The organism is Mesorhizobium sp. Root695, from assembly GCF_001428185.1.
Taxonomy (GTDB): Bacteria; Pseudomonadota; Alphaproteobacteria; order Rhizobiales; family Rhizobiaceae; genus Mesorhizobium.
The window spans coordinates 117,085-164,960 of the sequence record NZ_LMHO01000011.1 but is presented as its reverse complement, the minus strand read 5'-3'; the positions used below and the strand labels follow the sequence as shown (position 1 = coordinate 164,960).

The window sequence follows — 47,876 nt, the reverse complement described above, 5'->3', positions numbered from 1 at the left end:
CTTCCGAAAAGCCACGATGACTGCTTCTTCCTCAAGCGACAGGACCGTTGATTTCGGATCTTTCGGGCCAGTCGGAAGATCCGCAACGGACGTGCGCTTCTTCCATTTGGCAACGGTCTTCTGATTGATGCCGTAGCGCTTCGAAAGCGCTCTCAGGCTCTCTTCACTATTCTGTATTGCTCGACGGACTGCCTCTGTCGTCGTGGCGCTGCCATGTAGAATCTGTCCCACAGTGCATCCCTCCATTCCAAGGAAAATAATGCACCATCAAAGCTCGGGATCAAACACCTAGGGTCTGGATTCCACGATCAGCGCCATGCGCACAAGATGTGAAAGGCTGGCCGCGCCCATCTTGCTCATAACGTTGGCGCGATGGATCTCGACTGTGCGCGGGCTGATTCCAAGATCATAGGCGATGGTCTTGTTGGGCAGACCCGACACAAGCCCGTCCAGCACCTGCCGCTCGCGTTCTGACAGGGTCGCCAGACGCCCGCGGATTTCCGTAGACTGCGGATGCGCTGCATTCGCCTGGTTGCGGTTGGCCAACGCGGAGCGAATCGAGCCAATCAGCATCTCGTCGTCGAACGGCTTTTCGATGAAATCGGAAGCGCCTTCCTTCATTGCCTGAACGGCGAGCGCCACATCGGCATGGCCCGTCATAACGATCACCGGAATTGTATGTCCGCTTGCTCTGAGCTGGCGCATGAACTCGATGCCGTCTATGCCCGGCATGCGTACGTCGGTGACGATGCAGCCGTCGAGACTGCGCGGCGCCGTCGACAGAAAAGCTGTGGCCGATTCGTGCAGGCGCACAGCGAAGTCCGCTGTGGCCAGAAGAAAACCGAGCGACTTGCGAACATCGACGTCGTCGTCGACAACATGGACCAGATCACTATCGGCCATTGGAAACCTCGTCTTTCCCCACGATGCGCAAGGTGAACCGAAAGGCGGTTCCGCCGGCCTGCATTGCCTCGGCCCATATGTGGCCGCCATGCGATTCAACGATGGTGCGGCAAATGGAAAGGCCGACACCCATGCCTTGCTTCTTGGTGGTTACAAATGGCTGGAAAAGTTGTGCCGAGATCTCCGGCGCGAGGCCTGGGCCAGTATCGATCACGCTCACCTCGGCCATCCCATCATCCCGGGCAACGGTTGTGACTTTCAATTCGCGGCGAGGCGCGTCCTGCATGGCCTCCACCGCGTTGCGCATCAGGTTGAGCAGAACCTGCTGAATCTGGATGCGGTCGGTCAAGACCAGTTCGGCGGCAGGGTCAAGCTTGTAGCTGACGAGGACATTTACCTCCCTTGCACCGACCAGGGCGAGCGACGAGGCTTCCTCGATCAGAGCCGGCAGTCGTTCGACCTGACGCTCGCTTTCGCCCCTTGCAACAAAATCCCTCAGATGGCGGATGACGTCTCCTGCCCGCAGGGCCTGCTCAGCTGCCTTGTCCACGGCATCCCGCAGCATAGGCGCGTTCTCTTCCGTACTCTTCTCGAGCAGCCGACGACTGCCCTTGAGGTAGTTTGTGATCGCGGTGAGCGGCTGGTTGATCTCATGTGCAAGCGTCGAAGCCATTTCGCCGAGTGCGGTAAACCTCGCCATGTGAAGGAGTTCCTGCTGTTGCTCCTGGATTCTTGCTTCTGCCCGGTGGCGTTCGGTCAGGTCGCGGCAGAAGCCGGTAAAGAAGCGTCCGGTTCCCGGATGCATCTCGCCGACGGAAAGCTCCATCGGGAAAGTCGTGCCATCCTTGCGTGCCCCGGTAACGGTGCGGCCGAGCCCGATGATCCGGCGCTCTCCCGTCGTCAGGTAGCGAAGCAGATAGGCATCATGCTCGTCGCGATAGGGTGAAGGCATCAGCATATTGACGTTTTTACCAATGACCTCGCCTGACTGATAGCCGAACAGCGTTTCGGCAGCGGTGCTAAACGACTGGATCCGGCCCTGTTCGTCGATGACGACCATCGCGTCCGGCACTGTTGCCAGGATCGATCGCAAATGGTCCTCACGCAGCCGAAGCGCGGCGTTTGCAAAGGAGAGTTCGCTGACATCCGTCCCCTCGATGAAGATCGCGGTGATACGGCCATCGTCAGCCTTGATCGGTTGATAGACAAAATCAAGGATGCGCTCTTCTGCCGGTCCGTCGGCTTTGTTGCGAAGGCCAACCTTCACCCCATGACCCCTATAGGGCTCGCCAGTCGTGTACACATGGTCCAGATGTTCGAAAAACTCATCTCCTTCGAGCTCGGGAAAGGCGTCCCGCACTGATTTTCCGATCACTTGCCTGTTGCCGATCAATCGCTGGTAGGCGGCATTGGTCAGCTCGAAAACGTGACCTGGTTCGCGCATGAGCGCAATAAAGCCCGGAGCCTGATCGAACATTCGTGACAAGAGTGATTTCAGTGTCGTCCCGACTGGCGCTTCGTCTTGGATCACCTGAGGTTCCTGGGTTCGAGACGGTGCTACTGGGGCTAACTATCACTTCTCGCCGCACACGCAAAACGGATCGAGACGTTTTCGGACGCAGATGCGGTTGGCGGTTGGCGGTCCTTGACGCGCATCAAGGCATTGAGCGCTCGCGAATGCAATTCATTACGCATTGCATCGTTTCAGCGAAAGGCGCCGTAATGTCCTATAAGTCAATTATCGTGAACCTCGCCATCGATGCGACTCCCGCACCCATTGTGCGGGTCGGGATCGAACTTGCCGAACGATTTGGAGCCCATCTTATCGGCTTGGCGGCAGCTGATGTCCCGCCGCTGGTCGCGACAGGCGACGGCATGGTCTACGAAGGCGAGATCATGCAGATTCAAAGAACGGAAATCGAAAAGCGGCTTGCCGAATTGCGTGAAGTGTTCGAGAGGCTGGTGCCAGCTTCGATTACAAGCGAATGGGGACAAGCCGTCTGCAGTCCGACCCGGTTCCTCAGCGTTTCGGCCAGGGCGGCCGACCTCATCGTCACCGGCGGCGGATATGGAGACAACGTCTTTCGCGCTGTGGATATCGGCAGCCTTGCACTCGGTGCCGGGCGGCCAGTCCTGGTCACCGCAGGCAATGTAGAACACATCCTTGCGAAAACCGTGCTGGTTGCCTGGAAGGACACCAGGGAGGCGAGACGGGCGGTGGCAGATGCGCTGCCCTTTTTGGCCAAGGCCAACGAGGTTGTCGTCGCCACGATAGACACCAACCGCGATGAGAGCTGTCGTGACAGCCTTGACGATGTCGCCGCTTTTCTTGAACACCATGGCATCAAGGCGCGAACTGAGCTGATCGCCGGCGAGGCTGACGGCGACCGGTTGCTAACATTCGCACGCTCGATCCATGCGGACCTCATCGTCTCTGGCGCCTATGGCCATAGCCGCTTGCGGGAATGGGCGTTTGGTGGCGTCACCCGCACGCTGATCGAAGAGAGCGGCATCAACCGTTTCATGTCGTATTGATGATAGGCGAAGCTGACCAGCAATCCGTCTCGCCAGAGGACGGTGCCTATTGGTCGATCGAGACCAATGACCTCCTGCTACGCCTTGAGACCTCAGCCTCGGGGCTTGCTTCGTCCGAAGCGGCATCGAGGCTCGCAAAATTCGGCCGAAACACACCGGCGGCGACGTCAAGCGCGTCGGCCTTGGCAGTGTTTGCCCGCCAGTTCCGGAGCCCGCTGGTCCTGATCCTCATTTTCGCGGCCAGCGTATCGGCCTTCGTCGGGGAGGGCCAGGAGGCTGCGATCATCGGCGCGATCGTGCTGGCAAGCTGCGTCCTGAGCTTCACCCAGGAGTACGGTGCGTCGCGGGCGACCGAAGCACTGAAACAGCGTATTTCGCGCAGAGCTATTGTGTTGCGTGACGGCGTAGAGTGCTCGGTTGCTGCCGAAGACATCGTACCGGGCGACGTGATCCGCCTCTCGGCCGGAAACCTCATTCCTGCGGACGGTGTCATTCTGGACGCGCGCGATTTCAATGTCAGCGAGGCCGTGCTGACCGGCGAAACCTTTCCCGTCGTGAAGGCGCCGGGGCGGTCGGCGCGCGAGGCTTCGGTGGCACAGCGCAGCAATGCGGTTTTCACGGGCACTTCGGTTCGCAGCGGCACAGCAACCGTGCTTGCGGCAGCGACCGGCCCCGGCACTGAATTCGCATCGATCGCTGCTGCCCTGGAGCGCCAAATCCCCGAAACCGGGTTTGCCCGGGGCATAAGACTGTTCGGCTATCTGATGACCGAGATCATGCTGGCGATTGTCATCCTGGTGTTCTTCGCCAACCTGATGCTGCATCGCCCACTGATTGAATCGCTGCTGTTTTCGCTGGCATTGGCGGTTGGTCTTACACCGGAACTCCTTCCGGCCATCATCAGTGTGACGCTGGCTAGAGGGGCTCGCGCGATGGCTGCCAATGGCGTCATCGTGCGCCGTCTCGACGCCATCGAGAATCTGGGCAGCATGGACGTGCTCTGCACCGACAAGACCGGCACGCTGACGGAAGGCGTGATCCACCTAGACGGATGGCTTGACGTCGACGGCAATGCGTCAACCGACATCCTGCTTTGGGCACGTCTCAACGCAACCTTGCAGACCGGACTGAAGAACCCGCTGGACGAGGCGATCGCCGGTGCACCGGGCAAAGGCGCATCATTGGCCGCTTTCACCAAGGTTGACGAGATCCCTTATGATTTCATTCGCAAGCGCCTATCCGTTGTTGTGCGGACCAAGGATGCCGAAGATCTTCTAATCACCAAAGGCGCCGTACTAAATGTCCTCGAAACGTGCGGCTTCGTCAGCACGGCGAAAGGGCTGGAACCCCTCGATGAGAAGCAGCGTGCGGCGATCGACGAAAAATTCCGGCGCTGGAGCGCGGATGGCTATCGCGTTCTGGGCCTGGCAATTCGTCGATTTGAGAGCCGGAAAACGTTCAGTAGGAAAGACGAAATCGATCTCGTCTTCGCGGGCTTCCTGCTTTTCCTCGACCCGCCAAAGGAAGGAGTCGAGAAGACGCTTGCCGAGCTCGCCCACCGCGGCATCGCGGTAAAAGTCATTTCGGGCGACAACCGGTACGTTGCCGCACATCTTGCCCAAGCGGTCGGCTTGCCCCTCGACAGAATCATGACCGGCGAGGAACTTTCGAAATTGACGAAGAGCGCGCTCTTTGCGGGCGTGCAGCACACCGATCTCTTCGTCGAGATCGATCCCAACCAGAAGGAGCGCATCGTTCAGGCCTTGCGGAGCAGGGGCCATGTCGTTGGTTACCTTGGCGACGGCATCAATGATGCGCCCGCCCTTCATGAGGCAGACATAGGCATCTCGGTCGACACCGCTGTCGATGTCGCGCGCGAAGCGGCCGATATTATCCTTCTCAAGCAAGATCTGGGCGTGCTCGTGCGCGGCGTCGACGACGGCCGCAAGACATTCGCCAATACGATGAAATATATTTCAATCACCACCAGCGCCAATTTCGGCAACATGATCAGCATGGCTGTCGCCTCGCTGTTCCTGCCTTTCCTGCCGCTTCTGGCAAAGCAGATCCTGCTCAACAATTTCCTTTCTGACGTTCCTTCGCTCGCCATCGCAAGCGACAACGTCGATGCCGACCAACTGCGCCAGCCTCGCCACTGGGACATCCGATTTGTGCGACGGTTCATGATCAGCTTTGGCCTGGTCAGTTCGCTGTTCGACTTTGCGACCTTCGCGTTCCTTCTGTTCTTCGCGCATGTCACGGAGGCCGCATTCCAGACTGCCTGGTTTGTCGAGTCGCTGCTGACGGAGCTTGCTATCGTGCTCATTGTGCGCACCCACAGCGCTTTCTGGGCGAGCCGCCCAAGCCCGTTACTCGCCTGGCTTACATTGGGTGTCGGGATTGTCGCGATCATGATCCCCTATCTGCCGTTTGCAGCCCGGTTCGGCTTCGTGCCCTTGCCGCTCCCCGTGCTTGCCGGGCTTGTCGCAATCACCTCGCTCTATCTGTTGGCCTCGGAGGCGACCAAGCGCTTGTTTTTCGGACAAAAGAGCCGCCAGTCGCACCGGAAGGGGGCGGAGCAGCTGATCGACAGAGGGCCAAAGGTTCATGCGGGCTATCCCAGATCATAGGCCGCGTGGGGAGGCTTGACGCGATGATGAGAAGAAGCGCGGGCATTCTGCCCTATCGTAGATCGCCAAGGCGCTGCAGGTGCTGCTCGTCCATCCGGGCGGCCCATTCTGACAAAGCCGCGATCTTGACGCCCGGTCCATCGCCAAGGGCGAGTTCGACGAAAGCGACCTTCCAGAAGCCGCGGCGCGGCGCGAACTCACGGAAGAGACGGGCTGGGAGCCCAAGGGAGCCCTGGTCAATTTGGGTGAGTTGCGCCAGCGAAGAAGCAAACTCATCACTGCTTTCGCGCTGAAGGCGATTTCGACACCGCGACGTTGCGCAGCAACATATTCGAGATGGAACGGCCACGACGTAGCTGCCGCGTGCAGTCGTTTCCCGAGGTGGACCGTGGTGAATGGCTGGATCTAGACCTTGCCCGGGAAAAACCTCTTGCTGGTCAGCGGCCCTTTCTCGACCGCCTTGTCGCTTCGGTTTAGCGCCATGCTTCCTGTTGAGCGCTCAGGGGTTGGCAATGATGCCGTCTGTTGATCGAGATCAACGCCGCCGGCCGCCAACAGTGCAATGATGGCCAGTAGGCAAGAGCGATCAACATGACCCTTCTCGATTACCTGATTTCAGTCGACGCCAGAACCGCTTTGATGGGTCGCATGATGCAGAAGCTCGGGGTCGACAAACAATTGAAATCGGTGCCGGACCATGCGGGCGTCACCAATCGGGCGGTGGACCGCTGTCGTTCTTGCGGGCATCAGGATGATTGCTCGACCTGGCTTGACGAACATCAGCAAGCAGATGTTCCGCCAGATTACTGTCGCAACCGCGACCTAATCGCACGACTGCAGGACGCAGCCGGCCAATCGTAGTGCATCGAGCAGATCAGCCTTGAGGAAGTCGTGACGTTCGTGGACGATCTGTTCTTTCTAGAAGCATTTCTGCTGTTTCGCAGGTGGACCTATCCTCCATGCAACGTCGAAACCCGCTGGCATGGCCGCTGGCGACACCAACCCGGTCGTGCCACCGCTACGAAACAAGGACGACGGACACGGGATCGGCGCAGAAGAGATCATCCTCGACAGCTTTGACGCCGGCGACGTTTTCGGCTGCTACAATGGCTGCCTGGCGCTCGCGTTCGTCGAAGATGGCGCCGCTCAGTTTCACCACGCCTTTGTTCACCGTCACGTTTATCAAGTCCTTGCCGGCCCATTTCTGTGTCGCTAGCTCGGTCATGATGTCCTGCCGAATCTGTTCGTCATCGATGGCTGAAGGGGCTGCATCAGGAAGGACGCTGAGCAATGCCCGCAGAAGATCAGAGCGGGTGATGATGCCGACGACTTTCCCAGCGTCGACGACCGGAATGCGTTTCACATGGTGCCGCGTCATGAGCTCGACGACCTCGGCGAGCGATGCGGTAGGGGATGCCGTGACCACATCTTGCGACATCACCTCCTCGATCCGTCGCCCATTGGCGTGGACATATTCATCGGCGGCCTTTCCGGGGCTGACGAGAAACTCCAGCCAGCGCGGGCGCTTGCGCTCCGTGCCCAGTTCCCCGCGACGCAAGAAATCTCCCTCGCTGACGATCCCCACCAGGGTGCCGTCGCCGCGAATGACGGGAAAGCCGCTGATCTTTTTGATGAGCATCATCCCGGCCGCCTCAGCGATCGATGCGGACGGATCTATGCCGACGACTGGCTTGCTCATTATGGCTTCGGCTTGCATGTTCGCTCTCCGGAGTTCTCCAAACCTCCGGCTTCTTAGAAGTCCCATGCATGAAGCGCCTTGATCTGAATCATTTTGCCACCGAGGCAAATGGTCCAAAGTCGAGATCGCGAATGACGGGCGCGTGCCCGTCACCCAGCGATTGCGGTCTTGGCGACATTCACGCCAAGTTCGTAGACAAGCAGTCCACCATAGTAGGCCGTCGCAGTGACCAACACCGCTCCGCCAATTTCAATCAGAGGAATGGTGATCGTCACAGCCCGAAACTCGCGGTTGCGTATCCAAAGCGCGAGCCTCACAAGTCCCCAGATCAGAAAGGCAAAGGCAGTGATACCCCCCAGGCTTTCGTGGATTTCCGCGATATCGCTGCTGAAGCCGGCCGCTTCGGCGTGATCCAGGGCAAGACCGCCGAAGAACCAGGTACCAATGGCGAACACTCCGGCAGCCAAGGCCACAAAAGTAGAGATCGTACCAGCGCCCGATTTCCCGGTGACGGCGCTGCCGCCAGCCAGCGCCACAAGGTCGATAGCCACAAGCGTGTAGATCAGAACAATAGGAAAATGAACAAGAATGGGGTGGATATGTTGAATGGGGACCACGAAGACTCTCCAGAAATTGGCAAGGGACCTTGGATAATTGCCGGCCTTGCAGCGAGCCTTGGCCGACGACATTTGCGAGCGTTATGTGCTGTAGTGGGCCACGCACTGCGAACGAGAGATCTAGTCGTTTTCGTCGGCCTCATCGCCCTGCCGGTCGTCACACGCATCGTCATCACCCTTGATGGCTTTCGGGGTGGTTGCGTCCTGCATCGGGATGGCCTGCAGGTCGATGGGGCCGGACGGGACAACAGACGGTGGCGCCCCACATGATCCTTCTTCCGATTCAGCGGCCGCCGGCAGGGCAAAGATCGTGAGGCCTGCAAGTGCTGCAAGGACAAACATTGAATTGCGCATGGTCTGGTATCCTTCTCGGCGCGGCCATGATTGGACGCGATGATGCCTTGATATGGACCCTTTGCTTGCTGCGGGCTGAGGATGACTGACAGCAAATTGAAAGCTTCAATGTGCGACATGCCTTGCCGATGAAAAGCCAGTTGAAGTGTTTGGCGGTGCTGGGTCTCGCTGGACTTGTCCTGGCCATGCCTCTCGCAACCCGTGCCGATGAGGACGACGACGGCGACCATGACCGGGCACGGGATTTGTACGAGCACGGCGAGATCAAAGGCCTTGCCGATATACTGGACGTTGTTCGCGCCAAAGCCCCCGGCGACGTTGTTGCGGTCGACCTCATCCGCCAGGCCAACAGATGGGTCTACCGGTTTCAGGTCGTCGGTGCCGATGGCCGGCGAAAGACTATCGACGTCGACGCCGGCGCCGGTGCCATCATGCGCGAGGGGGAGGGCGACTGATGAAGATCCTCCTGGCCGAGGACGAGCCTCGTATCGCGACCGATATCGCTACAGTCCTCAAGGCATCCGGAATGGCGGTTGATACCGTTCGCGATGGAGAGGCTGCCTGGTTCGCAGGCGATGTGGAGAACTATGATGCTGCGATCCTAGACCTCGGGTTGCCCAAGCTCGATGGTCTCACGATCTTGAAACGTTGGCGAGCCAACGCCCGCCGGTTCCCGGTTCTCATCTTGACCGCCAGGGGCATGTGGACGGAACGTGTCGAAGGCATCAATGCTGGCGCTGATGACTACCTCCCGAAACCTTTCGAAATGGAAGAGCTGCTTGCCCGGTTACGCGCAATCCTACGCCGCTCGACCGGGCAGGCCGCGCCAGTGCTCAAGTCGGGGCCACTGCTTCTGGACACACGCCAGATGCGCATTTCACTGCGCGGCATTCCCATTGCGCTTTCGCCGTTGGAATACCGGCTCATGGCGTTTCTGATGCATCATGCCGGGCGGGTGGTGGCGCCGACCGAACTAGCCGAGCATCTTTACGATTCAGGGAACGACCGCGATCCGAATGCGGTCGAGGTAATCGTCGCGCGTTTGCGTCGCAAGCTTGGGAGTGACGTCATCGAAACGAGGCGCGGGTTCGGGTACTTCGTCCCAGACGATACCCGCTGATGGGCAACTCGATCCGCTTCAGGCTCTGGTTGGCGGCAACGATTTCGATCCTTGTTGCTCTTGCCATCGCTGGTGTCGGACTGCGCTATCTGTTCGAGCTGAATGTCGAGCGGCGCGTTGTCAGCGAGCTGACCGTCGACCTGAACGACCTTATCGGCGCGACCAATTTCGCCGCCGATGGCCGTCTTTCGGTCCAGGCAACCCTGGCCGATCCGCGTTTCTCCATTCCCTTTTCCGGCCACTACTGGCAGGTGCAGGATACTGGTTCGGGCAACCTCGTCCGCTCGCGTTCATTGTGGGACGCGACGCTTGCTTTGCCTGATCACGCAACCAACGGCGAACTCAGGGAGATCAAGGAATTCAAAGGGCCACAAGGCGAGCTCACCATCGCCGTCGAGCGCACGATCATCGACGCCAGCGGCCGATCGTTTCGCGCCGTCGTGGCGGAAGACCATCAAACGGTGAAGGAATCCGTCGACGGGTATGTCCGCGACCTTGCACCAGCCCTCATTCTGCTCGCCATTGCTCTCATGGCGGCCTTCTTCATCCAGATCACCGTCGGTCTCGCGCCTCTGGAAACCTTACGGGTCTCGGTGAGAAACGTGATTGCACAACGAACTGCACGGCTTGAGGTGGCGGCACCAAGCGAAGTCCAGCCGCTCGCGGACGAAATCAATCGCCTACTCGATGCCCAGGAGAAGGCACTTGCGCGAGCGCGCTCGCGCGCCACCGATCTGGCGCACGGTCTCAAGACACCGCTGCAAGTCCTGTCGGCCGATATCCGCGCGTTGAGAAAAAAAGGCGAAACTGAGCTGGCCGATGAGATCGAGAAGAGCGCCGGAGCGATCCGGCGCCATGTCGAGCGGGAGCTCGCGCGCGCCCGCCTCGCGCCCGGCGTCTCCGGCAAGGCATCCTGCCTTGTGTCGGACGTGGCGGCCGGCGTCATTGCCGTGGTCAAACGGACACCAAGCGGCAAGCAGCTTTCATTCAAGCTGGATGTCGCGGAAAATCTGACGGCGCCGATCGACGAAGGCGACTTGTCAGAAATTCTCGGCAATCTGGTGGAGAATGCCGCGCGCTACGCAAAATCGTCAGTCCGTGTCGGTGCATCCATTGCCTGGGACGAGGTGACCGTCAGTGTTGCGGACGATGGCCCAGGTATACCGGATGTCGATCGGGAGTCAGCGCTGTCACGTGGTGTCCAGCTCGACAGCAAGGGCGGCAGCAGCGGTCTTGGCCTGGCCATCGTATCCGATATCGTCGAAGCCTATGGCGGACGTCTTGCCATGGCCAATGCCGATCCGGGTCTGGCGGTGGCCATTTCCTTGCCGCGACACAGTTGAGCATGCTTCAGGCGAAACCCGGGAAATAGTCGACCTTTATCTTCGAGCGGCGAATGCCCATGGCCAGCAGCTTCTGACGCAGCGCCTTGACCATCGCCTGCGGGCCGGAAATGTAGAAAGTGCGCTCGAGGTAGTCGGGTATAGCCAGACGTATCAGGCGCTCGTCGATGTATCCGGGATATTGCCCGCGCTCGCCCCCTCGCGCCACGGCGTGGATCGTCTTGATACCAAGTTCCTGCCGGGCGGCGCCAAGCACGTCGCGATAGGCGATGTCCTGCTGGCCTTCTGTTCCGTAGAGAATGACGATCGGTCGCCGCTCCTTGCGGTCGAGGAGATATTGCAGCATCGAGCGAAACGGCGTGATGCCGATGCCTCCGGCCAGGAACGCGATCTTGGTTTCACGCTGGGCGGGCAGAGTGAAGTTGCCGGCCAGTTGCGCGGCATGGATCGTGCTGCCTGGCTTCATGGTCATCAATTCGCGCTTGAAGGCACTTGATTGCGGATAGAACTTGACACCGAGACGGACTGTCTCCTCCGTCGGCGCAGAGGCGACCGTGAAATAGCGGCGGTTGCCGCGATTGTCGGCACGATCGAGGCCAAGCGTCCATTCGAGATACTGGCCGGCCTCAAAGGCGAGCTTGCGCGGCGACCGGAAGACGAAGTCAAAGCTGTCGACAGCCGATTGCTCGATGCGTTCCAAGGTCAGCACGAAGCGTCCCTTGGGGCCCGCCGCATAGGCAAACAGGTTGCCGGCAAGCAGCGCCAGTTCCGGCGTGAAATAGAACGAGCCGATATGGATGTTGGGAGCAAACAGAAAGCCGACGATGGCGGCAAAGGCGATACGCGGCCAACGCATCGTCGGCGCGGTCAGCGGCTCGGTCAGCATCACAAAGGCAAAGAACAGCAGAGGCGACGAACCCAGTGTCTCCGTGAGCGCGGTCCAGTATTGCGATGGATCCGTGGTTGCCAGGATGGTCGCCAGCGCCACGACAATGAAGGTCGAGACGAGGTCAAGCCGGCGCAGTTTGCGGACTATGAGCATGCCGCCGACGAGAACGAGCGGAAGCAACGGCAGATTGCCGCCAACCCACCAGGTGGCTGGTTGGTCGAGCAGCAGCGCCGACAGCGCCACGCCCAGAGCAGCCGGGTTGAAAAGGTGCTTCCGGCCGATCGCGAGAATGAATTTGGATGAAATCGCCCAGACGGCTGCGAATGCCATCGCCGCAATCCCCTTTATGTCCGTGACGGCAACCGGATCGAGAATGAGCGCCAAAATGAGCGCGGTGATGTAGACGGACTCGTTGTTGGCCGGGACTGCGAAGACAAGCGCAAAGACCTTGTTGGTGATCCAGCAGGCGGCCAGCGCAAGCGCTGTCGTGAAGGCAAGCGCAGTCGGATCATGTGGTACCAGCTTGACGAAGCCGAGCACGAACGCCGCGCCGACCAGCGCCATCAGATAGTAGAGGACCAGCCTGTACATGGTCAGGTGATCGAGAAATCGGTCGATGGTCTTGATCATTGCAGGCAAAGGGCTCCGAACCCGGTTGTCGGCGTTGCGCGGCCATTGGCGTCGACGAGATATCCCTCCAGGCCAGGTGTCTGCTCGACGAAAAGAATGCCGTCCCGACCCATGGCGAAGGCCGCGGTGGCGAAACGATCGGCTTCGAGCACATCGGCGCCGATCACGGTCAGGCTGACGATGTCCTGGATCGGACTGCCAATTCCATGCGGGTTGTAGATGTGTTGACCGCGGACATAGGTGCCGGAGGTAGCGACGCCGCGACCGCGGGGATAGACGATCTTTACGATCTCATCCGCGTTGAAGGGATTGCGGATGCCGACGCTCCAGTCATGGCCCGATGCATTCTTGCCGCCAGACTGGATATCCCCGCCCGCTTCGATGAAGAAATCGTTGATGCCGGCTCGCTGAACGATGCCTGCCGCATTGCGAATGGCCCAGCCCTTGACGATGCCGGAAGGGTCGAGCGACCCGTCGGGCTTGCGAATATCGAAGTATCCGGCCGTCTCGTCTTTCGTCTGTTTGGCAATGGCCAGCACCTCCATCATTTCGCTGCTCCAGTCGACGACCGGAATGTCGCTGCGGTTGATGGCAGCGATCTCGCTGTCCGCCCGATATGTGCTGAAGCGCCGGTCGATATGTTCGAAATAGCCGAAGACCGTATCGATCAGCTCAGCGTTCGACGCGCCGCCGATGTCGACCGTAATGGGCATTCCCATCAAAATGCGCGTTTCACGCATGGAACTAGGACGATGCTTTCTTCAGCGCGCCGCCTAGCGACTGGATGAAAGCCCTGCTGGTCAGCGTCGCGCCCGAAATAATGTCCACATTGGCGCTTTGGGCGCGGATCGCTTCGTCGCGCAGCATGGGCAGCGCCTGCCTGTTGATGCTGATGGAGGTGCGGCGATCGGAAGGATATTTCAGCACTTTCAGCGCCGTAAGCTGCCCGCCCTGCACGAGGGCCTGAATCTGGATGATACCGTAATAGGCATCGGCCGCGGGGCCGGTGTAGACGCCATCGGTATAGCCATGTGCTGCGAGCTTCGTGCCTGTACGGATGATGCGCGCTGGCGTCTCCGGGTATGCTGGCCTCGGCTGGGGGACCGGTATGTAGACGGCGGGAGTTATGGCGAAGGAAGGTGCTGGTAGCGCAGGATCGGAGTCAGCCGAAGCCACTTGCGGCGCTAGTGGCGTTGGCGACGGTTGTGGTGCCACCGGAGCCACTGTCTGCTTGACTGGTTCATTTGGCCGTTTGGCGAGCACTGCTATGGCAGCCGTCGTTTCCCGGGCAATCGGGAACCTTGTTCTGAGCCGGGCATCGAGAGGCGCCGGCGAGGTCCGAAGCATCGGCAAAGCCACAGCGGATCCGGGCTCTTTTGGCTGCACGGAAGGCGCTCCGGCTGCGTTGGCCGGCAGCGCTTCGCCGAGCATGTCGTTTGCCGGATTCTTGCCGGCCTGATCCCAGACATAGGCGCCGGAGGCGGCGATCACGAAAAGCGACAAGGCAATCTGTTTCATCGGAATTGTATTTCCACGTTGAATCTTGCAGGGCGGTTCATCGAGTCCGCTTCGGAGGCAATATCCCACGACCAAGCTGACAACTGGCTGTCAGCCGAGTTCGAACTGCGAGGGGATAGTGAAAGCGAGAGGGGAACGGTGAATTGACTTGTCCTAGATCAACATGGTCGCATATGCAGCAAGGTAGGAAGGTTCTCTCAAGCGAGGTAGCTGCCTATGACTGTTGCCAACGAGCCGGCCGGATACACTGGAACCCAGATATTTCTGCATTGGACTATCGCAGGGCTGGTCGTTCTGCAGCTTGTAATCGGTGAGGACATCAAGCCGGCTTACCGGGCGTTCTCGCGCGGCACCGAGCCGGCAGCTGGCGACATCCTCAACGCGAATATTCATGTCTATGTCGGTTTGGCCGTTCTGGTGCTGGCGATCTGGCGGATTGCAGTCCGTCTACGGCATGGTGTGCCGGCCGCGCCGCCCGAAGAAAGCGTCCTGCTGAAGCGGACTTCGGCGGTCGCCCATTTCCTGCTCTACCTGTTCATTTTCGGGATGCCGATTACCGGGGCGCTGGCATGGTACTTCAGCTTTCGAGTGATGGGTGAGATTCACGAACTCGCCAAGCCGGTGATCATCATTGTCGTTGGCCTCCATGCCGCGGCGGCGCTGTGGCAGCATTTCTATGTGAAATCGGACGTGCTGGTCAGGATGCTGCTCCCGGCGGCCCGGCGTATGGGGTGACACCGTGAGCCGCTTGCATGCTGAAAACCATCTCATCTCCCGCATCGGCTGGCTGCGAGCCGCCGTGCTCGGCGCCAATGACGGCATCGTATCGACGGCGAGCCTGATCGTTGGCGTGGCGGCAGCCAACGCCGCGGCCGCCGATGTTCTCGTCGCAGGTGTCGCCGGTCTGGTCGCAGGCGCGATGTCGATGGCGGCCGGCGAATATGTCTCGGTCAGTTCGCAGTCCGATACCGAACAAGCCGACCTTGCCCGTGAGAAAGGGGAACTGGCGACGCAGCCAGACTTCGAGCGACAGGAACTTGCGGAGATCTATGTCAAACGTGGCGTGGAGCCAACGCTGGCCCTGCAGGTCGCGGACCAATTGATGGCGAAGGATGCGCTCGGCGCCCACGCTCGCGAAGAACTTGGCATCTCCGAGGTGACGACGGCGCGACCGATCCAGGCTGCCTTGGCCTCGGCGGCTGCATTTTCGGTTGGCGCGGCCATGCCATTGGCGATGGTGCTTGTTTCGCCGGCCGCCTGGCTTGCCGCAACGGTGTCTGTCGCCTCGCTCCTGTTCCTGGCGGTTCTGGGCGCCATTGGGGCCAAAGCCGGCGGCGCCAATGTGTTAAGGGCAACTGTTCGCGTCACCTTCTGGGGGGCGCTGGCAATGGCGCTGACCGCCGGTATTGGTGCCGTCGTTGGTACTGCCATCTGACGGGTCTTGCGAACCGTCGATCCAGGCTGTGCCATGGGCACTTATCGTCCTTCGAAACAACCCGAGAGGGTTCAGCGCCAGTTCTATGAAGTTGCGAAAGTGCAACGAAGGCAGCGCGGGCGGGATATATCACGAGGCTTCGCAAATCGCGGGGACCCCATCGTGAAGGAACTCAGTTCGATCGGTCGGGACATGGTCGTCGACGAGATCATGAGAAAATGGCCGGCAACGGTGGCGGTGATGCTGAGCTACCGGATCGAGGAGTCCTTGGCGTAGTGTGACGATCGAGCGCCTTTGAGGATCTCGCTTTGCTCCTGGGGCTCCATCCCCTGGAAGAGGGGCAGCAGCGATATCAGCGATCGGTCCAGCGCAGCCAAGCGGATACCTCACAGCCCATGGTCCGCATCAGTCGTGCGGGAGACCTTTCTTGTCCCAAGTTTGCGCCAGCGCAAATTGTTCCCAGCCGCATCTGGCTAGATGGCGTGGAACGGCGCAATGCCGCGAACACGAACAAAGGACAAATCGATGAAACTCTCCATCCTCGCCGCCGCAATCTCCATCCTTGCGCTCGCTAGCGGCGCAAGCGCCGAAGAGCATGTGGTGCAAATGCTCAACAAGGGCGAAAAGGGCGCAATGGTTTTCCAGCCGGCCTTCGTCAAGGCAGCTCCTGGCGACACCGTGAAGTTCGTGCCGACCGACAAGACGCATGATGCCGAGTCGATCAAGGGCATGATTCCGGACGGCGCCGAGCCTTTCAAGGGAAAGCCCAGTGAGGAAATAACCGTCACGCTGACGAAGGAGGGCGTCTACGGTGTCAAATGCGCGCCCCACTACGGAATGGGCATGGTCGCGCTGATCGTTGTCGGCAAGCCGGTCAACCTCGATACCGCCAAGGCGGTCAAGCATCCTGGCAAGGCAAAAACGGTGTTCGCCGACCTGTTCACCCAGGTTCCGGCCAACTGAGGCATACAGTCTGCCTGCCATAGGCGAGGCGGGCGCGGGCCGGACGAACCGAGAGCGGCGGTTCATCCGGCCCTGTTCATTTGGAGACGCAGATCATGGGAATTCCACGCCTGCGGGCCTACACTGGGCCCGCATTTCTTTCCTACGGATTCAGGCCCTTCTTTTTCCTCGGGTCGCTGTATGCCGCGCTCTCCATTCTGCTTTGGCTGCCGATGTATGCCGGCGAACTCGATGCCCACAGTGCGTTCGCTGCCGTCGACTGGCACATTCACGAGATGCTGTTCGGCTATCTGCCGGCGATCGTTACCGGGTTCTTGCTGACCGCCATCCCGAACTGGACCGGCCGGCTGCCCGTGCAAGGCTTGCCGCTGCTGGCGCTGGTGGTCCTGTGGCTTGCTGGGCGTGCGGCTGTTTTCTTCTCGGCCGATATTGGCTGGGAAGCAGCGGCCGTGATCGATGGCTGCTTTCTGCTTGCTGTCGCTGCCGCGGCGGCCCGCGAGATCGTCGCGGGACGGAACTGGCGCAATCTCAAGGTGCTGTTGCCGCTTGCCGTCCTGGCGTGCGCCAACGGCATGTTCCATATCGAGGCGCACCTTCAAGGCACATCCGACATCAGCCGCAGGCTCGGTATGGCCGCGGCGATCGTGCTCATCTCGCTGATCGGTGGGCGCCTCATTCCGAGCTTCACGCGCAACTGGCTCGTTCGCGAAAATCCTGGCAGGCTGCCCGCGCCGTTCGGCCGTTTTGACATCGTATCGATAGCCATCTCTGCTATCGCGCTGGGAGCATGGACGTTCGCCCCCGACAACCACGCCTCGGGAATGCTTATGGCGGTCGCTGCAATCTGCCAGGCGTGGCGTCTGTCGCGCTGGGCTGGCGAACGCACGTTGCGGGATCCGCTCGTGCTCATCCTCCATCTTGCATATGCCTTCGTGCCGGTCGGCCTCGGCCTTATATCGGCTTCGATCCTTTTTCCTTCCGCCGTGCCAGCTGCTGCGGGGCTCCACGCGCTCGGAACGGGTGCGGTCGGAGCCATGACGCTCGCCGTGATGACCCGCGCAACGCTCGGACACACAGGAAGAACGCTCAAGGCTGGGAACGGCGCCTCGTTCATCTTCGTGGCCATCCTGCTCGCGGGAACATTGAGAATCCTGGCCGCTTTCTTCCCCTCAGGCGCGGTGATCGATATGGCCGGCGCCGCATGGGTGGCTGCATTCGCCGGCTTCCTGCTGATCCACGGAACCGCATTGACGACACCCAAGGCACGGTGAGGCGAGGGGCGGCGGGCGGGCTCGCGACGGTCGAGAAGACGTGGCCCGCTATTCCTGCTTTTCAGACGATGCCAAGCCCACCAAGGATCCGGCTTGCCCATCCCGAATGGTCACGGACCAATCTGAATCCCAGATTGTCGGGAGGCGTGCCGACGGCACAGCCTCCGCTTTTCCCGTCACTGACGAAGTTTGACATGTAGGCTCTGTGAAGCCCCTCAAGGACGTGGACGCCGCAATTGTCGACCGAACTTGCAACGCTTCCATCCGCGGCCAACGTGGTGCGGACATAGCAGGTCGAAGTCCACTCCCAGACGTTGCCGGAAAAGTCGGCGAGGCCTTGGGAGTTCACACCAAAAGAGCCACGGCTCCTGGGCAATGGGTCTGGTTTGCGGTTGAGGTCCACCTCGGCCTTGTAGCTGGTGAGCCATCGTCTGGCGGGGTTGCTGGCGTCGTTTTCGACACCCTCGAATTCCCCTGCGAACCGCTCTGCCGCGGCAAACGCCCACTCCTCATCGGACGGCAGCCGCCAGTCGTCGCCTGTCACTTCCGAATACCATTGGGCGTAGGCATTGGCGTCGAGATAGCTCACTCCGGTAACGGGAGCATTGCTCGGGATCGCGCGCGTCTCCTGTGCCGGCTGACAGCCGCCAGCCGACACGCAGTCCGCATAGTCCGACACGCTGACCTGATAGGTCATGATTTCGATGGGTTCGTGGAACTGTCGCCTGAGCCGGAGATTTGCTTGCGGGCGTCCGTTCCTCAAGAACTCGCCCGGCAGGGGATAGGTGATCGGACCGGGCACCAAGGTGACTGTCATGGCGGCAGGGTGGGGCTCGCGATGTCCGTTCCGGCCGATGGCGGTCAAGCCCATTGGAACCGTTGCGGCCGCCATGGCAACCGAGAAAACTTTGAGGATGAAAGGAGACATTGCTTTTGTCCATGCCCGGACAGCGACGCTATCCGGGCAGATTGGAGTGCCGTCAGTTGGTGGCGACGGGTTTAGGCGGCTCGACCTGCGTCATCAGGTCGTCATCCCACTCGCCCTCGACCATGAAGTGAGCGGTCGCTCCGAGTTCCACAGCCTCGATCAGATTGTGATTGACGTAGGCGTAGACACCCGGCTGCAGGAACGTATAGAGCGCCGAGCCAGCCGAGCCGCCGCGGATGAACCAGGTTTCCAGATCCTTGGCCGGCGGATTGGCGAATTTGCCCTGCTCCCAGACATAATCGCCGTGCCCGCCGATCAGATGCGGCCGCGTATCGCGGTTGGCCTGCGAATGGACGATCAACACGGTCTCGCCGACTTTCGCCTTCATGGCGTTGTCGCCGGTCAAGGATCCAACCTTGCCGTTGAACACGACATGCGTGGGGATCAGCCCACGCATCACCTTGACGATGTCGTCGTAACCGTCACCGGCCGATTCGTAGCTCTTGAAGTTGCCCTTGTCGTCTCGCGGAATATAGAAGTCGTTCTCGCCGATGTAGAAGATCTTGTCGTATTTGACCGGCTCGCCCTTGTCGTTCCTGAGCCCATCGCGCGGCAGGACCATGATGGCGCCGCTCATGCCGGAGACGACATGCCAAGGGATCATCGCGCCACCAGGCGCGCAGTGATAGACGAACGTTCCCGTTCGCGTCGCCTTGAAGCGCAAGGTCACCTGTTCGCCGGGATTGATCAAGGTGAGGGCGCCGCCGCCCAGCGCACCGGTCGAAGCGTGGAAGTCGATGTTGTGGGCGAGGGAGTTGGTATCGGGATTGATGAGCGTCAGCTCAAGATAGTCGTCCTGATGCACGACCATGAGCGGACCGGGGATCGAGCCATTGTAGGTCATCGCGTTGAGCTTTGTACCATCGGCATCAATGATCATTGGCTTTTCCTCGATCGTCATGGTGAACTCGACGATCTTCGGTCCACCCTTGGCGACTTGATCGTGCGGATGCACGAAAGGTGGTGCCACGAGCTTGATCTTCTCTCGGGCGAGCCCTCGAATATCTGCCTTTGTCACAGTTGCCGAAAATGCCGGCAGTGCTGCCACGGCGGCAGCGCCAATCGCTGCACCGAACAGAGCTTCGCGTCGCGTGATCATTTCAGTCTCCTGTCTCTCAACCGTTGTGGATGAGGAGAACCTAGATGACCTGACGCAGCGTTTCTTTGCGCTGCCGCAAATTGATGGAGTTAATTTTGGGAATGCTAGAGCCTCGAACACATCGATCCAGCGCGTCATAGTCAAGGCGGAGAATGTCGTGGTCCGGTTATTTTGCCAGCGCTTGGCTAGCGGCCGAGCTTATCTTCCCGATCGATAAGGATCCGCTCGGCGGCGCCGTCCAGATCTTCGTACTGGCCACTCTTCAAAGCCCACAGGAAGCCCCCCAGGCCAAGCGCACCAAGGAAGAGGGCCACAGGTATGAGGTAGGCAAGGGTTGTCATGAGGATTGGGCCAATTTGGTGATGTTGGAACGCCTGTCGCGCCGCACATTTTTCGCCGGTGAATTTGGCATGGAAGTCTGCAATCTTAGCGCGTTCCCAATGACAAGGAGCGATGAGGCGGACATGGCGATCGCCGCTATCAATGGCGTGACGTGCCCCAGGATGGCGATCGGCACGGCGACGGCATTGTAGACGATCGCAATCGCGATGTTCTGGCGGATCAGATTTCCCGCCTTGCGCGAGACGTCCAGCGCGAGAGGCACTGCCAGAAGGCTTTCGCGCAGGAATACGAAGTCGGCCGCATTGCGGCCAATGTCGGCGGCGGTGGCCGGTGCGATCGAGACATGCGCCGCGCTCAGTGCGGGCGTGTCGTTCAGGCCGTCGCCAACCATCAGAACCTTGTGTCCGTCTTTCGTCATGGTCTCGATGCGCTCGACCTTGCCGGACGGCAGCAGGCACGGAACGAAGTCGTCGACACCCAGCATTTCTGCAACTTCGCCGCAGGCGCCGGCTGTATCGCCCGATAGCATTTCCACCGACACTCCGGCGTCGTTCAATTGCTCGATCGCCGCCCTGGCGCCCGCACGCAGCGCATCCTCAAAATCGAACGTGGCGACAATGAACCCATCCTTTGTCAGGACCGTTCCGCCATAGCCATGTTTGCCTTCGCCACCGGTCCGAGCCTTCCATCCAGCCCATCCGCGTCGGCCCAGCCGCCAGGTGCTTCCGGCATCAGTGGCCTCGATTCCAAATCCCGGGTGCTCGTTGACGGCATCGAATTTGTGTTGCCTGCCAAGAGCGGCAAAGCCGGCTATGGCCTTTGAAAATGGGTGGCGGGAATGCGCGGCCATGTCTGCGGCGATTGCCAGCATGCCCGGATCGATCGACGCCGCATTGACCAGCCGGGGCTGCCCGAGCGTTAGCGTTCCGGTCTTGTCGAACACCGCTGTGTCAATTGTCGCCAGGCGCTCCATGGCCGAACCATCCTTGACCATGATGCCGTTCTCGAACAGGCGCCGCGCCGCGACCACCTGAACGATCGGCACGGCAAGGCCGAGCGCGCATGGGCATGTGATGATGAGAACGGCAATGGCTATTGTGATCGCCCGGTGCCAGTCGCCGGTCGCCGCCATCCAGCCAAGGAATGTCGCTAAAGCGGTTAGATGAACCACTGGAGCATAGAGCGCTGAAACGCGATCGGCGATCCGGCGATAGTGCGCGCGACCGCCCTCCGCGGCCTCCATCAGGCGAACCATTTCCGCCAGGAACGAATCTTTCGCGGCAGCTGTCGCCTCGATCGTCAGCGAGCCGGTAAGATTGAGTACACCGGCCTGCACGGTTTCACCAGGCGCCACGTTTCTGGGCGTGCTCTCGCCGGAGACCAGCGAGTAGTCCAGATCCGTCGCCCCATGAATGATCTTGCCGTCGACGGGAATCCTTTCGCCGGCTGCGACGAGCAGCTGCATTCCCGGTTCGATCTCGCCAACCGGCAGATAGTCGCGCGCGCCGTCGCCGCGCAGCACCATGGCGCCACGTGCGGCCAGCTGTGAGAGCCCTTTTATGGCGGTCCGCGCACGCTCTCGCATCACGTGGTCGAGCGTGCGGCCGATCAGCAGGAAGAACAGCAGCGATACCGACGCGTCGAAATAGGCGTGGTCGCCATGGTTGATCGTCTCGTAGAGGCTCATGGCGTAGGCCAGCGAAACGCCAACTGCGATCGGCACGTCCATGTTCATGCGACCGTGGCGCAGCGCGTTCCAAGCCGAGCGGAAGAAGATGCCGCCGGCGAAGGCGAGGGCAGGAATGGCGATCAGCGCCGAGACCCAATGAAACAGGTCGCGGGTCGCGCCTTCAGCGCCGGACCAGACCGAGACCGAAAGCAGCATGATGTTGCCCGCCGCAAAGCCGGAGACAGCGACGGCGCGGATCAACTCTGAAAGCGTCTTGTCCTTGTTGCCGACCTCCGGGTCGAACAGATGAGCCTCGTAGCCCAGTCGCCCCAAAACAGCGACGAACGGTGGAACCTGGTCGCCTCGCCACCTGACCGCGACCCGTTTCGTCGACAGGTTGACGCGAGCACCCTCGACGTTGTCGAGCTTTGCCAGCGCTGTCTCGATCGCTTGGATGCAGGCCGCACAATGAACCGTCGGCACTGAAAGGTCGGTCTGGCGAAGATCATCGCCAAGCGATCGGCTTGCCAGCCTGATCTCCTGGCTAGACGGTAGGACCGAAGTGGTGCTGACGAGATCCAGCGCCATTTCAGCGCCCGGTGCACAACAACTCATTGCAGTGATCCATTGGAAATCATGATCCTGCGGACGTCGCGGTAGGGTTCATCCAGACCGGCATCGGCGTCGACTTCGATAATCCAGACGCCATCCTTCGGCATGTGCTGCGCGGCGAATTCCTCGCCGGAGGCGTGGGCGAGCGTGACGGACTTGTCCTCTTTCTCGTATGCGGGATGTCGAAACAGCACCTTGACGCCATGCAGGGGAACCGGCTTGCCGGCGGCATCGGTGAGGCCATAGCGGACCTCGCCCCATGCGATGGTCAGCTTGCCGGTCCAGCCAAGTGCTGCCTGCGCGCGACCCTCCTCGGCCTTCTTGTTGAATTGCTGGCTAGCCACATAGGTGTTTTCGACGACAAGGCCGGTCCAGCTCGTGTTGGCGAGCGTGGCCATGGTCAGATTGACCGCGATGACCACGCCGAAGAAGGCAAGGATGGTGAACAGCATGTGCCTGCCTGTGAATTCGCGGGTTTTTTGAGTTCTGGCGCTCATCTGGCAGTCTCCGGCGCGTTGAAGGTGGCGGTGTATTCGTCCGCCTCGAAGCTCGACTTGTCCTCGACACGGAACGTGAAGGTTTGCGCTGCGCCATGGATTTGGTCGGCCGGCTGGCGTACGAAGACCTTCAGCATTTTCAGGCGATCGGGCTCGACCGGGATGGCGAAGGAGCGGCCCGCCTTTACGTCGTCCCCGACCACGCTCATTTCGCCCCCTTGCAAGCCTTGCATCGTGACAACAATGGTCCTTGGCTCGGGGATCATGTTGAGCAGCTTGACGGTGTAGCCGTTGCGGATGGAGCCGTCGGACAGGGTGACGAATTGTGGGTTGCGGTCATGCAGCACGTTGACTTCGAGCCGATCGCGCGTCAGCAGCGAATAGAGCAGACCCAGGCCGATCAACGACCACATACCCATGTAGACGTAAGTGCGTGGCCGGAAGATCTTGCGAATATGGAAATGCGCCACCTTGTCGGAAAACAGGCCATCAGCGGTCCTGACCAGCGACGGGTTGACTGAACTGGAGCCGCCCGCGGTCGCCAGCATCATGTTGGCGTTGTAATCGGAGAGCGTCGCGTAGGAAATCAGTCCACGCTCCCTGCCGAGCTTGTCCATGACGCCGTCGCAGGCGTCGATGCAAAGCGCGCAGGTGATGCATTCGAGTTGCTGGCCATCGCGAATGTCGATCCCCATCGGGCAGACCGCGACACAGGCATTGCAGTCGACGCAATCGCCGACGGACTGCCCTGCAGCTTGCACCTTCTTCGCATGACGCGAACGCGGTTCGCCGCGCCAGTCATTATAGGTGACGGTGAGCGAATTTTCGTCGAGCATCGCTGCCTGGATGCGCGGCCATGGGCACATATAGGTGCAGACCTGCTCGCGCATCAGCCCGCCAAACGTATAGGTCGTCGCCGTCAGCACGGCGACAGTGATGTAGGCGACGGGTGCCGCGGTGCCGGTGAAGAGTTCGCCAACCAGCGTCGGCGCATCGGCAAAATAGAAGACCCAAGCGCCGCCGGTCGCAGCCCCTATGACCAGCCAGATGGCGTGCTTCGATACCCGCAGCGCAAGCTTGCGGGCGGTCCAGGGGCCGGCATCGAGTCTCATGCGTGCGTTGCGATCACCCTCGATGGCGCGCTCGACGACCAGAAACAAATCGACCCATACGGTCTGCGGACATGTATAGCCGCACCAAGCCCGGCCAACTGTCGACGTGATCAGGAAAAGACCGACGCCGGCCATGATCAAAAGGCCGGCCACATAATAGAATTCCTGCGGCCAGATCTCGATGAAGAAGAAGTAGAAGCGCCGGTTGGCGAGATCGAGCAGCACGGCCTGGTCCGGGGCAAACGGGCCACGGTCCCATCGCAACCACGGGATCAGGTAGTAGATGCCGAGTGTGATCGCCATCACCAGCCACTTGAACCGGCGAAAGCTTCCCGTTGTCCGTTTCGGGAATATCTTCTTGCGCGCGGCATACATCGGCTGGCGCACTTTGGCGGAGTTGACCGCTTCGGCTTCGAGCCGCTCTACCTGCGTATTGTCCAGCACATGCATCTCCACTCGCGCAGGCGACAATCTGCCCATGCCTAGGCTGTCAGCGTGGGCAAGTCTTGCCGCGGGGCGGGGGCTGGCGCGTTGATGCAAGTCAATCGCCGGTGCCGAATACAGGTCGAGGCCCGGCATGGCCGGGCCTCGTCGCTTGGCTGGCGAAGGGCCGGGAACAGGTCCCCGCTTCCTATTCCCCACCACCAAGCGAATGGATGTAGACGGCGAGTTCCTTGACCTTGGTCTCGCCCAGGCGTGCGCCCCAGGCCGGCATGACGCCCTGTTTCGGCGCACGGACCTGCGCGGCGATGGCTGCTTCGCCGGATCCATAGAGCCAGATCGCATCGGTCAGATCTGGGGCGCCGAGCTCCTTGTTGCCTTTTGCGTTGGCACCGTGACAGGCGACGCAATTCTCGGCAAAGACCTTGGCGCCAGGCTCGATGAGGCCGGCATTCTGGACCTTTCCCGACAGGCTGGCGACGTAGGCGCTCACCTGAGCGATCTGGTCGGCGGTGATGATGTCGCCAAAGGCGGGCATTTCCGACAAGCGCGTATCCGGATCGGAGGCGAAGCGGATGCCATGCGTGATCGTCTGCTGGATCTGCTCGGCTTTGCCGCCCCAAAGCCAGTCGTCGTCATTGAGGTTGGGAAAGCCCTTGGAACCCTGGGCGCCGGAGCCATGGCATTGGACGCAATTGACCTTGAAAGCGGCGCCACCGGCGGCGATTGCGAATTCGCGCAAGCCATCGTCCGCGGCGATCTCCGAGACGCTCTTGGACTCGACCGCCGAGATATATTTGCCCTTGGCGGCTTCAGCCGCAGTCAACTCGTTCCTGACTTCGTTGCGGCTGGAATAGCCGAGCACACCTTTTGTTGCCGAGTGCAGCAGCGGCCATGCCGGATAGGCGATGGTGTAGCCGATCGCCCAGACAATGGTGATGTAAAACGTGATGACCCACCAGCGCGGAAGCGGGTTGTTCAGCTCCCGGATGCCATCCCATTCGTGGCCGGTGGTCGAGATGCCAGAGATTTCATCGAGATGCTCGTCGCTCATGATCACTCGTCCTCAAGGGGAATCCGGGCAGCTTCATCGGCCAGCTTGCGGCTGCCGGGGCGGAGCGCGAATGCAATTGCGGCGACAAAGAAAAGGGCCATGGCGACCAGACCCCAGCTGTCCGCGAATTCTCGCATCAGATTGTAATCCATGGATAAAACTCCTCAGCGGAAACCGGCGGCTTCGTCGTAGTTCTTGAAATCGACCAGCGTCCCGAGCATCTGCAGATAGGCGACGAGGGCATCCATCTCGGTGACCTGTTGCGGGTTGCCGTCGAAGTCGCCGATCTTGGCTTTGGGGTAGCGGGCTTCGAGGCCGGATGTGTCGGCGTTGGGGTCGGCCTGCGCCATCAAATCAGCATTTGCGTGCGCGATCATGTCGTCGTCGTAGGGGACACTGACACGCCGGTTGGCGACCAGATGCGTCGAGAAATCCTTCACCTCGATCGGCGCGTCTTTCAGGAAGGCATAGCTCGGCATGATCGATTCCGGCACCACGGAACGTGGATCGGAAAGATGCGCGACGTGCCATGCATTCGAATAGCGGTCACCTACTCGGGCGAGGTCCGGCCCGGTGCGCTTCGATCCCCACTGGAAAGGATGATCGTACATCGACTCGGCAGCCAGACTGTAGTGGCCGTAGCGCTCGACTTCGTCGCGGAACGGCCTGATCATCTGGCTGTGGCAGAGGTAGCAGCCCTCGCGCACATAGATATTGCGCCCGACAAGTTCGAGCGGCGAATAGGGCCGCATGCCTTCCACCTTCTCGATCGTGTTGTCGAGATAGAAGAGCGGTGCGATCTCGACGATGCCGCCGACGGTCACCACAAGGAGGGAGCCGACGAGAAGAAGCGTAGCGTTCTTCTCGATCAGTGCGTGTCTGTCCATCAAGCCCATTTTCTGGCTCCTTATTCGGCAGGCTGAAGGGCGGGAACGGAGCCCGGCATCGGCTCCTCCTCGCGCTGGTATCCGAGGATGGTCATGGCGATGTTCCAGGCCATGATCAGGGCGCCCGAGAGATACATGGCTCCGCCGATGGCGCGCATGACATAGTAGGGGTGCATGGCGGCGACGGTTTCGGCGAAGGAATAGACCAGGAAGCCCTGCTCGTCGTATTCTCGCCACATCAGGCCCTGCATGACGCCGGACACCCACATGACGGCGGCGTAGACGACGATGCCGAGTGTCGCCAGCCAGAAGTGCCAGGTGACGAGCCTCAGCGAGTAGAGCCGTTCACGGTTCCAGAGCTTCGGCACCATGAAGTAGATTGCGCCGAACGAGATCATGCCGACCCAGCCGAGTGCGCCGGAGTGCACGTGGCCAATGGTCCAGTCAGTATAATGCGACAGCGAATTGACCGCCTTGATCGACATCATCGGACCTTCGAAGGTCGACATGCCGTAGAAGGCGATGGCCATAACCATCATGCGGATGATGGGATCTGTGCGGAGCTTGTCCCAGGCGCCGGACAGCGTCATCAGGCCGTTGATCATGCCGCCCCATGACGGCATCCACAGCATGATCGAGAACACCATGCCGAGCGTCTGTGCCCAATCGGGCAGGGCGGTGTAGTGCAGGTGATGCGGCCCGGCCCAGATGTAGAGAAAGATGATCGCCCAGAAATGGATGATCGACAGCCGATAGGAGTAGACTGGCCGGTTCGCCTGCTTGGGCACGAAGTAATACATCATGCCGAGGAAGCCGGCGGTCAGGAAGAAGCCGACGGCGTTGTGGCCATACCACCACTGCGTCAGGGCGTCCTGGACCCCGGAAAAGGCGGAGTAACTCTTGGAGCCCAGGAACGAGGCCGGCATCGACAGGTTGTTGATCACATGCAGCATCGCGATGGTCACGATGAAGGAGAGATAAAACCAGTTGGCGACGTAGATGTGCGGTTCCTTGCGTTTGAAGATCGTGCCCAGGAACAGGATCAGATAGGCGACCCAGACGATGGTCAGCCAGATGTCCACATACCATTCGGGTTCGGCGTATTCCCGGCTCTCGGTGATGCCGAGCAGATAGCCGGTCGCGGCCATGACGATGAAAAGCTGGTAACCCCAGAACACGAACCAGGCGAGATCGCCGCCGAACAGCCGCGCGCGGCAGGTGCGTTGCACGACGTATAGTGACGTGCAAAGCAATGCGTTGCCGCCGAAAGCGAAGACGACGCCCGACGTATGTAGTGGCCGCAAACGGCCGAAGTTGAACCAGGGCTGGATGTTGAGATCGGGGTAGGCGAGCTGCAAGGCGATGACCACGCCGACCAGCATACCGACGACACCCCAGAACATGGTGGCGATGGCGCCGTAGCGGATTGGACCATCCATGTAAGCGGATGGGTCGATCGGAGCGGCAGCTTCGAAGCTCGTGTTGCGGATGAGGATGCCGACAAAACCGAGCAACACAAAAAACAGCACCCACATGTGCTGTCGAAATGCCTCGTCCATGCCGAAGCCCGCGGCCACCAGGGCCGCAAATGTGAAAAGGCTCAAAGCGACGATTTCTGTGCCGAACTTCATGAGATATCCCCGACCTCGGATTCCGATGCGCGGACGCCGATCCACGTGGGACACCAATTCAGCAGCCGCGTTGTCGCCGCCTTGATCCATGTCAAAGCTCAACCCCATCTGATTGGGCAGCGTGCTCTTGCACATGAACGGAGGCCACCGTTGAGCCGGAAGAATGGGCCGGGATCGTCGCTGCTCAAAGCAGGCGATGAAAACCCCGCAGCAACTGATCGATCCAGCAGGGAAGTGGTCCCGGCCGTGATGAAGCGCGCGCACAGGGAAAAGCTGCAGCTCTGCGACGCCCTGGAAAGAATCGCGGACGCCTTGCCCAGCGTCGATCGAATGAAGTGCCTCGGCGCGGCCAACGCGATCGTTCCGCTGCTGCGCAACATTCATCAATACGAAGAGGCGGTCATCTTTCCTGCTTACGAGGACGCTGGGGCCGGCAGCAATGCGAACCTTGCCTCAACCCGGCGATTGCGGGCCGAACATGTGGAAGACGAATGCTTTGCCGGTGAGGTGACCGAAATTCTGCTGGCCATCGGTCATGGCGAGACGGTCGGGAACCCCGAAGCCATCGGTTTCATGTTGCGCGGCCTGTTCGAGAACTTGCGCCGGCACATCGCGTTTGAACGCGAGCATGTCCTGCCGATGATCGGGATCGTCGACCGAGACTAGGCGCCGGAGCGGCTCGCCAACCGAGCAAGGCTGTCCACAGTCACATGGCGGTTGTTGTCGATCTGGATCACGCCGTCTGTCCGCAGCCGGGTCAACTGGCGGCTCACCGTCTCGATCGTCAGGCCGAGGAAATCGGCGATGTCGGCACGCGTGAGCGGTAGCTCGAAGCTCGTCGCATTGGTGGCTGGATCGAGCGTGGGATCGATGTTTCTGGCGATCATCAGCAGAAAACTCGCCACTTTTTCAGCGGCGGTCTTGCGTCCCAGCGTGACCATCCAGTCGCGGGCTTCGTCGAGTTCGTTCAGTGTCTGCTTGAGCAGGCGATGCTCGAGGTCCGGCGATTGCCTCATCATCCTTTCGATGGACGCCCTTGGAAACGAACACAGCGAGACGGCCGTTGCCGCTTCCGCGTTGATCGCGCTTTCCACCTTGAATGGACGCCCCAGAAAATCGGGGGCGAACTGAAGCCCGACAATCTGCTGGCGCCCGTCGGAAAGACTCTTTGTCAGCTTCACCACGCCGGAAAGCACGTTCGAATAGCTATCGACGGTCTCGGCGTCGCCGATTAGTTCTGCCCCCGATTCGATCGTGTGCTTCGATGAGGTCTTGGCGAGCCCGACCAATTGATCGGGATCGAGCGCGCCGCAGACGCCACGGTGGCGTGCTTCGCACGATTGGCAAAGCACGGGAATGCCGGTGCTGTGAACATCCTGACGCACTGTCATCATGATCGTCCGAGGACCCAAATGCCGGCAAGATAGCATCGGCGGCAGGAAAATCCTTGCGGCAGTTTGTCCGTGGATGGCTTTGACCGAAATCAAGGCTGCCGACGTCCAATGGGACCAATGTCGTGCCATGCAAGGCGGAGCGGATAGAAACATGCGGCCAGAATTAGTTGCCAGACTTGGTGAGAACGTGCCGCGCTACACGAGCTACCCGACGGCGCCGCATTTTAATGCAAGCGTTGACGCTGCCGTTTGTCGTGACTGGCTGCAGGCGCTCGACGAGGGTGCCGAGATCTCGCTCTATCTTCACATCCCCTACTGCGACAAGCTCTGCTGGTTCTGTGCCTGCCATACCAAGCAGACACGCCACTACGAACCGGTGACCACATATCTGCGGTCACTGCATGCCGAGATCGCAACGGTCGCCAGTCTTGTCGCAGGAAAGGGCCGCGTGCGTGCCGTCCATTTCGGCGGCGGTTCGCCGACGATGCTCAAACCGGAGGACATGGTGGCGCTGGGAACCGTCCTGCGCAACAGCTTCGCGTTCCTTCCCGGCGCCAAGATCAGTGTCGAAATCGAACCCAACGATATGGACGATGCCCGCCTCGACGCGCTTGCCGAAATCGGCATGACAAGGGCGAGCCTCGGCGTTCAGGACTTCGATCCGAAGGTGCAAAAGGCGATCAACCGCGAGCAGACGTTCTTGCAGACCAAGACGGTTGTCGACGGCGTTCGTTCGCGTGGCGTCGAATCCGTCAACCTCGACCTGCTCTACGGACTGCCGCACCAGACCAGGGAGAGCGTTGCCTCCACGGTCACGCAGGCACTGACCCTGGAACCGGATCGGATCGCGCTTTTTGGCTACGCGCATGTACCATGGTTCAAGAAACATCAGACGATGATCGACGAGGCCTGGTTGCCGGGTCCCGCGGAGCGCTTTGCCCAGTCGCAACTGGCCGCGCAAGCGATCGTGGACAATGGATACGAAGCAATCGGGCTCGACCATTTCGCCAAACCGGGCGATGCGCTGGCGCTGGCGGCACGCGCCGGGACTTTGCACCGGAATTTTCAGGGCTACACCGAGGATCGTTGCGAAACCTTGATCGGCCTCGGCCCATCGTCCATCAGCCAATTTCGGCAAGGCTATGCACAGAACATGCCTTCGACCTCCGAGTATGGGCGCATGGTCGCAGACGGCGGGTTGGCCGCGGTCCGTGGGATTGCGTTTTCCGATGACGACCGCGTTCGCGGCTGGATCATCGAGCGGCTGATGTGTGACTTCGGCTTCTCCGCGATCGATCTGGTGGAGCGCTTTGGCGAAGCCGGTCAAAGGCTTCTCGTCAAAGCGAGTTCCACAGCCCTTCACGATCCTGCGCGGTTGCTTGAACTTGACGGTGACCGCTTCGTCGTGCCGGCGGAAAGCCGGCCCTTTGTCAGGAGCATCGCGGCAAAGTTCGACAAATATTTCGAAACCGGCAAAGCCAGGCATTCGGTGGCGGTCTGAGCATTGGCTCCCGTCAGAAATGTTCGCCGGCCTTGAACGGGCCGATGCGGGTGCCTGCCGCGATCAGATAGGCGGTCGACCAGCCGATTAGCAAGAACCCGTTTACGCCCTCCAGCGCCGCCAGGACACGCCACCCATGGGCGGGCACGATGTCGCCGTAGCCGACGGTCGAAAAGGTAATGGTCGAAAAGTACAGTGCGGTTTCGAAGTCGGCGAAGATATCCAGCAACCGGTATAGTCCTGCCCAGAGCCAGACCTCTGCGGTCATGACGGCAAAGAGTCCCATCACCACGCTGACCATCGCGACGATACGGCTGCGGCGTCCGTGCATGCGAAACCGGGCGACCAGGTGTCCCATCGCGTGTGTAATGGCGATCAGACCAAAGGTATGGATCAAGACCGTCAGGCTTATGACGACAGTGCCGATGAGCAGATTGAGAATCATGCGCGGAGTGTAGCCGTCGTGAGCCTTTCGTCCTTGTGTGAGATCAATCTGAATACCGACGAAGGTCGGAAAGCGCGGAAGCTTCTGAAACGGAAGCTGACACTCAACTCTTCAGACTGAATCTCAGATTTCGGCCATTTCGTCGTTAGGGCAGGCATGCCCAACGACTGAAGGTCTGCGAAATTCGCCGTACTTATTTCGCAAAAATCCTGCAAAAAAGTACGGCGTCAATTCGCCAAGTATTTGAAAACATTGGTGATCCCGACAGGAATCGAACCTGTGACCTACAGATTAGGAATCTGCCGCTCTATCCTACTGAGCTACGGGACCACGCGGCCCGACACATAGCCGCTTCGGATCGTTTCGCCAAGAGGCTGGCCGAAGGCAATTCGGCCAACTCTTGGCGTTGAAGGTATCAGGCGGCCAGGGCGGTTTCCGCCAGTTTCACCCAGTAGCTCATGCCGTGCGGGATGACCTCGTCGTTGAAATCGTAGGCCGGGTTGTGGAGACCGGCGGTGTCGCCATTGCCGATGAAGATGAAGGCGCCGGGGCGGGCTTCGAGCATGTAGGAGAAATCCTCGCCGCCCATCACCGGCTGGATGCCGCGGTGGACATGGGCGTCGCCGGCGACACCGGCTGCGACATCGCTGGCAAACACCGTCTCTTCCGCGTGGTTGAAGGTCACGGGGTAGTTTGCCTGGTAGTCGACCTCGATCTTGGCGCCGAACGCGGTCGCCAGCCCGTCGCAGATGGTGCGGATTCGCTCTTCCGACTTCTTGGCGATTTCCTTGCGCAAGGTGCGCACGGTGCCGGCGATTTCAGCGGTTTCCGGAATGATGTTGTAGGCATCGCCGGCGTGGAACTTGGTCACAGACACCACCACGGCCTCGACCGGGTCGGTGCTGCGCGAGGCGATGGTCTGCAAGGCACCGACCAGCTGGCTGGTGATGACGATCGGGTCGATCGTGCCGTGCGGCATGGCCGCATGGCCGCCCTTGCCGCGCACGGTGATGGTGAACTCGGCCGTCGCCGCCATGATCGGACCCGGGCGGATGGCGAACTGGCCGACAGGCAGGCCCGGCATGTTGTGCATGCCGAACACTTTGGAGATGTCGAAACGCTCCATCATGCCATCCTTGACCATTTCGTTGCCGCCGCCGCCGCCTTCCTCGGCCGGCTGGAAGATCACCGCCACGGAGCCGGTGAAGTTGCGCGTCTCGGCGAGATATTTCGCGGCACCCAAAAGCATCGCCGTGTGGCCGTCATGGCCGCAGGCATGCATCTTGCCGGGAATGGTCGAGGCGTAAGGCTTTCCGGTGGTCTCGTTGAGCGGCAGAGCGTCCATGTCGGCGCGCAGGCCGATGGTGGGGCCTTCGCCCTGGCGGCCGCGGATGATGCCAACCACGCCGGTCTTGCCGAGACCGGTGACCACATCGTCGCAACCGAAGGCTTTCAGCTTCTCGGTGACGAAGGCAGCGGTCTTGAAGACGTCGAAGTTCAGTTCTGGCGTCTGGTGCAGATGCTGGCGCCAGCCGGCGACTTCGTCCTGCATTTCGGCGGCACGGTTCAGGATTGGCATGATGGTTCCATCTCGCTGTTGGGGCAGGCGGGTGTTATCCGCCTTGCAATTGTGATCGCCAGGCACTTTGCCATGTTGGCGTCACATAGAGTAAATAGCACCGCAACGATGCGGTCCGGTTTTTGAGGGTCGGACCTATCATGCTGGCGATCGCGTAACGAAATCTTACGGAGCCAGGGGCGACTACGGCAAGAGGCGATTTCGGATTTGATCATGCGGCACAGGCATTTCTTCAAACTATTCTCGGCTGGCACAATGGCGCTGACGGTCGTGGCCGGGCCGGCGCTGGCCAATCCGGTGGTTGTGTTCGACCTCAACGGCGGAAAGATCCTGCAGCACCAGGATGCGTTCAAGCGCTGGTATCCGGCGTCGCTGAGCAAGCTGATGACCGCTTATGTGACCTTTCGGGCAATCGCGGCCGGCGAAGTGCAGCTTGATTCGCCGATCAAGGTGACGAAACACTCCGCCGCCGAGCCGCCAAGCAAGATGGGCTTCAAGCCGGGCTCGGTGATGCGGCTCGACAATGCGCTGAAGATGATGCTGGTCAAATCGGCCAACGACATCGCCATGGCCGTCGGCGAAAATGTCGGCGGTTCGCAGGCAGCCTTTGCCGAGCGGATGAATGCCGAGGCGACCCGGCTCGGCATGAACGGCACGCATTTCGTCAATCCGAACGGGCTCTATTCGCCGGACCAGTACACGACGGCGCGCGACCTCGCCGTGCTGGTGATGGCGATCCGCCGTGAATTTCCGCAATATGTGCCGTGGTTTTCGATCGAAGGTCTTGCTGTCGGCAAGAAGGCGATCCCGAACTACAATCTCTTGATCGGCCGCTATCCCGGCGCCGACGGCATGAAGACCGGCTTTGTCTGCCCCTCAGGCTTCAACATGATCGGTTCGGCGACCCGCAACGGGCGCACGCTGGTCGCGGTCGTGCTTGGCGAGAAGTCGGCAGTCACCCGTGCCGAGACCGCCGCGAGATTGCTCGACCAGGGTTTTGACACGCCTGCCGCCGGTTCGGCCACTGTCACCACGCTGGCGCCCTACGGCGACACGGTCTCGCCCAACGACATGCATGACGAGGTCTGCAAGAAGAAGGCGCCTGAGGAACAGTCCGAAGCGCCGCCGGCCGTCGCCAAGGACGTGCCGAAATCGCCCTATCAGGAAAAGCTCGACCATGTGCCGACGCTGGTTGCCGTCGGCCTTGGCGGCGCCACCGGTCCGGCGCCGAAGGCCATCCTCGATCACGGCGGCCAGGAATACGCCGACGTGCCGATCCCCAGCTGGCGGCCCGACAGACCGGCGCCGGCCGGCACCGGTCCGAAGATTGCCGGCTCCGCCGCGCAGGGCGACCAGCCGGCCAAGGTTGCGAACTAGAAGCATGATCCCGAAAAGTGGGCACCGGTTTTCGGAAAAAGATCATGCTCAAACAGACAGATAGAGTTCGATGAGCGGCTTCCCGATCCCCGTCTCGGTGCTGACCGGCTTCCTCGGCGCCGGCAAGACGACGCTGCTCAACCGGCTGCTCAAGGATCCGGCGCTGGCCGACACGGCGGTCATCATCAACGAGTTCGGCGAGGTGGCGATCGACCATCTGCTGGTCGAGCAGTCTTCAGACGGCATCATCCAGCTTTCCGACGGCTGCCTGTGCTGCACGGTGCGCGGTGAACTGGTCGATACGCTGGCCGATCTGGTCGACCGGCTGCAGACCGGCCGTATCGCCCGTCTTGCCCGCGTCATCGTCGAGACCACCGGCCTTGCCGACCCGGCGCCGGTGCTGCAGTCGATCATGGCGCATCCCGCGCTTGTCCAGGCCTTCCGGCTCGACGGCGTCATCACGCTGGTCGATGCAGTCAACGGCAATGCCACGCTCGATGCCCATGTCGAGGCGGTCAAGCAGGTCGCCGTCGCCGACCGCATCGTGCTCAGCAAGGCCGATCTGGCCACCGATCCCAGCGAACTGGAAACACTGCGGGCACGCCTGCGGCAGATCAATCCAGGCGCCGAACTGCTCGATGTCGCCGACACGGGGACAGGCGTGGTGGCGCTGTTTGACTGCGGCCTCTACAATCCGGCGACGAAATCCGCCGACGTGCGGCGCTGGCTTGGCGAGGAAGCAGCGCACGATCACGACCACCATCATCATGACCATGATCATCAAGATGGCCATGACCACGGCCATCGCCACGATTCGCCGGTGCGTTCCTATTCGCTGGTGCATGACGGGCCGGTGCCGTTTTCAGCCATCGAGATGTTTCTCGACCTGCTGCGTTCGACCCATGGCGAGCGCCTGCTGCGGATGAAAGGCGTCATCGAGCTCCGGGAAGACCCGTCGCGGCCGTTGGTGATCCATGGCGTGCAGAAGATCCTGCATCCGCCGGTGCAATTGTCGTCCTGGCCCGATGGCCAGCGCGGCACGCGGCTGGTGCTGATCACGCTCGACATGCCGGAAGATTATATCCGCAGGCTGTTCGCCGCCTTCACCAACCGGCCGTCGATCGACACGCCCGACCGCGCGGCGCTGGAAAACAACCCGCTGGCTATTGCCGGACGGTAAATCCTACGATTGCTGTTCGCCTCGCTCGACCAGGAAGCGATGGCCGCCTGATACCGACGCCGTTTCGATCAGACGGTGGCCGCTGTCGGAGCAGAATGCCGGAATGTCGATCACGGCCAGCGGATCGGTGGTTTCGAGCCACAGCTGGCTGCCCGCTTGCATCCCGGCCAGGCGTTTCTTCGCCTTGAGCACGGGCAAGGGACAGTTCAGTCCCTTGAGGTCATAGATATCGGCGCGGTCAGCCACGGGTGAAAATCAACCGCCGAACATGCCGAGCAACTTGTTCTTCAGCTTCGTCACACGGCTCTCATCGGCGCTTACCGCCTCCGTTTCGGCCACTGGCGCGGCTTCGGAAGGGGCCACGATGGTCGCGGTGGCGACAGGGGCTTCCTTGGCGGCCTTCTCGGCCTCCTTTTGAGCCAGAGCCTGGGCCTTGGCGGCTTCCTTGGCTTGCTTGGCCGCCTCTACGGCAGCCAGCCTCTGCTCTTCGGCCTTCTGCTTGGCGGCCTTTTCGGCGTCGAGGGCGGCCATCTTGCGGCCTGCCGGCGAATCGATGCGGCCCATGCGCGCCGTCTCGGTGACCGTGCCGTCATTGTTGAGCGACGGCGGGTCGATCGGCACGCGCTCGCCGCGCGCCCGGCGCTTGGACCAGTCGGAGACGATGCTGGCTTCCTTGATGCCGGCGATGGTCGGCTTGGGTGGGGGCACGCTGGCCTTGACCGCGCCGTTGAAAGCCGCGTCATAGGTGCTCATGTAGGAATTGTAGGCGCTTTTCAGCGAATCAGGCTGCGTCGTCGCCGGGCAGGCGCCGGTCGGATCGAATGTCTGGCCGTCAGCGGCAACCTGGTTGAAGACATAACGCTTTTCGCAGACATCGACCTTCGGCGGAACCTTGGTGATCTCGAAATTGTCGTAGCCGACCTTCAGCATCTTCCAGAATTCGTAATTCGGGTCGTTGCGATAGCGCGCCATGTTGGCGGCGGTCATGCGGAACGGAAAGGCCTCGACCTGGAACTCGGTCTGCCCGCCCTGAAACGCGTCGCGGCCAAAGGCATAGATCTGCTCGATCTGCGCATCGGTCATCGAATAGCAGCCCGACGACGAGCAAGCGCCATGCACCATCAGGTTCTGACCCGTGCGGCCATTGGCGCGGTCATAGGCGTTGGGAAAGCCGATGTTGAAGGACAGATGGTAGTTCGAGCGGGGATTCATCTGCGACGGCCGCACTGTGTAGAAGCCTTCCGGCGCCTGGCGGTCACCCTCGGTGTATTTGGGCCCCAGCTTGCCCGACCATTTGCAGATGTCGTAGCTGGCCACCATGTCGTACCGGCCATTGGTCTTGGCCTTCCAGATTTCGAGCTTGCCCTCTTCCTTGAAGATGCGGGCCATCACCGAGGAAGTGCGGACCATGCCCTTGGCCTTCATGTCGGCGAGGATCTTGTCGGGCAGCGGCTTATTGGCCTCCGGGGCAAAATCCTTCATCGACGAATTGTTGCAGCCGGCAACGCCGAGAGCGGCGATCAGAAGTCCGGTGCGGGCAATCTTGACAAACATGGCTGCGGATATCGTCTTTTCTCTGGCGCCAGGGCAATTCGTGCCACGGCTACTGCATTGAACGTGGACGGACCCTAAGCCCGTTAACCTTGAAAATTCCTTACCGCAAGTGTCGACGCGTCCCCTCGCGGCTGTTCCATTGAGCCGAATGCAGCGGCATTTTTGTGGCAAAAATGCTCCGGGCCGCCACATTGTGGCGGGCAAGGCTGCACGTGGTCAGAGACTGCGGCCCATAGCCAGGTACTTCTCGCGGCGCTGCTCGCGGAAATCGGTGTTGGCGCCGGCAAACTCTTTCATCGTCCTGGCGATCAGGTCGCCGGTCGCGGCAATCACGGTTTCGGCGCCACGATGCGCGCCGCCGAGCGGCTCGGGAATGATGGCGTCGATGATCTTCAACTCCAGAAGGTCCTGCGCGGTGATCTTCATGTTGGTCGCCGCGTCCTTCGACCGCGTCGTGTCGCGCCACAGGATCGAGGCGGCGCCCTCCGGCGAGATCACCGAGTAGATGGAATGTTCGAGCATGTAGACGCGGTTGGCGGTGGCGATCGCGATGGCGCCGCCCGAGCCGCCTTCGCCGATGACCACCGAGATCGATGGCACTTTCAGGCCAAGGCAGGCCGAAGTCGAGCGGGCAATGGCTTCCGCCTGGCCACGCTCCTCGGCACCGACGCCGGGATAGGCGCCGGCGGTGTCCACCAGTGTCAGCAGCGGGATCTTGAAGCGGTCGGCGAGTTCCATCAGCCGCACCGCCTTGCGGTAGCCTTCCGGCCGCACCGAGCCGAAATTGTGCTTCAGCCGGCTGGTCGTGTCGGAACCCTTTTCCTGGCCGATGATGGCGACAGGCTCGCCGCGAAAACGGGCGAAGCCGCCGACGATCGCCTGGTCCTCCCCGTAATTGCGGTCGCCGGCCAGCGGGGTGAAATCGTTGAACAGACCCTTGATGTAGTCGACGCAATGCGGCCTGTCGGGATGGCGCGCCACCTGCACCTTCTGCCACGGGGTCAGCGCCTTGTAGGCGTCGCGCAGGGCGTCGCGGGAGCGCTTCTCGAGACGGCTGATCTCGTCGCCAACATCCACCGCCTCGCCGTTCTCGGCAAGCTTCTTCAGCTCGAGGATCTTGCCCTCGAGGTCCTGCACCGGCTTTTCGAAATCGAGGTAATTATACATGCGTGAGCGGACCGATACGTCGGAAGGCAATGGCTGACGGAACCCTTGAATACAAGGCTCCGGGCGGTGGAATGTCGTCCTCACATAGCGATATGAGGTCTAGTCGGCAAGCGGATGATGATCGTTGACCAGCCGCACCAGCCGCTCTTCCAGCACATGGGTATAAATCTGTGTCGTCGATATGTCGGCATGGCCGAGCAATTGCTGCACGGCCCTGAGATCGGCGCCGTTCTGCAGGAGATGGCTGGCGAAAGCATGGCGCAGCACATGCGGCGAGATCTTCGCCGAGGCGATGCCGGCTCTTGCCGCCAGCCCTTTCAGGTCGCGCGCGAAGACCTGACGCGAGAGACAGCCGCTGTCGGAGGCGGCCGGAAACAGGAACGGACTGTCGGCGAAGGCGGGAACCTTGGCGCGGGCGGCAAGCCAGCTTTTCATCGCTGTGCGCGCCTTGGCCGAGAGCGGCACCATGCGCTCTTTGTCGCCCTTGCCGCGCACCATGAAGAAGCGGTCATCGCGCTGCGCCACCGTCACCGGCAGGCCGACCAGTTCGGAAACGCGCAGGCCGGTGGCATAAAGCACCTCGACCAGCGCATGCAGGCGCAGCGAAGCCAGCCATTCACTGTTGCCGAGCGCAGCATCGCCGGCCTCAAGTGCCGCGCGGTCGATCAGCCTACCTGTGTCGGCCTCGCTCATCGTCTTGGGCAGCGGACGGCCCTTTTTCGGGCTGTCCAGCGTGCCGGTCGGGTCATCGCCGCGCAGGCCTTCGGCGTAGAGGAATTTGAAGAACTGGCGGATCGCCGACAGTTTGCGCGCCTGCGACGTGGCGGCAAAGCCACGGGCGGCGATGTCGTCGAGATAGGCGCGGATATCGGCAGCGGCCGCGCCGGCGAGACCGCCATCGATCTCGCTTGAGGCGTCTTCGAGGTCACGGCGGTAGGAGGAAAGCGTGTTTTCGGCAGCACCCCGCTCGGCACTCATCATTTCCAGAAAGGCTTCGATGCGGGCGGCGCTGTTCATTCAGCTTTTCTTGTCATTCAACTTTTCTTGGGATTGAGCTTTTCCGGAGGGATGCGCACGCTCATTTCCCCCTTCTTGGGCTCGACGAACATCACCAGTGCGAACATCGTACCATAGGCAATGCCAGCCAGAATCGCGAGCGTAACGACAAAGCGAAACAGTGTCGGCATCAATATTCGCCCGTCTTCTTGTTCTGCGTTTCCAAACCCTGTCCCCTTATGGGACGCCAATCCGGCCAATTCAAGGAAGAAGCTGAGGCCCGCTAGCAACTTCTGATGCAGAGGTCAGCCATATCAGGCTCAAGGTGCTTGCCACGCTTGACGCAAAGGGGCTTTTCATGTCGATACGCCGGCAAAGAGGGCCGTGGAAAACATCCGATGAACGCGCTGCCAGCAAATCCTCCGGACGAGACCCACGCCGCGCTGCTTGGCCGGCTGGGCAGCCGTTCCGTCGTCTTTGTCGGGCTGATGGGCGCCGGCAAGACGGCGATCGGCCGCAAGGTGGCGACGATGCTGGCGCTTCCGTTCATCGACAGCGACCAGGAGATCGAAAGTGTCTCGCGCATGACCGTTCCGGAGCTGTTCGAGCGCTATGGCGAGACGGAATTCAGGGCGCTGGAGCAGCGCGTCATCCTGCGCGTGCTGGAAAACGGCCCACAAGTGCTGTCGACAGGCGGCGGTGCCTTCATGAACGCGCAGACGCGCGAGGCGATCGCCTCGCACGGCGTGTCGGTCTGGCTGAAGGCCGAACTCGACCTCCTGATGGACCGCGTCTCCAAGAAGCAGAACCGGCCGCTCCTGAAAAGTGCTGACCCGCGCGCCGTGCTGGAGCGGCTGATGGGGGAGCGTTATCCGGTCTACGCGACATCCGATGTCACAGTGCCGACCCGCGACGACCGCAAGGAGGTCATCGCCACCGAGGTGGTGGACGCGCTGTGCCGGCATTTCGGCATCGATGAGACTGCCGCGACAGGCGAGGTGGAATCGTGAGCGTCGATGCACCCGTTGTTGTCGAAGTCGGCCTTGGAGACCGGACCTACGACATTCTGATCGGCTCCGGCCTGCTGTCGCGCGCCGGTGCTGAGATTTCGCGCCGGTTGCCGGGCACGCGCGCCGCCGTCATCACCGACGCCAACGTCGCGGCTGCGCATCTCTGTGCCCTTCAGGCAGGCCTCGAAACAGGCGGCATCCAGCCGGCGGTCATTACACTGCCGCCCGGCGAGAAGACCAAGAGCTTCGCCCGTCTCGAAGAGGTGGTCGACGGTGTGCTGGCTGCGAAACTGGAGCGCGGCGACATCGTCATCGCCCTTGGCGGCGGCGTCATCGGCGATCTCGCCGGCTTTGCCGCCGGCATCGTGCGTCGCGGCATGAATTTCGTGCAGATCCCGACCTCATTGCTGGCGCAGGTCGATTCCTCGGTCGGCGGCAAGACCGGCATTAACAGCGCGCGCGGCAAGAACCTTGTCGGCGTCTTCCATCAGCCGAAACTGGTGCTGGCCGACACCGGAGTGCTCGACACGCTGCCGATCCGTGAATTCCGCGCCGGCTATGCCGAGCTCGCCAAATACGGGCTCATCGACCGGCCGGAGTTTTTCGCCTGGCTGGAAGAGAACTGGGCAAAGGTGTTTGCCGGCGGGCCGGAGAGGGCGCAGGCGATTGCCGAAGCCTGCCGCGCCAAGGCCGACGTCGTTGCCCGCGACGAGTTCGAGACCGGCGACCGTGCCCTGCTCAATCTCGGCCATACGTTCGGCCACGCGCTGGAAGCCGCCACGCGGTATGACGGAGCCCGTCTCGTCCATGGCGAGGGCGTCGCCATCGGCATGGCGCTGGCGTACCGGTTCTCGTCGCGGCTCAACCTGGCCAGCCCCGACGACGCAGCGCGCGTCGAAGCGCATCTGCGCGCCGTCGGCCTGCCTTGGCGGATAGTCGATATTCCAGGCGATTTGCCCGACGCCGAGGCGCTGCTGGCCTTCATCACCCAGGACAAGAAGGTGTCGCGCGGCGCGCTGACCTTCATCCTGACGCGCGGCATCGGCCAAGCTTTCATCGCCAAGGATGTGCCGGCCTCGGAAGTGCTGTCGTTCCTGAGGGAAAACCATCCAGTCAACGGGAAAGTCGGCTGAGATGGACATCGGCTGGATCGTCGTCGCCGTCCTTGCCATCCTCATCCTGCTGCTCGTTGCCGTGCGCACGCGCCTGCTTGCCATGTTCGGATACGAGCTGTCGCGCATCGAGCCGCAGCGCTCGACCCAGGACGAGTTGCGCGGCGCGGTGGACGATTTCCGCCGCGACGGCCAGGTGGTGCGCGAGGACCGCGACCGCGTCGGCGGCCTGTTCGATCTCGCCGAGCTCGAAGTCTCCGACATCATGGTCCACCGCACCAACATGCGCTCGGTCAATGCCGACAATGCACCGGAAGCGGTTGTGCGCGAGATCCTGCAGAGCCCGCACACCCGCATGCCGCTGTGGAAGGGCTCGCTCGACAACATCGTCGGCGTGCTCCACGCCAAGGACCTGCTGCGCGCGCTCAACGAAGTCGGCAACGACTTCTCCAGGATCGATGTGATGAAGATCGCCTCGAAACCATGGTTCGTGCCCGACACGACGACCTTGCAGGAACAGCTCAACGCCTTCCTGCGCCGCAAGGCGCATTTCGCAGTCGTCGTCGACGAATATGGCGAGGTCGAAGGGCTGGTGACGCTGGAGGACATCATCGAGGAGATCGTCGGCGAGATCGCCGACGAGCACGATGTCGACATCCAGGGCGTCAAGCAGGAGGCCGACGGCTCCGTCGTCGTCGACGGCACGGTGCCGATCCGCGACCTGAACCGGGCGCTTGACTGGAACCTGCCCGACGAGGAGGCGACTACGATCGCCGGCCTCGTCATCCACGAGACGCAGTCGATTCCCGAGGAGAAACAAGCTTTTACGTTCCACGGCAAGCGCTTCATCGTCATGAAACGCGACAAGAACCGGATCGCAAGGTTGAGGATCAAGCCGGTCGCATAGTGCCTCCGGCTTGTATGTTACCAATCCTTCATTGGAACTTCGCGGCACCAGGGTGCATTTGTCCGCCGGGGTGGCCAGGAGAGAATGATGATCGATCGGCGAACCCTGCTTCTGGCCTCGATGGCGGCTTTTCTGTCGAACGGCGCCTCCAGCGCATCGCGCGCGCCGTCGCCGAAAACCGTCGACTACGGGCCGGCCAAGCTCGACATCTACGCGCCCGATGGTGCAAGCGGCTTGCCGGTCGTGTTTTTCGTCCACGGCGGCACCTGGCAGTTTGGCAAACGCAGCCAGGTCAACGCCAAGCCGGCCTTCCTGCTGGCCAACGGCTTCTGCTTCGTTTCCATCGGTTGCCGCCTGTTGCCTAAGGCCGATGTCGCCGCCTAGGCCAGCGACGTCGAAAAGGCCTATGCCAATATCAGGGCCAACATCGCCCAGTATGGCGGCGACCCAAACCGCATCGTTGGCATGGGCCATTCGGCCGGCTGCCACCTGATCGCCCTGACCGGCATGCGCGGTGGGCTGCCTGGCATAGCTGCGCTCATCCTCGACGACACCAGGGCCTATGATCTTGCAGCACTTGCCAGAAATGGCGGCATGGTGCGGGCCTATGCGCGTGTGTTTTCCGACACCTCGCAATGGGCGGCATTTTTGCCGGCCGTCCATGTAGACGGCCACAAGTATCCGCCGACCTTCATTGCCTATTCGCGGGCGCCTGGCCGTGGCGAGGATTCGAAGGCCTTTGCCGAGCGCCTACCCGCAACTGGTACAGAGGTAACGTTGTTCGACGGCAGCGCCTATACGCACATGTCGATCAATCACGACTTCGGTGAGGACCGCGACGCGCTGACCGCTGCCGCGCTGGCATTCCTGAAATCGACGGTCGGCTGATTGAGGCTGGTACGCTAGCCACTGGATCAGATCAAAAGCACTGGCGGGATATTGCTGTGCGGGCGCCCCCGGGTGCAATTGCTCTGTCTGTTTGTTTTGACGCAATTCCGGACGGAAAACCGCTTCACACTTTTCCTGGAATTGCTCTTCGATCGTCGACGGGAGAGAACTGCATGAACGGCGCCGATGTCCTGTGTGACGTGCTTCTGGCCAATGATGTGACGGTCTGCTTCGCCAACCCCGGCACGTCCGAAATGCATTTCGTTGCCGCGCTTGACCGCAAACAGCAGATGCGTTGCGTGCTCGGGCTGTTCGAGGGTGTGGTGACCGGTGCCGCCGACGGCTATGCGCGGATGACCGATCGGCCGGCCGCGACGCTGCTGCACACCGGTCCCGGCCTGGCCAATGGTCTCGCCAACATGCACAATGCGCGGCGCGCTCTCAGCCCGATGATCAACATCGTCGGCGACCATGCGTCCTACCATCTGCCACTCGATGCGCCGCTCACCAGCGATATCGACGGCCTTGCGGCACCGATGTCGAACTGGGTGCGCCGCATCGGCGGCCCGGACGATGTCGCGCCGGCGACCGAAGCGGCCTTGCGCGCATCGCTGACACCCCCCGGCGTCACGACCCTGATCCTGCCGGCGGATGCCGCCTGGGGTGAAGTCGGGGCGGTCTCGGTTGGCAAGGTGAGGCTGGCGCCGCCGCCCGCCGTCGACATGGACGCGGTACGCAAGATCGCCGCGGCGATCCGTGCCGCTCCGGGTCGGGCCGGCATGGTCGTTCGCGGAAAGGCCGCACGAGCCGATGCGCTTGCTATTGCCGGGCAGATCTCGACGGGCAGCGATGTCCGCCTGTTCAGCGAGGTTCTGATCGCCCGAATGCAGCGCGGACGCGGGCGTGTCGCGCCCACGCGCATCCCCTATCCGGTCGATGCGGCGACGGCTCTGCTCGGGGATGTCGACGTCCTGATCCTGGTTGGCGGGAAGGAACCGGTTGCCTTCTTTGCCTATCCGGGAAAGCCGGGACGACTTGTTCGGGAGGGCTGCCAGGTGCTGACGCTGGCTGCCCATGGCGACGATCTGCATGCGGCGCTGGAAGCGCTTCGCGATGAACTCGGCATAAAGCCGTCGCAACAACAGGTGTTCGCGACCGCCTTTCCCGACGAGGCAACGCCGAACGGCAAGCTGACGGAAGATGCCATCGCATTGTCGGTGGCGCGAAAGCTTCCCATGGATGCGATCGTCTGCGACGAAGCGATCACCTCGGCGCGGCGTTTCTTCGCCCTATCGGCCTTTGCCGCGCCGCACGACTACATGATGGGCACCGGCGGATCGATAGGCGGAGGCATCCCGATGGCGACCGGAGCGGCGATCGCCTGCCCGGACCGCAAGGTGATCAATCTCGAGGCCGACGGCAGCGGCATGTACACGGTGCAGGGATTGTGGACCCAGGCCAGGGAAGATCTCGACGTGGTGACGATCGTCTTTGCCAACCGAACCTACGCGATCCTGCATGGCGAGATGAAGAATGTCGGTGTCGGCGCCATCGGCGAGAACGCCAGGCGCATGCTCGACCTCGACCTTCCGACGCTGGACTGGGTCTCGCTGGCCAAAGGCATGGGCGTGGAAGCGGCCCGGGCCGATACGTGTGAACGCTTTGACGCGCTGCTGGACAGTGCCCTGTCGCGGCGCGGACCGTTCCTCATCGAAGCGGTGCTCTGAGCGCGGCGGAAGGTGAGGGCGAGTCTGGCCTACCAGCGGGTCTTCTCGCCGGGAGCCGCCGGTTCGATCGCCAGCGCGTGCACGCCGGCTTTCAGTTCGTCGGCAAGCAGTTCGTTGACGGCGCGGTGACGGTCGATGCGGCTCATGCCGGCAAAGGCCGAAGAGACGACGCGGACGCGAAAATGCGTCTCGCCGGTGCCGTCATAGGCGCCGTGATGGTCGGAGCCATGGTGGTGATGGCCGGCATGGAGATGGCTCTCGTTGATGATGACCAGCCGGTCCGGCGAAAATGCCTTGTTGAGCTTGTCTTCCATGGTCGTCTGTATGGACATCGCCGTCTCCCTTCACCACATATGGCTCGCGCATCAGCCTTGAAACCGAAAATCGGTCTTCGCAAAAGGCGCTGCCGCGCAACAAAATCCGCCATTCGCCTGCTTTATGCCGCGATTCAGCGGTTAGGGCGATGATCGCGAAAATGTCAATTCTTGTTTCGCATCTGCGAACGCCCCATAAATGGGTTAGATGAAGCCGTACCCAAAATATTTCGAGAAGATTCGCGTCCGTCCCGACAAGGACGCGGAGCTGAAGTCGCACTCGCCGATTTGCCAGTGGGACGGCTGCAAGGAAGCGGGCACCCATCGTGCGCCGGTCGGGCGCATGAAGGAGGGCGAGTATTTCCGCTTCTGCTTCGACCATGTGCGCGAGTACAACAAGGGCTTCAACTATTTCTCCGGCGTGCCGGACACCGAGGTCGCGCGCTTCCAGAAGGAAGCGATGACCGGTCACCGGCCGACCTGGAAGATGGGCGTCAACGGCGGCTCGACGCGTTCGTCGCCGGATGTGGCGCAGATGCGTTCCGGCCGCGCCGGCTACTACAACCGCATGCGCGACCCCTTCGACCTGTTCAAAGGGCCGAAGGATCCACGCGAGGCGCGCGAGCGCAAGGCCAAGCCGCTTGAGGCCAAGGCGCTGGAAACGCTTGGCCTTGATACAAAGGCGACTGGCAAGGAAATCAAGGCGCGCTATAAGGAACTGGTGAAACTCCACCATCCGGATGCGAATGGTGGCGACAGAGGTTCGGAAGACCGGTTCCGCGATGTGCTGCAGGCCTATCGCGTGCTCAAACAGGCGGGCCTGTGCTGAGCGACCATACGGTTCGTGTCGTTTTCCAACTTTCATAAGGTTGGAAAAGGCTCTAAGACCGCCCCCGGACAAATTCGATTGCCGGCGAAATGAGGCGTTTCGCCCGTGGAGACGTTGAGAGATATGAACAAGGTCGATCGTGACATCGCCAACCTGCCCGACACAACGGTGTCGGTGAAGGAAAAATTCGGCTTCGAGTCCAAGATGGTGGTGCCGGCCTATTCGGTGACATCAGAGCATGTGCCCGACATCGATCCGGACTATCTGTTCGACAAGAACACGACGATGGCGATCCTTGCGGGCTTTGCCTACAACCGCCGCGTCATGGTGTCGGGCTATCACGGCACCGGCAAGTCGACTCATATCGAACAGGTCGCCGCCCGCCTCAACTGGCCCTGCGTGCGCGTCAATCTCGACAGCCATGTCAGCCGTATCGATCTCGTCGGCAAGGACGCGATCGTGGTCAAGGACGGGTTGCAGATCACCGAATTCCGCGACGGCATCCTGCCCTGGGCCTACCAGCATAATGTCGCGCTCTGCTTCGATGAGTATGATGCCGGCCGTCCGGATGTAATGTTCGTCATCCAGCGCGTGCTGGAATCGTCGGGCCGGCTGACGCTGCTCGACCAGAGCCGGGTCATCCGCCCGCATCCGGCCTTCCGGCTGTTTTCGACCGCCAACACAGTTGGTCTCGGCGACACCACAGGCCTCTATCACGGCACCCAGCAGATCAACCAGGCGCAGATGGACCGCTGGTCGATCGTCACCACGCTGAACTACCTGCCGCACGACAATGAAGTCGCCATCGTGCTGGCCAAGGCCAAGCACTATCGCGACGCCAAGGGCAAGGAGATCGTCAACAAGATGGTGCGCGTCGCCGACATGACGCGCTCGGCCTTTATCAATGGCGATTTGTCGACCGTGATGAGCCCACGTACCGTCATCACCTGGGCCGAGAATGCCGAGATCTTCAGTGATATCGGCATGGCGTTCCGGCTGACCTTCCTCAACAAATGCGACGAGCTCGAGCGCTCCGTGGTGGCCGAGTTCTACCAGCGCGCCTTCGGCGAGGATCTGCCGGAATCAGCGGCAAACGTGGTGCTGGGCTAAGCAGGGTCTCGATGGCGGGTCCGGGCGACAACACGCGCAACAAGTCGAAGACGGGGTCTGAAGCCGATAGCTTCAAGCGCGCCGTCACCGTCTGCATGCGCGCCATCGCCGGCGACAAGGAACTCGAAGTCGGCTTCGCCAAAGACAGGCCGGCGCTCGCCGGCAACCGGGCGCGGCTGCCCGAATTGCCGAAGAAGGCGTCGAAGACCGACATTGCGATCACCCGCGGCCTTGGCGACTCCATGGCGCTGAAGCGCGCCTGTCACGACGCGCGCATCCACACCAAGCTGGCGCCGGAAGGCAAAGCGGCCCGCGCCATCTATGACGCGGTCGAGCAGGCTCGTGTCGAGGCGATCGGCAGCCGCGCCATGCAAGGCGTCGCCGACAACATCGGCTCGATGCTGGAGGACAAATACGCCAAGGCCAACCTCGTCGACGTCAAGGACAAGGCCGACGCGCCGATCGAGGAAGCCCTCGCCCTGATGGTGCGCGAGAAGCTGACCGGCCAGCCCGTCCCGAAAAGCGGCGAGCGGCTGGTCGAACTCTG

The 47,876-nt window shown here is 61.4% G+C and carries 48 protein-coding genes, 1 tRNA gene and 3 pseudogenes (1 of these 52 running past the window's edge); 23 read left to right on the top strand and 29 right to left on the bottom strand.

Annotated elements, in window-relative coordinates; all coding sequences use genetic code 11:
* From ASD99_RS32150 to ASD99_RS13100, 3 genes and pseudogenes are all read right to left on the bottom strand, one after another.
* Nucleotides 1–231, bottom strand: a pseudogene (locus ASD99_RS32150) (IS481 family transposase); the annotation flags it as partial.
* Nucleotides 232–288: 57 nt separating this feature from the next.
* Nucleotides 289–903: a response regulator FixJ gene (gene fixJ / locus ASD99_RS13105; RefSeq protein WP_057143892.1), complete on the bottom strand. Its 615-nt coding sequence runs from the start codon at nucleotides 901–903 to the stop codon at nucleotides 289–291.
* Entirely contained in the window at nucleotides 893–2,380 is a 1,488-nt protein-coding gene (locus tag ASD99_RS13100) for a PAS domain S-box protein (protein WP_244482788.1), read from the bottom strand. Before ASD99_RS13100 ends, fixJ begins: the two co-directional genes overlap by 11 nt.
* Before the next feature lie 245 nt (nucleotides 2,381–2,625).
* On the opposite strand from ASD99_RS13100, the gene ASD99_RS13095 reads away from it, so the two are divergent.
* The 4 genes and pseudogenes from ASD99_RS13095 to ASD99_RS13085 all read left to right on the top strand — a co-directional run bounded on the left by ASD99_RS13095 (nucleotide 2,626) and on the right by ASD99_RS13085 (nucleotide 6,929).
* Nucleotides 2,626–3,438 (top strand): universal stress protein, encoded by an 813-nt coding sequence (locus ASD99_RS13095; RefSeq protein ID WP_057143891.1) that lies wholly within the window; start codon nucleotides 2,626–2,628, stop codon nucleotides 3,436–3,438.
* The gene (gene mgtA, locus ASD99_RS13090) at nucleotides 3,438–6,068 is read left to right on the top strand and encodes a magnesium-translocating P-type ATPase (RefSeq protein ID WP_057143890.1); all 2,631 of its coding nucleotides are present in this window, start codon (nucleotides 3,438–3,440) and stop codon (nucleotides 6,066–6,068) included. The genes ASD99_RS13095 and mgtA overlap by 1 nt, the downstream gene beginning before the upstream one ends.
* Before the next feature lie 23 nt (nucleotides 6,069–6,091).
* Nucleotides 6,092–6,545 (top strand): annotated as a pseudogene (locus ASD99_RS32145) (NUDIX domain-containing protein).
* A gap of 114 nt (nucleotides 6,546–6,659) precedes the next feature.
* Nucleotides 6,660–6,929 (top strand): DUF6455 family protein, encoded by a 270-nt coding sequence (locus tag ASD99_RS13085; protein WP_057143889.1) that lies wholly within the window; start codon nucleotides 6,660–6,662, stop codon nucleotides 6,927–6,929.
* 157 nt (nucleotides 6,930–7,086) lie between these two features.
* Here ASD99_RS13085 and ASD99_RS13080 read toward each other — a convergent pair whose 3' ends face one another.
* The 3 genes from ASD99_RS13080 to ASD99_RS13070 all read right to left on the bottom strand — a co-directional run bounded on the left by ASD99_RS13080 (nucleotide 7,087) and on the right by ASD99_RS13070 (nucleotide 8,726).
* Nucleotides 7,087–7,785: a CBS domain-containing protein gene (locus ASD99_RS13080; RefSeq protein ID WP_056583832.1), complete on the bottom strand. Its 699-nt coding sequence runs from the start codon at nucleotides 7,783–7,785 to the stop codon at nucleotides 7,087–7,089.
* Nucleotides 7,786–7,916: 131 nt separating this feature from the next.
* Entirely contained in the window at nucleotides 7,917–8,384 is a 468-nt protein-coding gene (locus ASD99_RS13075; RefSeq protein WP_244482783.1) for a DUF2231 domain-containing protein, read from the bottom strand.
* Between the two features lie 120 nt (nucleotides 8,385–8,504).
* Complete coding sequence (locus ASD99_RS13070; RefSeq protein WP_057143888.1) at nucleotides 8,505–8,726, bottom strand: hypothetical protein; 222 nt, start codon at nucleotides 8,724–8,726, stop codon at nucleotides 8,505–8,507.
* 197 nt (nucleotides 8,727–8,923) lie between these two features.
* On the opposite strand from ASD99_RS13070, the gene ASD99_RS13065 reads away from it, so the two are divergent.
* From ASD99_RS13065 to ASD99_RS13055, 3 genes are read left to right on the top strand one after another with little or no spacing between them, the layout of a single operon-like run.
* Entirely contained in the window at nucleotides 8,924–9,193 is a 270-nt protein-coding gene (locus tag ASD99_RS13065; protein ID WP_244482782.1) for a PepSY domain-containing protein, read from the top strand.
* Nucleotides 9,193–9,858 (top strand): response regulator transcription factor, encoded by a 666-nt coding sequence (locus ASD99_RS13060; protein WP_056583819.1) that lies wholly within the window; start codon nucleotides 9,193–9,195, stop codon nucleotides 9,856–9,858. The genes ASD99_RS13065 and ASD99_RS13060 overlap by 1 nt, the downstream gene beginning before the upstream one ends.
* Nucleotides 9,858–11,201 (top strand): sensor histidine kinase, encoded by a 1,344-nt coding sequence (locus ASD99_RS13055; protein WP_057143887.1) that lies wholly within the window; start codon nucleotides 9,858–9,860, stop codon nucleotides 11,199–11,201. The genes ASD99_RS13060 and ASD99_RS13055 overlap by 1 nt, the downstream gene beginning before the upstream one ends.
* A gap of 7 nt (nucleotides 11,202–11,208) precedes the next feature.
* On the opposite strand, the gene ASD99_RS13050 is transcribed toward ASD99_RS13055, so the two are convergent.
* From ASD99_RS13050 to ASD99_RS13040, 3 genes are read right to left on the bottom strand one after another with little or no spacing between them, the layout of a single operon-like run.
* Nucleotides 11,209–12,720, bottom strand: coding sequence for an RnfABCDGE type electron transport complex subunit D (locus ASD99_RS13050; RefSeq protein ID WP_057143886.1), 1,512 nt, complete (start codon nucleotides 12,718–12,720; stop codon nucleotides 11,209–11,211).
* On the bottom strand, nucleotides 12,717–13,439 hold the full coding sequence (locus ASD99_RS13045; protein WP_244497725.1) for an FAD:protein FMN transferase: 723 nt from the start codon (nucleotides 13,437–13,439) through the stop codon (nucleotides 12,717–12,719). Before ASD99_RS13045 ends, ASD99_RS13050 begins: the two co-directional genes overlap by 4 nt.
* Before the next feature lie 25 nt (nucleotides 13,440–13,464).
* Nucleotides 13,465–14,238, bottom strand: a complete 774-nt coding sequence (locus tag ASD99_RS13040; RefSeq protein ID WP_244497723.1) for an FMN-binding protein — start codon at nucleotides 14,236–14,238, stop codon at nucleotides 13,465–13,467.
* A gap of 216 nt (nucleotides 14,239–14,454) precedes the next feature.
* Here ASD99_RS13040 and ASD99_RS13035 point away from each other — a divergent pair, with 216 nt between their 5' ends.
* The 4 genes from ASD99_RS13035 to ASD99_RS13020 all read left to right on the top strand — a co-directional run bounded on the left by ASD99_RS13035 (nucleotide 14,455) and on the right by ASD99_RS13020 (nucleotide 17,907).
* Nucleotides 14,455–14,973: a cytochrome b gene (locus ASD99_RS13035; RefSeq protein WP_057143884.1), complete on the top strand. Its 519-nt coding sequence runs from the start codon at nucleotides 14,455–14,457 to the stop codon at nucleotides 14,971–14,973.
* A 4-nt stretch (nucleotides 14,974–14,977) separates the two neighbouring features.
* Nucleotides 14,978–15,673 carry a VIT family protein gene (locus tag ASD99_RS13030; protein WP_056583795.1) on the top strand — a complete coding sequence of 232 codons (696 nt, stop codon included), beginning with the start codon at nucleotides 14,978–14,980 and terminating at the stop codon, nucleotides 15,671–15,673.
* A gap of 525 nt (nucleotides 15,674–16,198) precedes the next feature.
* Nucleotides 16,199–16,636, top strand: a complete 438-nt coding sequence (locus ASD99_RS13025; protein WP_056583788.1) for a pseudoazurin — start codon at nucleotides 16,199–16,201, stop codon at nucleotides 16,634–16,636.
* 95 nt (nucleotides 16,637–16,731) lie between these two features.
* Nucleotides 16,732–17,907 (top strand): NnrS family protein, encoded by a 1,176-nt coding sequence (locus ASD99_RS13020; protein WP_056583782.1) that lies wholly within the window; start codon nucleotides 16,732–16,734, stop codon nucleotides 17,905–17,907.
* A gap of 61 nt (nucleotides 17,908–17,968) precedes the next feature.
* Here ASD99_RS13020 and ASD99_RS13015 read toward each other — a convergent pair whose 3' ends face one another.
* The 10 genes from ASD99_RS13015 to ccoN form a co-directional block, all read right to left on the bottom strand.
* On the bottom strand, nucleotides 17,969–18,835 hold the full coding sequence (locus ASD99_RS13015) for an SUMF1/EgtB/PvdO family nonheme iron enzyme (RefSeq protein ID WP_057143883.1): 867 nt from the start codon (nucleotides 18,833–18,835) through the stop codon (nucleotides 17,969–17,971).
* 52 nt (nucleotides 18,836–18,887) lie between these two features.
* Nucleotides 18,888–19,994 (bottom strand): copper-containing nitrite reductase, encoded by a 1,107-nt coding sequence (gene nirK / locus ASD99_RS13010; protein WP_056583777.1) that lies wholly within the window; start codon nucleotides 19,992–19,994, stop codon nucleotides 18,888–18,890.
* Nucleotides 19,995–20,179: 185 nt separating this feature from the next.
* The gene (gene ccoS / locus ASD99_RS13005) at nucleotides 20,180–20,335 is read right to left on the bottom strand and encodes a cbb3-type cytochrome oxidase assembly protein CcoS (RefSeq protein ID WP_057143882.1); all 156 of its coding nucleotides are present in this window, start codon (nucleotides 20,333–20,335) and stop codon (nucleotides 20,180–20,182) included.
* The gene (locus ASD99_RS13000; RefSeq protein ID WP_057143881.1) at nucleotides 20,332–22,620 is read right to left on the bottom strand and encodes a cation-translocating P-type ATPase; all 2,289 of its coding nucleotides are present in this window, start codon (nucleotides 22,618–22,620) and stop codon (nucleotides 20,332–20,334) included. Before ASD99_RS13000 ends, ccoS begins: the two co-directional genes overlap by 4 nt.
* On the bottom strand, nucleotides 22,617–23,114 hold the full coding sequence (locus ASD99_RS12995; RefSeq protein WP_056583771.1) for a FixH family protein: 498 nt from the start codon (nucleotides 23,112–23,114) through the stop codon (nucleotides 22,617–22,619). Before ASD99_RS12995 ends, ASD99_RS13000 begins: the two co-directional genes overlap by 4 nt.
* Entirely contained in the window at nucleotides 23,111–24,676 is a 1,566-nt protein-coding gene (ccoG, locus tag ASD99_RS12990; RefSeq protein WP_082583261.1) for a cytochrome c oxidase accessory protein CcoG, read from the bottom strand. The genes ASD99_RS12995 and ccoG overlap by 4 nt, the downstream gene beginning before the upstream one ends.
* 181 nt (nucleotides 24,677–24,857) lie before the next feature.
* Nucleotides 24,858–25,721, bottom strand: coding sequence for a cytochrome-c oxidase, cbb3-type subunit III (gene ccoP / locus ASD99_RS12985; RefSeq protein WP_056583768.1), 864 nt, complete (start codon nucleotides 25,719–25,721; stop codon nucleotides 24,858–24,860).
* A 2-nt stretch (nucleotides 25,722–25,723) separates the two neighbouring features.
* Nucleotides 25,724–25,873, bottom strand: a complete 150-nt coding sequence (locus ASD99_RS12980; RefSeq protein WP_056583765.1) for a CcoQ/FixQ family Cbb3-type cytochrome c oxidase assembly chaperone — start codon at nucleotides 25,871–25,873, stop codon at nucleotides 25,724–25,726.
* 12 nt (nucleotides 25,874–25,885) lie between these two features.
* Nucleotides 25,886–26,617 carry a cytochrome-c oxidase, cbb3-type subunit II gene (gene ccoO / locus ASD99_RS12975; RefSeq protein WP_056583763.1) on the bottom strand — a complete coding sequence of 244 codons (732 nt, stop codon included), beginning with the start codon at nucleotides 26,615–26,617 and terminating at the stop codon, nucleotides 25,886–25,888.
* Between the two features lie 11 nt (nucleotides 26,618–26,628).
* On the bottom strand, nucleotides 26,629–28,239 hold the full coding sequence (gene ccoN, locus ASD99_RS12970) for a cytochrome-c oxidase, cbb3-type subunit I (protein ID WP_057143880.1): 1,611 nt from the start codon (nucleotides 28,237–28,239) through the stop codon (nucleotides 26,629–26,631).
* 249 nt (nucleotides 28,240–28,488) lie between these two features.
* Between ccoN and ASD99_RS12965 the strand changes: the two genes are divergently transcribed.
* Complete coding sequence (locus ASD99_RS12965) at nucleotides 28,489–28,905, top strand: hemerythrin domain-containing protein (protein ID WP_056583760.1); 417 nt, start codon at nucleotides 28,489–28,491, stop codon at nucleotides 28,903–28,905.
* Here the strand turns inward: ASD99_RS12965 and ASD99_RS12960 are convergent.
* Nucleotides 28,902–29,630 (bottom strand): Crp/Fnr family transcriptional regulator, encoded by a 729-nt coding sequence (locus tag ASD99_RS12960; RefSeq protein WP_056583759.1) that lies wholly within the window; start codon nucleotides 29,628–29,630, stop codon nucleotides 28,902–28,904. The genes ASD99_RS12965 and ASD99_RS12960 overlap by 4 nt on opposite strands.
* A 154-nt stretch (nucleotides 29,631–29,784) precedes the next feature.
* Between ASD99_RS12960 and hemN the strand changes: the two genes are divergently transcribed.
* Complete coding sequence (hemN, locus tag ASD99_RS12955; RefSeq protein WP_056583919.1) at nucleotides 29,785–31,134, top strand: oxygen-independent coproporphyrinogen III oxidase; 1,350 nt, start codon at nucleotides 29,785–29,787, stop codon at nucleotides 31,132–31,134.
* 13 nt (nucleotides 31,135–31,147) lie between these two features.
* Here the strand turns inward: hemN and ASD99_RS12950 are convergent, their stop codons facing one another.
* The 3 genes from ASD99_RS12950 to ASD99_RS12940 all read right to left on the bottom strand — a co-directional run bounded on the left by ASD99_RS12950 (nucleotide 31,148) and on the right by ASD99_RS12940 (nucleotide 33,158).
* On the bottom strand, nucleotides 31,148–31,579 hold the full coding sequence (locus ASD99_RS12950; protein WP_056583756.1) for a potassium channel family protein: 432 nt from the start codon (nucleotides 31,577–31,579) through the stop codon (nucleotides 31,148–31,150).
* A 253-nt stretch (nucleotides 31,580–31,832) separates the two neighbouring features.
* Nucleotides 31,833–31,909, bottom strand: a tRNA-Arg gene (locus ASD99_RS12945).
* An 85-nt stretch (nucleotides 31,910–31,994) separates the two neighbouring features.
* Entirely contained in the window at nucleotides 31,995–33,158 is a 1,164-nt protein-coding gene (locus ASD99_RS12940; RefSeq protein WP_056583754.1) for a M20 aminoacylase family protein, read from the bottom strand.
* Nucleotides 33,159–33,371: 213 nt separating this feature from the next.
* On the opposite strand from ASD99_RS12940, the gene ASD99_RS12935 reads away from it, so the two are divergent.
* Nucleotides 33,372–34,535, top strand: a complete 1,164-nt coding sequence (locus tag ASD99_RS12935; RefSeq protein WP_056583915.1) for a D-alanyl-D-alanine carboxypeptidase family protein — start codon at nucleotides 33,372–33,374, stop codon at nucleotides 34,533–34,535.
* 70 nt (nucleotides 34,536–34,605) lie between these two features.
* Nucleotides 34,606–35,715 (top strand): CobW family GTP-binding protein, encoded by a 1,110-nt coding sequence (locus ASD99_RS12930; protein WP_057143879.1) that lies wholly within the window; start codon nucleotides 34,606–34,608, stop codon nucleotides 35,713–35,715.
* 3 nt (nucleotides 35,716–35,718) lie between these two features.
* Here the strand turns inward: ASD99_RS12930 and ASD99_RS12925 are convergent, their stop codons facing one another.
* The 5 genes from ASD99_RS12925 to ASD99_RS12905 form a co-directional block, all read right to left on the bottom strand.
* On the bottom strand, nucleotides 35,719–35,961 hold the full coding sequence (locus ASD99_RS12925) for a sulfurtransferase TusA family protein (protein WP_056583747.1): 243 nt from the start codon (nucleotides 35,959–35,961) through the stop codon (nucleotides 35,719–35,721).
* A gap of 9 nt (nucleotides 35,962–35,970) precedes the next feature.
* Nucleotides 35,971–37,269, bottom strand: coding sequence for a L,D-transpeptidase family protein (locus tag ASD99_RS12920; RefSeq protein WP_057143878.1), 1,299 nt, complete (start codon nucleotides 37,267–37,269; stop codon nucleotides 35,971–35,973).
* Nucleotides 37,270–37,485: 216 nt separating this feature from the next.
* Entirely contained in the window at nucleotides 37,486–38,436 is a 951-nt protein-coding gene (locus tag ASD99_RS12915) for an acetyl-CoA carboxylase carboxyltransferase subunit alpha (protein WP_056583741.1), read from the bottom strand.
* Nucleotides 38,437–38,535: 99 nt separating this feature from the next.
* Nucleotides 38,536–39,453 (bottom strand): site-specific tyrosine recombinase XerD, encoded by a 918-nt coding sequence (locus ASD99_RS12910; protein WP_057143877.1) that lies wholly within the window; start codon nucleotides 39,451–39,453, stop codon nucleotides 38,536–38,538.
* 17 nt (nucleotides 39,454–39,470) lie between these two features.
* Complete coding sequence (locus ASD99_RS12905) at nucleotides 39,471–39,623, bottom strand: hypothetical protein (protein WP_056583734.1); 153 nt, start codon at nucleotides 39,621–39,623, stop codon at nucleotides 39,471–39,473.
* A gap of 207 nt (nucleotides 39,624–39,830) precedes the next feature.
* On the opposite strand from ASD99_RS12905, the gene ASD99_RS12900 reads away from it, so the two are divergent.
* The 5 genes and pseudogenes from ASD99_RS12900 to ASD99_RS12880 all read left to right on the top strand — a co-directional run bounded on the left by ASD99_RS12900 (nucleotide 39,831) and on the right by ASD99_RS12880 (nucleotide 45,076).
* Nucleotides 39,831–40,442, top strand: coding sequence for a shikimate kinase (locus tag ASD99_RS12900; protein WP_057143876.1), 612 nt, complete (start codon nucleotides 39,831–39,833; stop codon nucleotides 40,440–40,442).
* Entirely contained in the window at nucleotides 40,439–41,575 is a 1,137-nt protein-coding gene (aroB, locus tag ASD99_RS12895) for a 3-dehydroquinate synthase (protein ID WP_057143875.1), read from the top strand. The genes ASD99_RS12900 and aroB overlap by 4 nt, the downstream gene beginning before the upstream one ends.
* Before the next feature lies 1 nt (nucleotide 41,576).
* Nucleotides 41,577–42,461 carry an HlyC/CorC family transporter gene (locus tag ASD99_RS12890; RefSeq protein WP_057143874.1) on the top strand — a complete coding sequence of 295 codons (885 nt, stop codon included), beginning with the start codon at nucleotides 41,577–41,579 and terminating at the stop codon, nucleotides 42,459–42,461.
* A gap of 84 nt (nucleotides 42,462–42,545) precedes the next feature.
* A pseudogene (locus ASD99_RS35270) lies at nucleotides 42,546–43,349 on the top strand (alpha/beta hydrolase).
* A 173-nt stretch (nucleotides 43,350–43,522) separates the two neighbouring features.
* Entirely contained in the window at nucleotides 43,523–45,076 is a 1,554-nt protein-coding gene (locus tag ASD99_RS12880) for an acetolactate synthase large subunit (RefSeq protein WP_057143873.1), read from the top strand.
* Nucleotides 45,077–45,105: 29 nt separating this feature from the next.
* Here the strand turns inward: ASD99_RS12880 and ASD99_RS12875 are convergent, their stop codons facing one another.
* Nucleotides 45,106–45,408 (bottom strand): BolA family protein, encoded by a 303-nt coding sequence (locus tag ASD99_RS12875; protein WP_023757265.1) that lies wholly within the window; start codon nucleotides 45,406–45,408, stop codon nucleotides 45,106–45,108.
* Nucleotides 45,409–45,598: 190 nt separating this feature from the next.
* Here ASD99_RS12875 and ASD99_RS12870 point away from each other — a divergent pair, with 190 nt between their 5' ends.
* The 3 genes from ASD99_RS12870 to cobT all read left to right on the top strand — a co-directional run.
* Nucleotides 45,599–46,219: a J domain-containing protein gene (locus tag ASD99_RS12870; RefSeq protein ID WP_056583716.1), complete on the top strand. Its 621-nt coding sequence runs from the start codon at nucleotides 45,599–45,601 to the stop codon at nucleotides 46,217–46,219.
* Nucleotides 46,220–46,342: 123 nt separating this feature from the next.
* On the top strand, nucleotides 46,343–47,329 hold the full coding sequence (gene cobS, locus ASD99_RS12865; RefSeq protein ID WP_056583711.1) for a cobaltochelatase subunit CobS: 987 nt from the start codon (nucleotides 46,343–46,345) through the stop codon (nucleotides 47,327–47,329).
* Nucleotides 47,330–47,340: 11 nt separating this feature from the next.
* Nucleotides 47,341–47,876 carry the 5' portion of a cobaltochelatase subunit CobT gene (cobT, locus tag ASD99_RS12860; RefSeq protein WP_056583709.1) on the top strand. It continues 1,363 nt past the right edge of the window, so the window shows 536 of its 1,899 coding nt (coding positions 1–536); the start codon lies at nucleotides 47,341–47,343; its stop codon lies beyond the right edge, outside the window.

Bases quoted from the DNA above. Each gene is read 5' to 3' on its own strand.
- ASD99_RS12935 (WP_056583915.1), top strand. From the start codon at position 33,372: ATGCGGCACAGGCATTTCTTCAAACTATTCTCGGCTGGCACAATGGCG.
- cobS (WP_056583711.1), top strand. From the start codon at position 46,343: ATGAACAAGGTCGATCGTGACATCGCCAACCTGCCCGACACAACGGTG.
- ASD99_RS13065 (WP_244482782.1), top strand. From the start codon at position 8,924: ATGCCTCTCGCAACCCGTGCCGATGAGGACGACGACGGCGACCATGAC.
- mgtA (WP_057143890.1), top strand. From the start codon at position 3,438: ATGATAGGCGAAGCTGACCAGCAATCCGTCTCGCCAGAGGACGGTGCC.
- ASD99_RS12910 (WP_057143877.1), bottom strand. From the start codon at position 39,453: ATGAACAGCGCCGCCCGCATCGAAGCCTTTCTGGAAATGATGAGTGCC.
- ASD99_RS13015 (WP_057143883.1), bottom strand. From the start codon at position 18,835: ATGTCTCCTTTCATCCTCAAAGTTTTCTCGGTTGCCATGGCGGCCGCA.
- ASD99_RS12905 (WP_056583734.1), bottom strand. From the start codon at position 39,623: ATGCCGACACTGTTTCGCTTTGTCGTTACGCTCGCGATTCTGGCTGGC.
- ASD99_RS13055 (WP_057143887.1), top strand. From the start codon at position 9,858: ATGGGCAACTCGATCCGCTTCAGGCTCTGGTTGGCGGCAACGATTTCG.
- ASD99_RS12880 (WP_057143873.1), top strand. From the start codon at position 43,523: ATGAACGGCGCCGATGTCCTGTGTGACGTGCTTCTGGCCAATGATGTG.
- ASD99_RS12920 (WP_057143878.1), bottom strand. From the start codon at position 37,269: ATGTTTGTCAAGATTGCCCGCACCGGACTTCTGATCGCCGCTCTCGGC.
- ASD99_RS13020 (WP_056583782.1), top strand. From the start codon at position 16,732: ATGGGAATTCCACGCCTGCGGGCCTACACTGGGCCCGCATTTCTTTCC.
- ccoS (WP_057143882.1), bottom strand. From the start codon at position 20,335: ATGACAACCCTTGCCTACCTCATACCTGTGGCCCTCTTCCTTGGTGCG.
- ASD99_RS13070 (WP_057143888.1), bottom strand. From the start codon at position 8,726: ATGTTTGTCCTTGCAGCACTTGCAGGCCTCACGATCTTTGCCCTGCCG.
- ASD99_RS12960 (WP_056583759.1), bottom strand. From the start codon at position 29,630: ATGACAGTGCGTCAGGATGTTCACAGCACCGGCATTCCCGTGCTTTGC.
- ASD99_RS13050 (WP_057143886.1), bottom strand. From the start codon at position 12,720: ATGATCAAGACCATCGACCGATTTCTCGATCACCTGACCATGTACAGG.
- ASD99_RS12980 (WP_056583765.1), bottom strand. From the start codon at position 25,873: ATGGATTACAATCTGATGCGAGAATTCGCGGACAGCTGGGGTCTGGTC.
- ccoN (WP_057143880.1), bottom strand. From the start codon at position 28,239: ATGAAGTTCGGCACAGAAATCGTCGCTTTGAGCCTTTTCACATTTGCG.
- ccoG (WP_082583261.1), bottom strand. From the start codon at position 24,676: ATGCATGTGCTGGACAATACGCAGGTAGAGCGGCTCGAAGCCGAAGCG.
- ASD99_RS13095 (WP_057143891.1), top strand. From the start codon at position 2,626: ATGTCCTATAAGTCAATTATCGTGAACCTCGCCATCGATGCGACTCCC.
- nirK (WP_056583777.1), bottom strand. From the start codon at position 19,994: ATGATCACGCGACGCGAAGCTCTGTTCGGTGCAGCGATTGGCGCTGCC.
- ASD99_RS13035 (WP_057143884.1), top strand. From the start codon at position 14,455: ATGACTGTTGCCAACGAGCCGGCCGGATACACTGGAACCCAGATATTT.
- ASD99_RS13025 (WP_056583788.1), top strand. From the start codon at position 16,199: ATGAAACTCTCCATCCTCGCCGCCGCAATCTCCATCCTTGCGCTCGCT.
- ASD99_RS12875 (WP_023757265.1), bottom strand. From the start codon at position 45,408: ATGTCCATACAGACGACCATGGAAGACAAGCTCAACAAGGCATTTTCG.
- ASD99_RS13060 (WP_056583819.1), top strand. From the start codon at position 9,193: ATGAAGATCCTCCTGGCCGAGGACGAGCCTCGTATCGCGACCGATATC.
- ASD99_RS12940 (WP_056583754.1), bottom strand. From the start codon at position 33,158: ATGCCAATCCTGAACCGTGCCGCCGAAATGCAGGACGAAGTCGCCGGC.
- ASD99_RS12965 (WP_056583760.1), top strand. From the start codon at position 28,489: ATGAAGCGCGCGCACAGGGAAAAGCTGCAGCTCTGCGACGCCCTGGAA.
- ASD99_RS13045 (WP_244497725.1), bottom strand. From the start codon at position 13,439: ATGGGAATGCCCATTACGGTCGACATCGGCGGCGCGTCGAACGCTGAG.
- ASD99_RS12890 (WP_057143874.1), top strand. From the start codon at position 41,577: ATGGACATCGGCTGGATCGTCGTCGCCGTCCTTGCCATCCTCATCCTG.
- ASD99_RS12930 (WP_057143879.1), top strand. From the start codon at position 34,606: ATGAGCGGCTTCCCGATCCCCGTCTCGGTGCTGACCGGCTTCCTCGGC.
- ccoP (WP_056583768.1), bottom strand. From the start codon at position 25,721: ATGAGCGACGAGCATCTCGATGAAATCTCTGGCATCTCGACCACCGGC.
- ASD99_RS12900 (WP_057143876.1), top strand. From the start codon at position 39,831: ATGAACGCGCTGCCAGCAAATCCTCCGGACGAGACCCACGCCGCGCTG.
- ASD99_RS12870 (WP_056583716.1), top strand. From the start codon at position 45,599: ATGAAGCCGTACCCAAAATATTTCGAGAAGATTCGCGTCCGTCCCGAC.
- ASD99_RS13040 (WP_244497723.1), bottom strand. From the start codon at position 14,238: ATGAAACAGATTGCCTTGTCGCTTTTCGTGATCGCCGCCTCCGGCGCC.
- hemN (WP_056583919.1), top strand. From the start codon at position 29,785: ATGCGGCCAGAATTAGTTGCCAGACTTGGTGAGAACGTGCCGCGCTAC.
- ASD99_RS12915 (WP_056583741.1), bottom strand. From the start codon at position 38,436: ATGTATAATTACCTCGATTTCGAAAAGCCGGTGCAGGACCTCGAGGGC.
- ASD99_RS13085 (WP_057143889.1), top strand. From the start codon at position 6,660: ATGACCCTTCTCGATTACCTGATTTCAGTCGACGCCAGAACCGCTTTG.
- ccoO (WP_056583763.1), bottom strand. From the start codon at position 26,617: ATGGGCTTGATGGACAGACACGCACTGATCGAGAAGAACGCTACGCTT.
- ASD99_RS13000 (WP_057143881.1), bottom strand. From the start codon at position 22,620: ATGAGTTGTTGTGCACCGGGCGCTGAAATGGCGCTGGATCTCGTCAGC.
- ASD99_RS12950 (WP_056583756.1), bottom strand. From the start codon at position 31,579: ATGATTCTCAATCTGCTCATCGGCACTGTCGTCATAAGCCTGACGGTC.
- ASD99_RS12995 (WP_056583771.1), bottom strand. From the start codon at position 23,114: ATGAGCGCCAGAACTCAAAAAACCCGCGAATTCACAGGCAGGCACATG.
- ASD99_RS13100 (WP_244482788.1), bottom strand. From the start codon at position 2,380: ATGTTCGATCAGGCTCCGGGCTTTATTGCGCTCATGCGCGAACCAGGT.
- fixJ (WP_057143892.1), bottom strand. From the start codon at position 903: ATGGCCGATAGTGATCTGGTCCATGTTGTCGACGACGACGTCGATGTT.
- ASD99_RS13080 (WP_056583832.1), bottom strand. From the start codon at position 7,785: ATGCAAGCCGAAGCCATAATGAGCAAGCCAGTCGTCGGCATAGATCCG.